The organism is Microbacterium sp. GbtcB4 (assembly GCF_019091465.1).
Taxonomy (GTDB): domain Bacteria; phylum Actinomycetota; class Actinomycetes; order Actinomycetales; family Microbacteriaceae; genus Microbacterium; species Microbacterium paraoxydans.
Map to the genome: position 1 here is coordinate 327,448 of NZ_JAGXJJ010000002.1, position 56,781 is coordinate 384,228.

At 69.3% G+C, this 56,781-nt stretch carries 51 protein-coding genes and 1 pseudogene (2 of these 52 cut by a window edge); 25 read left to right on the top strand and 27 right to left on the bottom strand.

The genetic code is table 11. The annotated features are described in order from the left end of the window. The 4 genes in view from lnt to KVS71_RS05530 are tightly spaced (each overlapping or abutting the next) and all read left to right on the top strand, a layout consistent with a single transcriptional unit that may run on beyond the window. Positions 1-1,364 carry the 3' portion of an apolipoprotein N-acyltransferase gene (gene lnt, locus KVS71_RS05515; RefSeq protein ID WP_051667918.1) on the top strand. Its footprint begins 160 nt before the window's first position, so only the last 1,364 of its 1,524 coding nucleotides appear in the window; its start codon lies beyond the left edge, outside the window; the stop codon is at positions 1,362-1,364. Further along, positions 1,361-1,864, top strand: a complete 504-nt coding sequence (locus KVS71_RS05520) for a DUF3515 family protein (protein ID WP_036331304.1) — start codon at positions 1,361-1,363, stop codon at positions 1,862-1,864. The genes lnt and KVS71_RS05520 overlap by 4 nt, the downstream gene beginning before the upstream one ends. Next, entirely contained in the window at positions 1,861-3,765 is a 1,905-nt protein-coding gene (locus KVS71_RS05525; RefSeq protein ID WP_062635481.1) for a cytochrome c oxidase assembly protein, read from the top strand. The genes KVS71_RS05520 and KVS71_RS05525 overlap by 4 nt, the downstream gene beginning before the upstream one ends. Then, positions 3,762-4,424 (top strand): copper resistance CopC family protein, encoded by a 663-nt coding sequence (locus KVS71_RS05530; protein WP_051667920.1) that lies wholly within the window; start codon positions 3,762-3,764, stop codon positions 4,422-4,424. Before KVS71_RS05525 ends, KVS71_RS05530 begins: the two co-directional genes overlap by 4 nt. Before the next feature lie 501 nt (positions 4,425-4,925). On the opposite strand, the gene KVS71_RS05535 is transcribed toward KVS71_RS05530, so the two are convergent. From KVS71_RS05535 to KVS71_RS05555, 5 genes and pseudogenes are all read right to left on the bottom strand, one after another. Next, on the bottom strand, positions 4,926-5,393 hold the full coding sequence (locus KVS71_RS05535) for a signal peptidase II (protein WP_231868230.1): 468 nt from the start codon (positions 5,391-5,393) through the stop codon (positions 4,926-4,928). Next, positions 5,390-5,998 (bottom strand): cadmium resistance transporter, encoded by a 609-nt coding sequence (locus KVS71_RS05540; RefSeq protein ID WP_029266243.1) that lies wholly within the window; start codon positions 5,996-5,998, stop codon positions 5,390-5,392. Before KVS71_RS05540 ends, KVS71_RS05535 begins: the two co-directional genes overlap by 4 nt. Next, positions 5,998-7,914, bottom strand: a complete 1,917-nt coding sequence (locus tag KVS71_RS05545; RefSeq protein ID WP_062635479.1) for a cation-translocating P-type ATPase — start codon at positions 7,912-7,914, stop codon at positions 5,998-6,000. The genes KVS71_RS05540 and KVS71_RS05545 overlap by 1 nt, the downstream gene beginning before the upstream one ends. After that, complete coding sequence (locus KVS71_RS05550; RefSeq protein ID WP_083391616.1) at positions 7,911-8,270, bottom strand: helix-turn-helix transcriptional regulator; 360 nt, start codon at positions 8,268-8,270, stop codon at positions 7,911-7,913. The genes KVS71_RS05545 and KVS71_RS05550 overlap by 4 nt, the downstream gene beginning before the upstream one ends. 267 nt (positions 8,271-8,537) lie before the next feature. Next, positions 8,538-8,954: pseudogene (locus KVS71_RS05555) on the bottom strand (cytochrome c biogenesis CcdA family protein); the annotation flags it as partial. Between the two features lie 122 nt (positions 8,955-9,076). Between KVS71_RS05555 and KVS71_RS05560 the strand changes: the two are divergent. Further along, positions 9,077-9,652 (top strand): helix-turn-helix transcriptional regulator, encoded by a 576-nt coding sequence (locus KVS71_RS05560; protein ID WP_158698513.1) that lies wholly within the window; start codon positions 9,077-9,079, stop codon positions 9,650-9,652. Beyond that, positions 9,652-10,236 (top strand): hypothetical protein, encoded by a 585-nt coding sequence (locus KVS71_RS05565; RefSeq protein ID WP_105949236.1) that lies wholly within the window; start codon positions 9,652-9,654, stop codon positions 10,234-10,236. Before KVS71_RS05560 ends, KVS71_RS05565 begins: the two co-directional genes overlap by 1 nt. A 53-nt stretch (positions 10,237-10,289) precedes the next feature. On the opposite strand, the gene KVS71_RS05570 is transcribed toward KVS71_RS05565, so the two are convergent. Together KVS71_RS05570 and KVS71_RS05575 are read right to left on the bottom strand one after the other, a co-directional pair. Then, complete coding sequence (locus KVS71_RS05570; RefSeq protein WP_105949235.1) at positions 10,290-11,345, bottom strand: alpha/beta fold hydrolase; 1,056 nt, start codon at positions 11,343-11,345, stop codon at positions 10,290-10,292. Positions 11,346-11,381: 36 nt separating this feature from the next. After that, entirely contained in the window at positions 11,382-12,125 is a 744-nt protein-coding gene (locus tag KVS71_RS05575; protein WP_105949234.1) for a phosphotransferase, read from the bottom strand. A gap of 107 nt (positions 12,126-12,232) precedes the next feature. Here KVS71_RS05575 and KVS71_RS05580 point away from each other — a divergent pair, with 107 nt between their 5' ends. Continuing rightward, a complete protein-coding gene (locus KVS71_RS05580; RefSeq protein ID WP_105949233.1) occupies positions 12,233-12,670 on the top strand; it encodes a hypothetical protein in 438 nt (145 codons plus the stop codon). A 6-nt stretch (positions 12,671-12,676) separates the two neighbouring features. Here KVS71_RS05580 and KVS71_RS05585 read toward each other — a convergent pair whose 3' ends face one another. Together KVS71_RS05585 and KVS71_RS05590 are read right to left on the bottom strand one after the other, a co-directional pair. Further along, a complete protein-coding gene (locus KVS71_RS05585) occupies positions 12,677-13,522 on the bottom strand; it encodes a transposase (protein WP_217584075.1) in 846 nt (281 codons plus the stop codon). A gap of 44 nt (positions 13,523-13,566) precedes the next feature. Beyond that, positions 13,567-14,892, bottom strand: a complete 1,326-nt coding sequence (locus tag KVS71_RS05590) for a VCBS repeat domain-containing M23 family metallopeptidase (protein WP_060921555.1) — start codon at positions 14,890-14,892, stop codon at positions 13,567-13,569. A 164-nt stretch (positions 14,893-15,056) separates the two neighbouring features. On the opposite strand from KVS71_RS05590, the gene KVS71_RS05595 reads away from it, so the two are divergent. From KVS71_RS05595 to KVS71_RS05605, 3 genes are all read left to right on the top strand, one after another. Beyond that, complete coding sequence (locus KVS71_RS05595) at positions 15,057-15,362, top strand: hypothetical protein (protein ID WP_217584076.1); 306 nt, start codon at positions 15,057-15,059, stop codon at positions 15,360-15,362. 85 nt (positions 15,363-15,447) lie between these two features. Beyond that, positions 15,448-15,921 (top strand): hypothetical protein, encoded by a 474-nt coding sequence (locus tag KVS71_RS05600; RefSeq protein WP_082749978.1) that lies wholly within the window; start codon positions 15,448-15,450, stop codon positions 15,919-15,921. A gap of 197 nt (positions 15,922-16,118) precedes the next feature. Beyond that, positions 16,119-17,522, top strand: a complete 1,404-nt coding sequence (locus tag KVS71_RS05605) for a cell division initiation protein (RefSeq protein ID WP_105949228.1) — start codon at positions 16,119-16,121, stop codon at positions 17,520-17,522. 66 nt (positions 17,523-17,588) lie between these two features. Here KVS71_RS05605 and KVS71_RS05610 read toward each other — a convergent pair whose 3' ends face one another. The 3 genes from KVS71_RS05610 to KVS71_RS05620 all read right to left on the bottom strand — a co-directional run bounded on the left by KVS71_RS05610 (position 17,589) and on the right by KVS71_RS05620 (position 20,228). Beyond that, positions 17,589-18,788: an acyl-CoA desaturase gene (locus tag KVS71_RS05610; protein WP_217584077.1), complete on the bottom strand. Its 1,200-nt coding sequence runs from the start codon at positions 18,786-18,788 to the stop codon at positions 17,589-17,591. A gap of 19 nt (positions 18,789-18,807) precedes the next feature. Continuing rightward, positions 18,808-19,086 (bottom strand): hypothetical protein, encoded by a 279-nt coding sequence (locus tag KVS71_RS05615; protein WP_126893555.1) that lies wholly within the window; start codon positions 19,084-19,086, stop codon positions 18,808-18,810. A 191-nt stretch (positions 19,087-19,277) separates the two neighbouring features. Then, positions 19,278-20,228 carry an intradiol ring-cleavage dioxygenase gene (locus KVS71_RS05620; RefSeq protein WP_217584078.1) on the bottom strand — a complete coding sequence of 317 codons (951 nt, stop codon included), beginning with the start codon at positions 20,226-20,228 and terminating at the stop codon, positions 19,278-19,280. 367 nt (positions 20,229-20,595) lie between these two features. Here KVS71_RS05620 and KVS71_RS05625 point away from each other — a divergent pair, with 367 nt between their 5' ends. Continuing rightward, positions 20,596-21,210, top strand: coding sequence for a TetR/AcrR family transcriptional regulator (locus tag KVS71_RS05625; RefSeq protein WP_105949225.1), 615 nt, complete (start codon positions 20,596-20,598; stop codon positions 21,208-21,210). Between the two features lie 9 nt (positions 21,211-21,219). Here the strand turns inward: KVS71_RS05625 and KVS71_RS05630 are convergent, their stop codons facing one another. Further along, positions 21,220-22,410 carry a low temperature requirement protein A gene (locus tag KVS71_RS05630; protein WP_368874556.1) on the bottom strand — a complete coding sequence of 397 codons (1,191 nt, stop codon included), beginning with the start codon at positions 22,408-22,410 and terminating at the stop codon, positions 21,220-21,222. Positions 22,411-22,723: 313 nt separating this feature from the next. On the opposite strand from KVS71_RS05630, the gene KVS71_RS05635 reads away from it, so the two are divergent. From KVS71_RS05635 to KVS71_RS05645, 3 genes are read left to right on the top strand one after another with little or no spacing between them, the layout of a single operon-like run. After that, positions 22,724-24,250, top strand: a complete 1,527-nt coding sequence (locus KVS71_RS05635) for a sugar transferase (protein ID WP_060921563.1) — start codon at positions 22,724-22,726, stop codon at positions 24,248-24,250. 4 nt (positions 24,251-24,254) lie between these two features. Then, the gene (locus KVS71_RS05640) at positions 24,255-25,448 is read left to right on the top strand and encodes a DUF1972 domain-containing protein (RefSeq protein ID WP_217584079.1); all 1,194 of its coding nucleotides are present in this window, start codon (positions 24,255-24,257) and stop codon (positions 25,446-25,448) included. Next, complete coding sequence (locus KVS71_RS05645; RefSeq protein ID WP_217584080.1) at positions 25,445-26,581, top strand: glycosyltransferase; 1,137 nt, start codon at positions 25,445-25,447, stop codon at positions 26,579-26,581. Before KVS71_RS05640 ends, KVS71_RS05645 begins: the two co-directional genes overlap by 4 nt. A 21-nt stretch (positions 26,582-26,602) precedes the next feature. On the opposite strand, the gene KVS71_RS05650 is transcribed toward KVS71_RS05645, so the two are convergent. The 9 genes from KVS71_RS05650 to KVS71_RS05690 form a co-directional block, all read right to left on the bottom strand. After that, positions 26,603-27,913, bottom strand: a complete 1,311-nt coding sequence (locus tag KVS71_RS05650; RefSeq protein ID WP_217584081.1) for a hypothetical protein — start codon at positions 27,911-27,913, stop codon at positions 26,603-26,605. Positions 27,914-27,923: 10 nt separating this feature from the next. Then, on the bottom strand, positions 27,924-30,485 hold the full coding sequence (locus tag KVS71_RS05655) for a right-handed parallel beta-helix repeat-containing protein (RefSeq protein WP_254635468.1): 2,562 nt from the start codon (positions 30,483-30,485) through the stop codon (positions 27,924-27,926). A 254-nt stretch (positions 30,486-30,739) separates the two neighbouring features. Further along, entirely contained in the window at positions 30,740-32,092 is a 1,353-nt protein-coding gene (locus tag KVS71_RS05660; RefSeq protein WP_060921567.1) for a polysaccharide biosynthesis tyrosine autokinase, read from the bottom strand. 55 nt (positions 32,093-32,147) lie between these two features. After that, positions 32,148-33,452 carry a hypothetical protein gene (locus tag KVS71_RS05665; protein ID WP_105949222.1) on the bottom strand — a complete coding sequence of 435 codons (1,305 nt, stop codon included), beginning with the start codon at positions 33,450-33,452 and terminating at the stop codon, positions 32,148-32,150. An 11-nt stretch (positions 33,453-33,463) separates the two neighbouring features. Then, positions 33,464-38,185: a PKD domain-containing protein gene (locus tag KVS71_RS20225; RefSeq protein WP_302676496.1), complete on the bottom strand. Its 4,722-nt coding sequence runs from the start codon at positions 38,183-38,185 to the stop codon at positions 33,464-33,466. A 75-nt stretch (positions 38,186-38,260) separates the two neighbouring features. Further along, positions 38,261-38,794 carry a DUF4352 domain-containing protein gene (locus KVS71_RS05675; protein ID WP_217584082.1) on the bottom strand — a complete coding sequence of 178 codons (534 nt, stop codon included), beginning with the start codon at positions 38,792-38,794 and terminating at the stop codon, positions 38,261-38,263. 197 nt (positions 38,795-38,991) lie between these two features. Beyond that, positions 38,992-39,609: a hypothetical protein gene (locus KVS71_RS05680; RefSeq protein WP_217584083.1), complete on the bottom strand. Its 618-nt coding sequence runs from the start codon at positions 39,607-39,609 to the stop codon at positions 38,992-38,994. Further along, complete coding sequence (locus tag KVS71_RS05685; protein ID WP_060922258.1) at positions 39,606-40,325, bottom strand: CDP-alcohol phosphatidyltransferase family protein; 720 nt, start codon at positions 40,323-40,325, stop codon at positions 39,606-39,608. The genes KVS71_RS05680 and KVS71_RS05685 overlap by 4 nt, the downstream gene beginning before the upstream one ends. Beyond that, the gene (locus KVS71_RS05690) at positions 40,316-41,269 is read right to left on the bottom strand and encodes a glycosyltransferase family 2 protein (RefSeq protein WP_368874557.1); all 954 of its coding nucleotides are present in this window, start codon (positions 41,267-41,269) and stop codon (positions 40,316-40,318) included. The genes KVS71_RS05685 and KVS71_RS05690 overlap by 10 nt, the downstream gene beginning before the upstream one ends. Before the next feature lie 187 nt (positions 41,270-41,456). On the opposite strand from KVS71_RS05690, the gene KVS71_RS19980 reads away from it, so the two are divergent. Beyond that, a complete protein-coding gene (locus tag KVS71_RS19980) occupies positions 41,457-43,451 on the top strand; it encodes a glycosyltransferase (RefSeq protein WP_254635469.1) in 1,995 nt (664 codons plus the stop codon). A 9-nt stretch (positions 43,452-43,460) separates the two neighbouring features. Here the strand turns inward: KVS71_RS19980 and KVS71_RS05705 are convergent, their stop codons facing one another. After that, on the bottom strand, positions 43,461-44,480 hold the full coding sequence (locus KVS71_RS05705; RefSeq protein ID WP_217584084.1) for a glycosyltransferase family 4 protein: 1,020 nt from the start codon (positions 44,478-44,480) through the stop codon (positions 43,461-43,463). A 150-nt stretch (positions 44,481-44,630) separates the two neighbouring features. On the opposite strand from KVS71_RS05705, the gene rfbA reads away from it, so the two are divergent. Genes rfbA through KVS71_RS05720 form a run of 3 tightly spaced genes read left to right on the top strand, consistent with a single transcriptional unit; the run spans position 44,631 to position 47,913 of the window. Next, a complete protein-coding gene (gene rfbA / locus KVS71_RS05710) occupies positions 44,631-45,503 on the top strand; it encodes a glucose-1-phosphate thymidylyltransferase RfbA (RefSeq protein ID WP_217584085.1) in 873 nt (290 codons plus the stop codon). Next, the gene (rfbB, locus tag KVS71_RS05715; RefSeq protein WP_060922256.1) at positions 45,500-46,498 is read left to right on the top strand and encodes a dTDP-glucose 4,6-dehydratase; all 999 of its coding nucleotides are present in this window, start codon (positions 45,500-45,502) and stop codon (positions 46,496-46,498) included. Before rfbA ends, rfbB begins: the two co-directional genes overlap by 4 nt. Next, on the top strand, positions 46,498-47,913 hold the full coding sequence (locus tag KVS71_RS05720; protein WP_105949217.1) for a bifunctional dTDP-4-dehydrorhamnose 3,5-epimerase family protein/NAD(P)-dependent oxidoreductase: 1,416 nt from the start codon (positions 46,498-46,500) through the stop codon (positions 47,911-47,913). The genes rfbB and KVS71_RS05720 overlap by 1 nt, the downstream gene beginning before the upstream one ends. Here the strand turns inward: KVS71_RS05720 and KVS71_RS05725 are convergent. Further along, positions 47,910-49,088, bottom strand: coding sequence for a glycosyltransferase (locus KVS71_RS05725; protein WP_217584086.1), 1,179 nt, complete (start codon positions 49,086-49,088; stop codon positions 47,910-47,912). The genes KVS71_RS05720 and KVS71_RS05725 overlap by 4 nt on opposite strands. Before the next feature lie 169 nt (positions 49,089-49,257). Here KVS71_RS05725 and KVS71_RS05730 point away from each other — a divergent pair, with 169 nt between their 5' ends. Next, a complete protein-coding gene (locus KVS71_RS05730) occupies positions 49,258-49,713 on the top strand; it encodes an adenylyltransferase/cytidyltransferase family protein (protein ID WP_060922253.1) in 456 nt (151 codons plus the stop codon). An 8-nt stretch (positions 49,714-49,721) separates the two neighbouring features. Here KVS71_RS05730 and KVS71_RS05735 read toward each other — a convergent pair whose 3' ends face one another. Beyond that, the gene (locus KVS71_RS05735; RefSeq protein ID WP_060922252.1) at positions 49,722-50,114 is read right to left on the bottom strand and encodes an SIP domain-containing protein; all 393 of its coding nucleotides are present in this window, start codon (positions 50,112-50,114) and stop codon (positions 49,722-49,724) included. Positions 50,115-50,221: 107 nt separating this feature from the next. On the opposite strand from KVS71_RS05735, the gene KVS71_RS05740 reads away from it, so the two are divergent. The 5 genes from KVS71_RS05740 (at position 50,222) to KVS71_RS05760 (ending at position 54,702) form a co-directional block, all read left to right on the top strand. Further along, complete coding sequence (locus KVS71_RS05740) at positions 50,222-50,722, top strand: hypothetical protein (RefSeq protein WP_231919569.1); 501 nt, start codon at positions 50,222-50,224, stop codon at positions 50,720-50,722. After that, entirely contained in the window at positions 50,719-51,696 is a 978-nt protein-coding gene (locus KVS71_RS05745) for a cation transporter (RefSeq protein ID WP_217584087.1), read from the top strand. The genes KVS71_RS05740 and KVS71_RS05745 overlap by 4 nt, the downstream gene beginning before the upstream one ends. Continuing rightward, positions 51,693-52,598 (top strand): alpha/beta fold hydrolase, encoded by a 906-nt coding sequence (locus KVS71_RS05750; protein ID WP_217584088.1) that lies wholly within the window; start codon positions 51,693-51,695, stop codon positions 52,596-52,598. Before KVS71_RS05745 ends, KVS71_RS05750 begins: the two co-directional genes overlap by 4 nt. 9 nt (positions 52,599-52,607) lie before the next feature. Continuing rightward, positions 52,608-52,871 (top strand): glutaredoxin domain-containing protein, encoded by a 264-nt coding sequence (locus tag KVS71_RS05755; RefSeq protein WP_025104627.1) that lies wholly within the window; start codon positions 52,608-52,610, stop codon positions 52,869-52,871. A gap of 67 nt (positions 52,872-52,938) precedes the next feature. Continuing rightward, positions 52,939-54,702: an aldehyde dehydrogenase family protein gene (locus KVS71_RS05760; RefSeq protein ID WP_217584089.1), complete on the top strand. Its 1,764-nt coding sequence runs from the start codon at positions 52,939-52,941 to the stop codon at positions 54,700-54,702. A 10-nt stretch (positions 54,703-54,712) separates the two neighbouring features. On the opposite strand, the gene pip is transcribed toward KVS71_RS05760, so the two are convergent. After that, positions 54,713-55,684, bottom strand: coding sequence for a prolyl aminopeptidase (pip, locus tag KVS71_RS05765; RefSeq protein ID WP_217584090.1), 972 nt, complete (start codon positions 55,682-55,684; stop codon positions 54,713-54,715). 70 nt (positions 55,685-55,754) lie between these two features. Further along, positions 55,755-56,636: a neutral zinc metallopeptidase gene (locus KVS71_RS05770; RefSeq protein ID WP_217584091.1), complete on the bottom strand. Its 882-nt coding sequence runs from the start codon at positions 56,634-56,636 to the stop codon at positions 55,755-55,757. A gap of 51 nt (positions 56,637-56,687) precedes the next feature. Here KVS71_RS05770 and KVS71_RS05775 point away from each other — a divergent pair, with 51 nt between their 5' ends. Then, on the top strand, positions 56,688-56,781 hold the start of the coding sequence (locus KVS71_RS05775; protein WP_217584092.1) for a malate dehydrogenase. 896 nt of this gene lie beyond the right edge of the window; 94 of the gene's 990 nt are visible here — the first part of the coding sequence; the start codon lies at positions 56,688-56,690; its stop codon lies beyond the right edge, outside the window.

The window sequence follows — 56,781 nt, forward strand, 5'->3', positions numbered from 1 at the left end:
TCTTGGTTGCCCTCGTCTACGGGGCCGCGTTCTATTTCACCCACCTCGTCTGGGTCTCACGATTTCTCGGCCCCATCCCCTGGGTGGCGTTGGCCGGACTGGAATCGCTGCTCTTTGGTGCCGGTGGGATGCTGATTGCGCTCGCATATAGGGTGATGACCAGCCGCTCGCGGTGCGGATATTCCATGATCACGCCTGCGCTCATCGCAGGCGTGTGGGTGCTGCGCGAAACCGTGATGGGAACTTTCCCTTACACGGGGTTCCCCTGGGCGCGGATCGGATTCACCCTTACTCAAAGCCCGTTCGCGGAAGCCGCCTCCTGGGTGGGAACTACCGGGCTCTCCTTCCTGACGGTCCTCATCTGCGCGAGCAGCTTGGACGCACTCGCTCATCGACGACGGCGACCGGGAGCAGTCGCAGTTCTCGCTCTCACTGCCACCGCGCTCGCCCCCCTGTTCCCCACTACGCAGGCAGGTGCCATACGTGTCGGATGGGTGCAAGGAAACGGACCAAGCGGCTACTTCGACACCAAAGCACCCGGCGACATCATGCGGGCTCAGGAAGGGGCGACAGCTCCTCTCCTCGGTCGGGGGATGGATCTTCTCGTCTGGCCAGAAGGCGCAGTCGACGCGGATCCTTTCCAGGATGCAGACGTCACCGACCGGCTTGACCGACTCGTAGCAGACGCCGGCGCTCCGGTGTTGGTGAATGCGGCGACCGTGCGCGGCGACGATACTTTCAATACGTCGATCCTGTGGACGAGCGCCGGACCGCAGCAGATCCACGACAAAGCCAACCCCGTGCCTTTCGGCGAATACGTCCCGGACCGTTGGTTCTACGAGGCCATCGCTCCTGACCTCATCGGACTCATTCAGCGCGAGTACACGCCTGGCTCAAACACGCCCCTCGTGAACGTCGGCGGTGTTCCCGTCGGTCTGGCGATCTGTTTCGACGTCATCTACGACAACGTCATTGAGGACAGCGCGGCGAAGGGCGCACAACTGTACGTGTTCCAGACGAACAACGCCGACTTCAGAGGCACAGATGAGAACCTCCAGCAGCTCGCTATTGCGCGTATGCGCGCCATCGAAACCGGAAGAAGCATCGTGAACGTGTCGACGACCGGCACGAGCCAGGTCATCCGCCCTGATGGGACCCCACTTGCAGAGCTCGCGGTGAACACGCAAGGCGCAAACGTCACCGAAGTGCCCCTCTATACCGGGACCACGCCAGCGGTGGTTCTTATGCCGTGGATCGGGTGGGCGTTGAGCATGGGAACCGTATTGATGCTGCTCGTCACCACCGCTACTCGTCAGCAGCGAGCGGGCGAGGATTTCCGTTTTCACGAAGGGAACACGCTGTGAAGACAAAATCGCTCTCGCTTGGTGCGGCGTTCGGCGCGCTGCTTCTGCTCAGCGGGTGCGCTCCCACCGTGCATCTCGAGGCGGCTCCGAAAGCGAACGATCCGTTGTGCGCGGAGGTCACGGCCCGGCTACCCGACTCTATCGGTGATCAGGCGCGGGTGTGGACGGACGCGCAAGCCACTGGCGCATGGGGAAGTCCCACCAGCGTGCTGCTCACCTGCGGGCTGGACTCACCGGCTCCCACCACGCTGCAATGTGTGAGTTTGGGGGGCGTCGATTGGATCGTGGACGAAGCGGAGACACCAAATCTACGGTTGACGACCTACGGGCGGGAGCCCGCAGCGCAAGTGTATGTGGACACGACGACGTTGTCGGCCGACGCCGTTCTCCAAGCACTTGCCGGAGCGATTCAGCAGCTTCCGAAGAACGATGCGTGCACAGAACCGATCACGAAAGACCCTGACGAAGAAACCTCTTCGACGGAGGGAGCGACACCGTGACGCCTCCTATTCTCCGCGTCGCCGGGCTGACGATTTTCGTCGTCTCTGCAATCGTCGCCGTCGTCATCGGGCTGGTGATCGGCGGAGGAGCTGCACCGAGGCTGACCAGCGACCCCGGCGCGGTGGTTCGCTGGGGCCTCCCGGTCGCGAAACTACTCGTCAACCTCTCTGGCGCTGCAATGGTAGGACCACTCGTGTTCGCTCTGTTCGCTCTCGCATCCGGCACGAAGCCCTTCCTCACCGCGCTCAATCTTGCCTCGGCGGGTGCCGCAATTCTTACCGTCGCGAGCGGGACGGTCACCTTCCTCACCTTCCTGTCCTCGTTCAACCCGAAGGTGAGCCTGGAGGCAGAGTTCGGCGCACAACTGGGCCGTTTCCTCCTCGACACCGAGCTTGGAAGATCTTGGCTCATCACCGCCATCTTCGCGTCGGTCGTGACCGTGCTCGCATTCGCGGTGCGCGGCTACGGTGCCGTGCTCGTCACAACGATGCTCGCGATCATCAGCCTGATTCCGATGTCCACTCAGGGGCACTCCGGGGAACTGGCCAACCACGACGCGGCAGTCATGTCTCTCACCCTGCATATCGTTTCGGCGGCGGTGTGGCTCGGCGGGCTCACATTGCTCATCGTGATCCGTCCGGGCCTTCCATCGTCCACCCTCGAGGACATACTCCGACGGTACTCGACGTTGGCACTCATCGCCTTCGTCGTCGTCGCCGTATCGGGGTATGCCCGGGCGCTCACTGCCCTCGGACGATGGGACGACCTCGTCACGCCGTATGGGCTGATCCTGCTCGCAAAGATCCTCGCGCTGGTGGTGATGGGCATCCTCGGAGCCGCCTACCGCGGTCGACTCATCGCAAAAGCGGGCGAGGGCCGCAACACCTTCTGGATGTTCGTGTGCGTCGAGCTGGCATTCATGGGTATCGCAAGCGGCGCCGCCGCGGCCCTTGCCCGAACAGCCGCACCCGCGGACACGATCACGATTCCTCAGACCACGGCCGCGGAGATCCTCACCGACGCCCCAGTCCCGCCAGAATTCACGACGGAGCGATGGTTCACGGCGTGGAGCATTGATCTGCTGTGGGTGATTGTGGGAGGTTTCGCGGTGTTCTTCTACCTTGCCGGGGTGGAGCGCATGAGACGTCTCGGGCAGCCTTGGCCGATGCGGCGCACCATCGGCTGGGTGATCGGGATGGGCGCGCTCGTGTGGACCACCAGTGGCCCGCTCGCTGTGTACGACGAACCTCTGATCAGTATGCGTTTCCTCTCTTTCGCACTTCTCGGCCTCGTCATACCGGTACTTCTCGTTTCCGCTGCGCCCCTCGTGCTCGCACTCACCGTCATACATCCTCGGGACGACGACAGCCGCGGAGCTCTCGAATGGCTTCTGTGGGTTGCCGCCAGCCGAACAATTCGGCTGGCGCTCAACCCCATCATCACCGCCATACTGTTCACCGCCACGATGTGGCTGATCACATACTCGGACCTCTTCCGATGGTCGCTTTACGACCAACTCGGAAGCGAATGGATGATCACGCACCTCCTCGTTATCGGGTGCCTCTTCGTCAGTTCGCTCTTCCGGCGCAATGGCGCCGTGCCCGCTCCCGGGCGATCTCGGCGGTGGACCTTCACCGCACTCATCACTCTGACTCTGACGACGGTGTTCATCGGCATCGCCACCATCACCCGAACAGACCTCATCGTCGCCGAGTGGTTCGGCGCCATGGGACGGAGCTGGGGATCCACCCCGCTCCAGGACCAGCGCGTCGGAGGAATCATCATCGTCGGAATCGCGGCTTTGCTCGCGGCCCTGATCGCAGCCTCGGTGCTGCGCCCCCAGCGCACAAACTCAGTTACCCTCCCCACGCACACCTCCCGAAAGGACGCATCGCGGTGACCTCGACCCGACGCCCGACCTGGCTCGCCGGCAGCATCATGACCCTGATTGCCTTGAGCATCATCGTCGCCCCCGCACCCGCGGCCATGGCGCACGATAACCTCCTCGACGCGGTACCCGCGCCGGAAGAGACGGTGACACAGCTCGACGCCGTCGCCCTCACCTTCAGCGGAGAGCTCATCGACTTCAGCCAGGCCAGCTTCGCGCAGGTCCAAGGCCCCGATGGTCTGTACTACGAGAGCGCGTGCTCGACTATCGACCGCAACGTCCTCACCACTCCGGTGAGACTCGGAAAACCTGGTGTCTACACCGTCCTCTGGAACGCGGTCTCCAGCGATGGGCACCCCATCTCCGAGAGCTACACGTTCACCTACGCACCGACAGGCGTGGACCCCGAATTCGGGTGGGACAAACCAGCATGCGGAAATGAAGAGTCCCGCGCTCAACCCGGTAAGTCGACTCCGTCGCCTACCCCCACAACGAGCGGTGAAACGGAAAACTCAGAGCCGTCGTCGGCACCGACATCCCCACCCCAGGACGAAACCACAGCCATCGCGATTCCCCTCATCATCGCCGTAGGCGTGGTCGGAGTTGGCGTCATCGCCACAGCTCTCGTCGCACGACAGTTGCGCCGAAAGAAGGATCAGCGCCATGACTGATGTACGGACCCCGGCCATCGGGTCGCAGCGACGACGCAGTTACGCGCCGACCATACCCAGCGCGAATCAGTCACATGTGGCGAGGTGCCACGGAAGCGGCAGCCCCCCAGGAGACGATGGACGCGCGAACACGTTATCCATGCGACTGAAAGAAGGGAAAGCGTGAACGCCCACATCGCGAACGAAGCAGCTGCATCATCCGAGGACTGCGGGTGCGCGCCCACCCCCGCTGAACGCGACTCCTTCTGGAAGCTGCGCATCAGCCGGCGCGGGGCGCTCGGACATCGCGCCCTCAGCGCCGTTGCTCTCGCCAGCTTCGGCATCACCTCCGGCGTGTCCGCCCCGTACGCGGCGTCCTATCTCGGTTGGGACGATTTCCAACGAGTCAAAAGCAACGAAGCGGCCAAAGCCGCGGAGGTCACGCGCGTCGGAGGGCTGGTCCAGTCGCTGCCGCAGAAGGTCGCCGAGACTAGGAGTGCGCCGCGATCGCCGCTGCGAAGATCACGATGTCGGCGATGTTCCCGATGAACCAGTTCCCATAGGCGAGGAAGTCCACGACATGTCCGCGGGCGAATCCAGGCCCCGAAAGAGACGATCGCCTGCGTGTGATGCTGCAGCTCCGCCGAGCGCGCCGACGATGATCGCCCAACCTGGGCGCTGAACTCGGAGTGCGAATACGATCGCTGCGATGGTGGCGGCGACGGCGAGTAGCGCGAAGACCCAGGTGTAGCCCTCCCCGAAGGAGAATGCCGCTCCGGGGTTGTAAGCAAGTTGCAACCAGCCAGGCCGCCCGATCAGGGGGATGCGCTCGCGTTCGGTGAGGCTTGCTTCCGCCCACATTTTCGTTCCCTGATCGATCAGAACAACAACCGCGGCGATCAGCAGCGCTCCGCCAGTGAGTTGCCAGCGCTGTGCCGGCGACAATTTCCGCGGAGCGGACGGGCGAGCTTCTGCCTCGGGCGACGTCATGCGAGGACCTCAATCAGACGAACGATGACGCCGGATTCGATCAGGATGAACAGACCCAGACCGATGAACACGGCCGGGACGAGCCAGTGCTCGACGCGTTCCAGCCCCTCAGTGACAGCCTTGTTGGTGCCGATCAGCCGTCCAGCGGCGCACCAGACGGCGACGAGAACGAGGAACACGACGATCATGACGGCGACGTCGCCGGGTGCGGTGGTGCGGAAGATCGGCGTGTACAAAGAGATATTGTCCGCCCCATTGGCAATCGTGATCCCCGCAACACCCCACATTCCAACCGCGGTGATCTTGGCGTCGTCGTCATCGTCATCGCCGTTGCGGCGCAGGCCGGCGACAAGCGTCCAGATACCGATGCCGAGCGGGATCAGGCCGAGGAAACCGACCCATTCGTCCGGGACGATCGTGAGGCCGAGCGCGGCGATCACGCTGATCACGACGAGGGCGATGAACCCGAGGTACTGGCCAGCGACGATCTGCCAGGGCCGGGGCTTCCCCCGGCTTGAGGCGAGGAACAGCACGGTGAGCACGACGATGTCGTCGATGTTGGTCGCTGCGAACAAGCCGATCGCTGATCCGATGGTTGCGAGCATCAGCTTTCCAGCCGCGGAGTGTGTGCGCGGGCGGCTCGCAGCCCGTTGAGGATCACGATGACCTCCGCGACCTCGTGGACCAGGACGACGGCCGCGAGCCCCAGCACTCCGAAGAGTGCGAGCGGGAGCAGTGCCGTGATGATCAGCAGCGACAGGATGATGTTCTGGTTGATGATCCGTCGCCCTCGGCGGGCGTGATCGAACGCCCGTGGGATGAGGCGGAGATCATGGCCGGTGAACGCGACGTCCGCGGATTCGATCGCCGCGTCGGAGCCGGTCGCGCCCATCGCGATACCGATGTCCGCGCCAGCGAGGGCCGGAGCGTCGTTGATGCCGTCGCCGATCATCGCGACCGCCCCTGCCTTCGACAGCTCACCGATCGCGGCCGCCTTGTCTTCGGGGCGCATCTCGGCTCGCACGTCAGTGATGCCGGCCTGCGCAGCCAGTGCACGAGCGGTGCGGGTGTTGTCGCCGGTGAGCATCGTCACGCCGATGCCCTGTCTTGTCAGCGTCCGGACCACGTCGGGGACTTCGGGACGCAGCTCGTCGCGAACGCCGATCGCGGCGACCGGGGACCCGTCACGGTGCACGATCACGACGGTCATGCCCTGCTCCTCGAGCCCCGCCACCCGGTCCGTCAGGTCGTCGGCGTCCAGCCAGCGGGGGCTGCCGACGGTGATTCTCGATCCGTCAACGGTGCCGTCGATGCCGTGCCCGGGCTGCTCGGTCACATCGGCAGCCGCCAGAGTACCCGGGGCCGCTGCGGTGATCGCGGCAGCCAGAGGATGCGTGCTGTGCTGCTCTAACGCTGCCGCCCACGCCAGGGCCTGAGCCTCCGTCACGCCGTTCGCGGTGAGGACGGCGGTGACTGCCGGTTCGTTGCGGGTGAGTGTGCCGGTCTTGTCGACGGCAACGTGGCGGACCGTACCGAAGCGCTCGAAAACAGCACCGGACTTGATGATTACACCGAACTTGCTCGCCGCACCGATCGCGGCGACGACCGTCAGCGGTACCGAGATCGCGAGCGCACACGGAGACGCCGCAACGAGTACCACAAGCGCGCGGGTGATCCACACCTCAGGATCGCCCAGCACCGAACCGATGATCGCGACGAGCGCCGCGAGGATCAGAACGCCTGGCACCAGCGGTCGGGCGATCTTGTCGGCTAGACGAGCACGCTCACCCTTCTCCGTCTGCGCCTTCTCCACCAGCTCAACGATCGTGGTGAGCGAGTTGTCGCTGCCGGCCGCAGTTGTCTCGACCTCCAGTGCACCGACACTGTTGATCGCGCCGGCCGAGACCACATCGCCGGGCTCGACCTCGACCGGGATCGATTCGCCAGTGATAGCCGATGTGTCCAGGCTGGAGCGACCGGAGCGGACGATCCCGTCGGTCGCGATCCTCTCGCCCGGTCGGACAACCATGACCTGACCGACCATCAACTCTCTCGCCTGGACGTGCACGGCAGTGCCGCCCTGCAAGACGGTCGCTGTCTCCGGTACGAGCTTGAGCAGTGCACGCAGCCCGCCGCGGGCGCGGTCCATCGCCTTGTCCTCGAGTGCCTCAGCGATGGAGTACAAGAACGCCAGGGCCGCGGCCTCCTCCACGTAGCCGAGGACGACTGCTCCGATGGCGCTGATTGTCATCAGCAGCCCGATGCCGAGTTTGCCCTTGAAGAGCTTCCGAATCGCACCGGGCGTGAACGTCGACGCACCCAGCAGTAGGCCGATCCAGAACAGTACCAGCGCCGGGATCTCCTGACCCGACCACTCGAGAATCAGTCCGACCAGGAACGCTATGCCGGAGAAAACAGGCACCATGATCCCGCGGTCTCGCCACCAGGGCTGCTCGACCGCGTCGGATTCTTCGTCAGCAGTACTAGAGGGCTCGTGCTCGCAGCCGCACGCCGCGCTCACGCGTCCACTCCCGTCGCGCAGCAACCAACCACCATGCACGCTGAATCCACGCACGGCGCATGCGCGTCGACAGCCAGCGTCACATCGACGAGCGCGACGAGGGCCGCTGCAAGATGCGGGTCGGCGATCTCGTAGCGGGTCTGGCGACCTTCAGGCTCGGCGACCACGATGCCACAATCGCGTAGGCATGTCAGGTGGTTCGAAACGTTTGAACGGGTAAGGACCAGGTCCCGCGAAAGCACTGCAGGATAACTGGGTCCTTCGAGCAGAGTCATCAAGATCCGTGAGCGCGTGGGATCTGCCATCGCCCGGCCAAGCCGGTTCATCACGTCGATACGGGAAGTAATAGTCAGCACACACTGACTGTACAGCAGTGGATGACCAATCGCTAATGGGCTGCCCACTCCCCACCCCGCGGGCGATGCGCGAACAAGCTTCCATCTCATTCCCTACTCGGTGGCGCCACGACCGTTGTGGGTCGCCAGTCGATCCCCGATGACTGCAACCGCAGGATCCCGCCGTTGACATCGTCTGCACCAAACCGATCGGGGCTGCAGGCATCGGCGGCCATCGAGAGGCTCTCCTCGGAACTCACCGCTTCACTGTCCGCTGCCTCGCCAGTCTTAGAGCGGAAGGATGACGGTGCCCATCACCGCCGTCAGCCGGGACATGATGTCGGTCCAGATTCCGCTTACCATCAAGGCGCCCAGCGCGAGGAGCAGCACCCCGCCGATGGCGTTCACGACGCGGATGTGTCGGCGGAGGAACCCGATTGTCTTCGTCGCCCATCCGAATCCGAGAGCGACGAGCAGGAACGGGATACCGAGGCCCAGGGAGTACGCGAGCCCGAGGAAGCTGGCACGCACGGGATCGCCGGCGTTGAAAGAGATCGCCACGATGGCGGCGAGGGTCGGGCCCATGCAGGGTGCCCAGCCAATGCCCAGCGCGATGCCCAGGAGCGGGGCACCGACAATGCCGTACTTGGAATCGATGTGAAAGCGCAGCTCACGTTGGGCGAAGCCGAAGAAGCCGAGGAACACATGGCGGGGGTTTTGCTTTGCCCTGGAACGAACAGGACGCGGCTTCCCGGATCTGAGGCGTCGCATCCTGATCCCAGCCGACGTAGAATATGGCTCAGAGGACATTTCTACGGGGAGGCGACGTGACCAACGCATCAGTGCTCGTGCGCGCTGCGCGGAAGAGCAGCGGGCTCACGCAGAAGGATCTCGCCGAGCGAACCAACGTCGATCAAGGCCGCGTATCTCGAGTGGAAGGTGGCCGCGAGGCTGAGTTCAGCACAGTCGAACGCTTCCTCCGTGGCGCCGGCTATCGCCTGTACTCCGCACCGACGCGACGGGACGACGCGGCGACCATCGCGGCGGCGATCCGCGGGTACCTGCGAGCGGGCGACAAGCACAGCGCGCTTCGCGAGTTCATCCAGCTGAGCGACAACCTCAACGCCGAGCACGGCCTCGTACGCGGGGTTCTCGGTCTCGCGGAACCCGAGCCGACCGGTGACCGCGTCTGGGATGCCGCCCTGGCAGCGCTCGTGGATCTTCGCCTCCGCGAGGAGGGGCTCCCCACCCCGGCGTGGGTCGACGGCCCGAACAGGAGGGTCCAGGTACCCCGAACCCTGGACGTCGATCCGGCGGATCCGATCCCGGCGCCCGACGACGTGCCCACGGAGTTCCTCGAGCGTGGTGTCCTTGTCTGGCAAGACACGCTGACGAGCGTCTGATGGCTGACGCCCTGAACCGCGACGACATCATCGCCGGCCTCCGCGACCTGGTCGGCGAGCTTCATGCCGCTGGCGAAGTCGCAGGCATCCGACTCGTCGGCGGCGCTGCGCTCGTCATCAGGTACTTCGACCGCCGTGCCACCGGAGACCTCGATTCCCTTCACATCAACCCTGGAAGTGACGAAGCCGTTCTCGCCGCGGCCTCGCGCGTCGGAGACCGACGAGGGTGGAGCGTCGGCTGGTTCAACTTCGCTGTGGAGCACGCCGATTCCGTACCGACGTTCGGGCGTCGAACTGTCGAGTGGGAGACGATCTACGACCGAGACGGCGTCATAATCCAGGTCGCCTCGAAGGACGCGCTTCTCGCCATGAAGCTCCGCGCCAACCGGCCAGGACGCGACGTCGACGACATCCGTCAGTTGCTCACCCTCTGCGGCATCACCACGTCGGAAGCGGCGGAGGCTCACTACGAGGACTTCTACCCGGGCGACGGTCTCAGCGACCGCGCTATCGGCATCGTCCAGCGGATCCTCGATGGCGGCCTGCCGACAGCGGTTCCCTCCCCCGGCCCCATCCATCTCTGACGCGATAACAGAGCGGGTGAAGAGAGCAGAACGGGAGGCGGCGACCCGCAGACTCACGCCGGCACAAGTGAGTCCGTCGAGCCGTCCCCCCTCGCGTTCCCCGCCGCGACCGCGTGCGGCAGCGCGTGGGCCACGAGGCTCACCAGGAACTTCCCGGGCTCCTCGAACATGCACAGGTGTGCGGAGTTCTCGAACCACACGACGTGCGTCGCGGGCGCCGTCACGGTCTCCAACCAGCGGGCGACCGGTCCGGTGGGGGTCGTCCAGTCGTGTCGTCCGAGGAACTGGAGCATCGGCACCTCGAACGACGTCTGGTCGCGGCCGTCGAAGCCGAGCAGGGCCGGCAGCACCTCGGGCATGGTCACCCCCTGCCCGACGCCGATGAGGCCCAGGTCGGCGTCCGTGTAATACGGGGACAGCTCCTGTGACTCGGTGAAGTACGCGAAATCGGAGCGATACGCCGAGAGGCCGCCGTAGTACTGCGCCCATCTCCGGCAGGTCACGATGCGTTCGACGGTCAACGGCTCCTCACCGGGGTACTCCCCGAGCGCCTGCAACTCGGAGACCGCCTGCTCGTTGCGATCCGCGACGGCACTCCGCATCGCGTGGCGGAAGCTCTCCTCCTCGTTCTCGGGACCGGAGATGACCTGGCCGACGCCGACGTACGCCCAGAGCAGGTCGGGACGCCGCCGGGCGAGGGTGAGCCCGAGGACCGTCCCCCAGCTGTGCCCGAGCACCCCGACCTTCTGCACGCCCAGCTCGCCCTGGAGCCACGCGATCAGCTCCGCGAGATCGTCGACGTACCGGTCGACGCTGAGGTCCATGTCCTCAGACACGGACCCTGCGGACTTGCCGCTCGCACGCTGGTCGTAGTTGACGACCGTGAAGTAGTCCTCCACGCCGCGTTGCCAGACCCACGACGAGGGCAGCGACGGCAGGGCCGGGCCGCCGTGGCAGACGACGAGTACGGGGTTCCGTGTGCTGCGCCCGCGGATCGAGACGAACTGGGGGACACCGCCGAGGTCGACGTACGCCGTCCGGTCGATCGACTCCGGGTTCGGGATCCGGCACAGATCCGCGATCACTGCGCGGCCGAGGTCGTCACTCATGTCGATCACCCTAGGAGACGCGGACCGGCGAAGCGGTCACGCCAGGGCGCGCTGCCACACACCCCGATGCGCGGTGACGTAGTCGAGCACCGCCGCCCAGTGCGCCCCGTGACCCGCGCGGTACATGGTCCCCCACGGCTCGCGCCCCGCCTCCGCGGACGAGCGCAGCAGGTCGAGCATCGCCTGCGTGCGCCGGCGCATCATGCCCGGGAGCACCGCGCGCAGCTCCGCGTCGGCGCCGTAGCCATCGACGAAGGCCGCGAGGTCGTCGGCGGAGCGCTGCGGGTCCCTGGTCGGATCGGGAAGCGCGAACGTCTGCGCGGAGAAGGCGAGGTCCCACGACCGGGTGCTCGGGGAGGCGCCGTCCCAGTCGATGAAGACCCAGCGGTCGCCGAGCATCAGATTCCACGGCGCCAGGTCGTTGTGGCAGATGAGCTCCTGCGCGGGCGCCGAGAGGGGTGGTTCCCAGATCGCGTCGGCATCAGGGACATACCGCGCCGAGACGTCATGGATCCGGCGGACCATCCCGCCCACGTGACCGAGCTCGGCGGCGGAGAGCGGTGCGGCATCCATCGCGAGCGTGCCGGGGATGAACTCGATGATCTGCCGCCCCTGCGCGTCTCTGCCGAGCGGCTCGGGCGCATCCACTCCGCCGTCCCGCATCGCCCGCACATAGGCGACGATGTGCGGGGTCGCGGCTGTCCACGCCTTGCGGACGGTGTCCCCGACCCGCACGACGGGTCCGCTCGCGTTGCCGCCCTCGAGGAGTTCCTCCCGCATCCCCCGAGGTTATCGGAGGCGCCTGCAGCAGAGATCACTCCTCCGGGTGACGAGGGATACCTCCCCCGACGGACGCCGTCCGCGAGCCGCGCCAGCAGAGTGGAAATATGACACGACGACACCTCCTCCCCGCCGCCGCCCTGCTCCTCGGCGGCACCCTGCTGCTCGGTGGATGCGCCGCCGTGGAGGGTCTCGTGCACAAGCAGTCGACCGGGACGTTCGACGACGCCGATGCCTTCCGCGCGGACGCGCCGATCGATGCGGACTGGGTTCCGGAAGACGCGACCGCCCTCACGCTGACGACGTCGACCATCGAGGACGCGGACGACGCCGTCCTCCTGCTGGCGAGCACGACAGCGCTGCCGGACGACTGCGTGGAGACGGAGCGGACCTCCGCCCCGACGTGGACCCTGGATGACGGCCCGTCCGCATACGAGGCGAAGACCGTCTTCGTCTGCGGCGACTGGAGCGTCATCCCGGCCGACGACGGCTGGTTCGGATGGACGCCGAACTCCGCTGAGGAGAAAGCCGCCGCCCGGGGCTGAGACCGCTCAGAGATCGGCGAGAGCCGCGCGCGCCGCTTGCACGGCCTCGGCGGCGGCATCCTTCTTCTCCACGGCCGCGGTGCGCCGCTCCTCCGCGGCGGGACGGTCGCGCTCGACGCGGTCGGCTTCCTGATGCAGCTTCTCGATCTGCGCCTCCAGCTCGGCGATGCCGTCGGCCAGCTCCTCCGCGCGATCGCTCAGCGCCTGCATCACCTCGTCCTCCTTCGCGAGGGCCCGCTCCGCCGCCGCAAGGTCCTTCTCCGCAACCGCCAGCTGACGCTCGGCATCCCGGCGTTTCCGACGCTCCTGCAGTTCGTCCGGAGGACGCGGGGGTTGGGGCTGCAGTGCGGGGAGCGTTCCGGCCACCGCGTCGCGGATGTCGTCCGCCGTGCCCGAAGGCTCCAATGCCCGCACGAGACGCCCCGAGGCCACGGCGGCCGCCGCGTCCGGGTCGAAGAATGCCGCGGAGATCGTCTGCTCGACCGCATCCCGCGTCGCCGCCGTCACTCGTTCGCCGCGGGAGCCCGCAAGGTCCGCGGCGGTCTCGGCGAGCCGCCGGGTCAGCGCGCGCCGCTCCCGGCCGAGCTTCGCCAACGCCGCGGCGTCCAGATCCGCCTGCGCCTCGCGCAGCTCCGCCGCCAGCGCCAGGGCCTCCCCGAGCTGCGCGGCACGCTCCTGCGCGAAGACGTTGACGACCCAGGCAGCCACTGCCGGCTTGCGCAGCGCCTTCACCTCCGCGGCGAGCGCGCGATCGTCGAGGTCCTTCGCCCGTGCGTTCCGGGCGGTCGTGAACTCCTCGGGCGGCCCTGCGTACAGCGCCGCCGCGATGTCATCGAGGGTCGGAGCGGCCATGCGCCCACGATACGCGTCGGCCGGTGCCCGCTACGCGACCCGCGCTATTCGATCGCGAGGTAGTCCGCCGCATCCGAGGCCATGAGGATCTTGGTGCCGAACCCTCCCGCGCCGTTGCCGGGATAGAGGTAGAGCTGTCCTGCCGCCGTGCGGGCGACCAGGTCCGCACGACCGTCCCCGTTGTAGTCCGCGCCGCCGGTGACCTCGGTGAACTCCTGCCAGCCGGTCCCGGCCTGACGCCAGGTGCGCAGGCCGGACGCGCCGGTGTAGAGCCTCAGCACGCCATCACCGGCGACCCCGATGAGGTCACCCCGTCCGTCGCCGTCGAAGTCTCCGGCGACGAGGTAGTGGAAACCCTCCCAGCCGTTGCCCACGGTGACGTTCGGAGTGCGGAAGCCGCCGGCCCCGTTGCCGGGGAAGATCACGAGAGTCCCGGCCGGGGACACTCCGATGACGTCCTGCCGTCCGTCCCCGGTGAAGTCCGCACCGGAAGTGACGTGACGCATCCCGTACCAGCCGGCTCCCGGGGTGGTCGCTGCACGGAAGCCGCCGGCGCCGTTCCCGGCGTAGTACTCCAGGGCGCCGTCGGAGCGCGCCACGAGGATGTCCGCGTTGCCGTCTCCGTTGAAGTCCGAGTGCGTGATGTGCCGTCGTGAGTTCCCCCACCCGCCTCCGAACAGGGTGGTCGGTCCGGCGAGGCCGCTGCGGCCGTCCCCCGCTCGCAGTCTGAGATCCCCGTTGCCCGCGACGACGAGAAGATCGGCCTTACCGTTACCGGTGAAGTCGGCGGTGTCGATGCCCGCCGAGTCGCTCGCCCCGAGACCGGGGAAGAACAGCGGGATCGTCCCTCCCCGCGTGACGTTCGACAGGCAGGTGAATCCGTCGTTGATCTGGGAGTAGACCTTGCCGTTCAGCCACACCTCGAAATGCAGGTGGTACGCGGCGGAGTTGCCGGTGTTCCCGACGACGCCGATCTGCTGCCCGCGCAGAACCTTCGTCCCCGGTGCGTACCAGCCGGATGCCGCCATGTGGGCGTATCGGGTGACATAGCCGCCCGGGTGCTGCACATCGACGTAGTTGCCGTAGCCGCCGTTCGACGTGCGGCTCTTGATCACGCCGTCATACGCCGCCAGGATCGGCGTCCCGCCGTTCCGCGAGATGTCGATGCCGTCGTGCGCACGATAGTTGCCGAGGCAGCCGTCGCCGACCTTGGACTGGATGTTGCCCGAAGCCGGATAGACCATGTAGCCGTCGGACGCCGCGCTCGCGGAACCGGTCGTGGTGAGGGCCGGCGTCAGCGATCCCAGCACGATCGCGAGCACGGCGACGATCCCGATGCGACCAAGACGCAAGCGGGACGTGCGCTTCATCTCGAAGTTCTCTCTTGCTCGGCGGCCCCAGGGGACGTGGTGTCCTCCGCGGTCACCGTACCAAGGCCAGGCGCTCCGCCCCGCGAACGCCACCCCCTTCGCCTCGTTCCGCGGGGTCTCACGTCGGTGATCGTGAGACCCCGCGGGGGTGTACCGTCAGCACCATGGGAAGACTCCGGTACGACGGGCACTCGGATCCGATCCTCATCGAGGACGAGACGCTCGCGCATCTGAAGATCGTCATCGCCACCAAGCTGCGTCGTCAGGAGAGCTTCATGATGACCTGGCAGCCTCCCCAGGGCGGCATCGACCGGCGAGCGAGCGTCTGGATCCATCCCGCGATCCCCCTGCAGTTCGGCTTCGACGAGGCGGAGCCGCCGGCCGTGGACCCGCAACGCATCCAGGAGATCATGCAGGCACTCAACGCCACCGGCGACCTTCAGCTGGACCATCTCACCGGCCCGCGCTGACGCGCACCGACGTTCAGCACGGAAGGTCGCTGCCCTGGACACCGCTCTGATCCTCGTCCTCTTCCTGGTCATCCTCAGCCTCATCGTGGGAGCCGCCTTCCTGCGCGGCTGGGTGCGGCGCAGCGCATCGTCGGCCGGCGAGCGCGCGGGAGCCCGGTACACCGCCGCGCGGATGGAGGAGATCTTCGCCGACCTCGGAGCCACTCTCCTCGTCCACGCCTCCCCGACGGCCACGGCGGAGCTGCTGCGCGTGATCGTCGAGGAGCGAGGCAGGAGCTTCTCGCTGCTCCCGGACGGCGCGCTGGGCGTCCGCTTCGTCGAACCGGACGACACCGTCGCGCGATTGGTTCCCGGCAGCGCGGGGACTCTCGTGCGCGTCGAGACCTTCCGCGAGTACCTCGGCTTCCCGCAGACCGCACCCCTCTGGCGGGAGCTGCGCGCCCTGGTGTCCGCCGAGGCCGCGACCCGCGGGATCGAGGTGGCCGACGGGCCCGTCTCCCTGTTCGAGCGCGGGCCGGAGCTCGACGACCGCAACGCGCGCTGGTTCCGCCGGGTCTGATCGTCGCTCGCAGGGCCTGGAATTAGGGGTCACGATTCCCAGGTGACGCAATTAGGCTAGACGCGCGCCGCGCCCCGCAGGGACGGATGACGACCCGGTCGTGGCGCATGCCGGGGGCCTCCTCCCCCGAGCTTGCGATCCCGTCCACGAAACGAAGTCCGCTTCGTGTCGCGGACACGCCAGAAAGGCTTGAACCCATGAGCGATTCCTCGGGCACACCCCGCGACGACGAGCGGTCGCCGGACTTCTTCGATCAGCTGATCGAGACGGCTCCCCGCGACACGTCGTCCACGTCCACGTCGGCGTTCACCATCGGATTCCGCGGCTACGACAAGGGCGAGGTCGACGCCGCGCTCGCATCGATGCGCGCCCAGCTCCAGCAGGCCGCCGATGAGGTCGCCGAGGCGAAGGCCCGCGAGGCCGAATCGGTCGAAGCTCTCAAAGCCGAGGAGCGCGAGGCACGCGAGGCCCTGGAAGCCGAGCTCGCCGCCGCGAACGCCAAGGCCGCGGATGCCGAGCAGCAGGTGGCGACGCTCACCTCCGAGCTCGTCGACATGCCGCAGGCCGATGGGGAGGAAGCGCCCTCCCGCCAGCAGTTCGAGGCGATCCTGCGGGTGGCCGAGGAGCAGGCGAACGTCCTCATCCAGAACGCCGCCGTGCAGGCCGACCGCCTGATGACCTCGGCCCGCGAAGAGGTCGCCGCGCAGCGCGCCGAGGCCGAGGCGGATGCCGAGCGCATCATCTCCCAGGCTCAGCGCGACGCCGATCAGGTGCGGCTGAAGATGGAGACCGAGTACACGGCCCACGAGGCGCGCATCGAGCGCGAGGCCGCCCACGCCGCGGAGAAGGTCAGCCAGGCGTCCCAGGAGGCCACGGCGATCCGCACCGAGGCCGAGAAGGGCGCCGCCGCACTGCGCTCCCTCGTCACGCGTGAGACCACCCAGCTGCGGGCGGACGCCGAGCGCGAGGTGCGTGAGATGAACGCCCGCGTGCTGGAGTTCGAGGAGACCCTCACCCGTCGTCAGGACGACGCGCAGCAGGAGTTCCTCGTGCTGCACAATCAGGCGGTCGCACACGCCGAGCGCATCACGACCGACGCGAACGAGCAGGTCACCGCCTCACTGGAGCACGCCCAGCGCATCTCCGCGAAGGCCGACGGCTACGAGAAGCTCATGCGCTCGCAGGCACAGGCGATCGAGGCCGACGCGCAGGTCCGTGCCAGGGACATCCTCGAGCGCGCCCGCGTGAAGTCTCAGAAGATCGTCGACGCGGTGACCGGCCACACCTCCACCGTCCTCCGCGACGCCGAGGATCGTGCCCGTCAGCTGCGGTGGCAGCAGCAGCAGCTCACCAGCTTCATGGCCGAGGTGCGCGAGCTCATCCGCCCCGACGGCATCTTCAGCGACGACAACCTCCCCACGGAGATCGCGCTGACGGAGGCCACGATCGACGAGGATGACGACGAGAACGAGGACGACGTCGTCGAGGCGTCCGTCGAGAGCTTCCGAGGCGACGAGGTCCTCGACGACGAGCTCGACGACGACCGTCCGCTGGAGAAGATCACGATCGACGTCATCGAGTCGGACGACTCGAAGCGCTGATCCGGCGCGGACACGACGAAGGGGCGAGCAGCTGTCTGCTCGCCCCTTCGTCGTATCGGTGCGGCTTCAGGCGCGGCGGAGCTGTGCGGCCGCCGGGCAGTCGAACGGGTCGCGCGCCGCCAGGCCGACCCGGTTGAGGTAGGCGATGACGATCGCGTACGACTGTCCGAGGCTTGTCTCGGTGTATGGGATGCTGTTCGCGGCGCAGTAGTCGCGCACGATGCCGCGCGCCTTCGACAGGTGCAGCCGCGACATGTTCGGGAACAGGTGGTGCTCCACCTGGTGGTTGAGGCCGCCCATCAGCCCGGTCACCCACCATCCGCCGCGGATGTTGCGCGACGTGCGCACCTGCTTCGAGAAGAAGTCGAGCTTCGCGTCGGGAGCGATGACCGGCATTCCCTTGTGGTTGGGGGCGAAGGATGCGCCCATGTAGACGCCGAAGACCGCGAGCTGCACACCCAGGAACGCGAAGGCCATGCCGACGGGAAGCAGGAGGAACAGCGGCACGAGGATGACGGCGAACCGGAGGACGATGAGACCGAGTTCGATCCAGCGCCCCTTCACGTTCTTCCTCGTCATCAGGTGCTTCAGGCCGAGGTAGTGCAGGTTGAGCCCCTCGAGCGTCAGGAGGGGGAAGAAGAGCCACCCCTGCTTGCGCGTGATGAGCCGGACGATGCCACGCGACTGCGCCGCATCCTCCTCCAGGAAGGAGATGGTATCGACCTGGATGTCGGGGTCCTTGCCGACCTGGTTCGGGTTGCCGTGGTGCCGGGTGTGCTTGGAGTCCCACCAGTGATAGCTCATGCCGATGATGCCGGCGAGCACGCGGGCCAGGCGGAAGTTCGCCGGCCCCGTGGAGAGGATCTGACGGTGCGCCGCCTCATGGGCGAGGAAGGCGACCTGCGTGAAGACGATCCCGAGGGCGGCGGCGATGAGGAGCTGGAACCAGCTGTCACCGAGGAGGAGGAAGCCCGCGACGCAGGCGGCGAAGGCGACGACGAGGGCCGCGCCGATCAGTGTGTAGAACACAGGAGTGCGCTGCAGGAGCCCGGTCTCCTTCACGACCTGCTGCACATCGCGGTAGGCCCGGGTGAGCGGGGGGAACTCGGCGTTCCCGGCGTAGGTCTGACGAACCGGCCCGAGGGTGGCGGTGACGGTCGGGGAGGATGTGCGGGAGATGATGCTCTCCTGTCGATCGGGAGCCCTTGAGCTGAAGAAGCCAAGGGCGGTTGCCGATCGCTGTGGCCACACTAACCGCGCTCGCATACGCGAGGCGGCATACGACTCAGGCCCGTGCTCGACGCGGCCGCCGACCGCGCGTCCGAGGGAGGGCCGGCGATGCCGCCGGCCGGGCGGGCTGCTGCGCGGCGGCGAGCGCACGGAAGGCGTCGTCGAGCGACGGGAACGACCCGAGGTCGGTGCCGCGCTCGTCGCGCAGCCGGTGCGCGGATCCGTCGAACTCGACGAATCCGGCGAACTCACCGTTGCGGGTGGCGACGTGCACGTCGACGTCGGCCTGTTTCCAGGTGAGAGGGATGGAGGAAGGGACGGTGGTGGTACTCATGCTCATGCTCATGCTGTGGGGCGGGCGCGCTCGCGCTCCGCACGTGAAGAGACCGAGGGCGGATTCCGCGCGCGTCGATGTGCGTGGTCCGTGGATGGCCCTGATCAGTGGCGACGAGGCGGCCGAGAGGGGGCGAAACGCACACGTTGCACAATCAGCTTAGCAGATCCACGAACCACGCGTCGAGAGCGTCAGCTGCCGGGCGGACGACCGCCGCCGCTTCCGGGCGCGGATCCGGCGCTCGGGGTGGTCGTCGTGTCGACGCCGACCACGAGGGTCGCGGTGTATCCGCCGGTGACGCTCCCCGTCGTCGTGGCGAGCTGCGACACCCCGCCGTCGTCGCCGAAGACGTTGTCGGAGGTCAGGGAGATTCGCGCCAGGTTGTCCGCCGATCCGGAGTACGCCGTCTCCGCATAGACCGCACTGCAGGCGTCCTCGGGCAGCGCGAGCTGGGACGTGGCGATCGCGTTCGACGCGTCGGTGATCGCGGTCGCATCCGGATACACCTCGAAGTGGATGTGCGGCCAGCGCCCGGAGTAGCACCCGGGGAAGACGGAGGTGAAGGACACCTTCCCGTCGTCGTCGGCGACCTGCACCCCGCGCAGATAGGAGACGTCCTCGAGCCCGGACGAGTACAGGGAGTACTCCCCCTGCGCGTTGCAGTGCCACGCGTAGACCGCCACGCCGGCGAACGGCACCCCGCCGTTCGCCAGGTCGAGGATCTGGAGCTCGAAGGAGAGCGGGACGCCGTCGGCCGTGGCCCCGCCGTCGATGGACGAACGGATGTCCTGGCGGATGATCCCGGCCTCGTCGAGGACGTCCGGGCCGTTCGAGCCGTCGCCCGGGTAGGGGCCGGCGGTCTCGTCGGGGATCTCCGAGACCGCATCCGACGCCGTGCCGGTGGCGCTGGGCGTGGGGGTGGCGGTCGTCGACGACGATCCTGTGGCGGCGGGCGCGCAGGCGGCGAGCACGACAGCGCCGAGGCCGAGCCCGCCACCGATGAGGAGCCCGCGGCGGCTCATCAGCGTCCGGAGATCGAAGGCCACGCCCTGGTCGACCACCTCCTCGTCCGCGCGATCCAGCAGTCGTCCTTCGTACATGGGGCCCTGCGGCGTGGGGGTCGGTTCGGGGATGCGGCTCATGATGTGCTCCTCTCGAGCGTGTGCGGCGTTGTGCCCATGCTCGCGGGGTGATCAATCAGGGAGCTATGCGTGACCGATGAGAACTCTTCGGGAGGAGGGCAGAGCGGAGGATGCGGGGACATCGCTCCGCTCTGCAGCGCTGGCGCTCGAAGAACTCGGCGGACAACGCAGGGCCGGGGCGATGGGGGAATCGCTCGGACGGCCACGAAGACGGCCGGCACGCAGGGGACATGCGCGGCCGTGACGCATCCAGTGCAGCACGCGACTTGGCACCTGTCAAGTTTTCCCCGGACACCTGTCCAGATCCGCCCACATGCCATAGCATTACCCGCACCGATCCCGACGGGGACGAGACCGGGGGCACAGCATGACGACGGCGACCAAGCGGGCCGAACGCGCAGGGGTGGACAAGTTCGCACTCCGCCGACGAGCACTGGCCGAGGCAGCCCTGGAGGCGATCGCTGAGCGCGGGTTCGCCCGGACGGGGCTTCGCGAGATCGCCCAGCACTCAGAGCTCTCCCACGGTTCCCTCCATTACTACTTCACCGACAAGAACGATCTCATCGCGGAGGCGGTGCGGATCTCGAAGGGCGGACTCGGCGACCGCTACCTCGCCGTTCTGCAGAACGCGGAGACCGCGGAGGACCTCGCGGCAGGGGCCGCGGCGGAGCTCGCCCGGAGCGTGGAGCAGGACTCCCGCCTGCACCGGCTCTGGTACGACCTCCGCAATCAGTCCTTGTTCGAGTCGGGCTTCGGCGACACCATCGCGGAGGTGGAGGCCGACCTCCAGGAGGCGATCTGGCGGGTGGTCGAACGCTACTCCGAGCTGCGAGGACGGCCCTGCCGCTTCACACCGCTCTTCGCGTATGCGCTCACGGACGGCATGATGCAGCATGCTCTCATCCGTCACCTCCGCGGCGACACCGAGGCGATCGCCCGCCTGCGCACCGAATGCCTGGACCTCTTCGCCGCGAGCGTCTGACCGAGGCGCTCAGGCATCCGTCGCCCCGGCACCGCGAGGGATCGGCGGCCGCATCACGAGCACGACCACGATCGCGACCATCACCGCTGCCGTCAGCGCCACCGGCACGGGCACGAACGGGTCGAGCAGGACGAGCAGCGCCCCCACCGGGATGACGGTGTTGACGACACTGTCGGCGTTGTCCCGGATGGCGACCCACCAGATGCCGATGAGGAACACCGCGATCGGCACGGACACCGTGAACGTGGCGGCCATCGGAGCGAGGTGGCTCTCCCCCGTCAGCACGTCCAGCTCCACCTCGATGCCGGCGGAGAAGGCGGCAGCCGCCGCGAACACGAAGTAGTGGGTGTAGCCGTAGCGCAGGGAACGGCCGAGGGTGGTGATGGACCGGTGGTGGGGCGGCCAGAAGTAGATCCACCACAGGGCCGCCGTCACGACGAATGCGAGGGCCGAGATCGCCAGGAGCGGCCCCAGGGCCTCGACCTCATCCACCGCGTCGATGATCGCGTTGGCAGAGGCGAGAAGGCTCTCACCGAGCACGATGAGGGTGAACAGACCGTAGCGCTCGGTGATGTGGTGCGGGTGCCACGGCGTCTGGTGGCGGCGCTCGGCGACCACCGGGACGGCGATCTCGATGAGGGCGAAGACGATGAAGGCCGCGAGCTGGACCGGCCCCGAGGGGACGAGTAGGAACAGGATCCACAGCACCTGCACGGCGGCGATGCCGCCGGCGTATCGCAGCGCGACGGAACGGAGCGGCCCCGCGGTCCGGGACGCGCGCAGCCACTGCGCGACCACGGCGACGCGCATCACGACGTAGCCGATCACCGGGAGTGTGAAGTCGCCCTCGTTGAAGGCCCCGGGGATCCCTGCGGCCAGGACGAGGACACCCGCCATCTGGACGAAGGTGGCGATCCGGTACGGCCAGTCGTCGGTGTCGAAGGACGTGGCGAACCAGGTGAAGTTCATCCACGCCCACCAGATCGCGAAGAAGAGCATCGCATACGAGGTGATCCCGTGGAGGAAGTCGCCGTGACTCAGGGCGTGATGCAGCTGCGCCGACGCGATGCTCACCGCTACCACGAAGACGAGATCGAAGAAGAGCTCCAGCGGACTCGCGGCGCGGTGCGGCTGACCGGGGTCGCGCGGCCGCATGGGCTGCAGACGGAAGCGAGGAGTCGAAGTCGGGTGCGCAGTCACCGCGACAGACTAGCTCCCGGCTCCCTCTCCCCGGGCGGTATGCCGGAACGGATCTCCCTCCGGCGCGGGATGCGCTTCCGTCCGGCGGCTGAATCCGCTACAGTGATGACCGTCTGCAGTGCCTGCTGCACGCCTCGTCGGTTTGGGACGACGAGGACACCTTCTCGATGTGGGATCGGGAAGCACCAGCAGGACCCGAGGGGTCGGGACGCAGACGTGTCCGTGAACGTGGGGTTCATGGTCTGGGGAAAACTGGGGAAACGATGGCGCACTGGGGTTATCTGCGTACATTCACGGCTCAAGGGGCCTCGGCATGACTTCCGTCGAGGATGCTCTGAGCATCGCTCGTACGGGTTTCACGCCGATCACGGCACCGCGAGCGACCGCGTCGGTGACGCCTGCGGCGAGCACGCCGCGTGTGTCGGCGACGCTCGAACGACGCCGCCAGTGGGAGCGTCGCTATCGGATGCGGCTGCGGATCACGGATGCGGCTGTCATCCTGATCGCGGTCGCACTGACGGCGACGGTCCAGCTGGTCTCCGGCGTCTCGGTGATCGAGGCCGTGCGCAACGCCGCATTGCTGGGTCTCGCCTGGTACCTGATGCTGTCGGCGCTCAACAGCCGAGCCGCCGCCATCTTCGGGTCCGGGGCCACGGAGTACCGTCGCGTCGCGCACGCGGCGGGACTCGCCTTCGGCATCACCGCCATCGCGGGCGTGCTCCTGGAGTGGGAAGGACTGCAGCCGCTGTTCTTCATCGCCCTCCCGGTCGGCATGCTCGGTCTCCTCTTCGCCCGCTGGACCTGGCGCCGCTGGCTGCAGCGGCAGCGCCTGTCCGGGCGGTTCGCGTCGAGGACACTGGTGGTCGGCGCCACCGAGGACGTCGAGTATGTGATCGACTCCCTGCAGAAGGGCGGGGAGAACGGCTATCACGTCGTGGGGACGACGCTGCTGGATCGCACTGCCGGCGCGCTCAGGATCGGGGAGAGCATCTACCCGGTCGTGGGCGATCTGGACACCGTCGCCGCGGCGGCGGCACAACTCGGGGCGGACACCATCATCGTGGCGAGCCGCCCCGAGGGGTCCCCCGACTTCGTCAAGCAGCTCAGCTGGCAGCTCGAGGGCACCGCCGCCGAGCTCGTCCTCTCCAGCCGCCTGACGGACGTCGCGGGCCCGCGCATCTCGCTGCGCCAGGTCGACGGCCTGCCGCTGATCCAGGTGAAGATCCCGACATACGAGGGCGGGGTCCACCTTCTCAAGCGCGCCCTCGATGTCGTCGTGGCCACCGTCGCGCTCATCCCGATCGCGCTGCTCACCCCCGTGCTCAGCGCACTCATCAAGCTCGACTCGCCCGGCCCGGTGTTCTTCTTCCAGGAGCGCGTGGGACGGGACGGCCGCCGGTTCAAGATGGTGAAGTTCCGCTCGATGCGCACCGACGCCGAGAAGCAGCTCGCGGCGCTCAAGGAGCAGAACGAGGGCGCCGGCCTGCTGTTCAAGATGAAGGACGACCCGCGCGTGACCCGCGTCGGGAAGGTGCTGCGCAAGCTGTCGCTGGACGAGCTCCCGCAGTTCTGGAACGTGCTCGTCGGCGACATGAGCGTCGTCGGCCCTCGTCCGCCGCTGCCCAGCGAGGTCACCGCCTACGACGGCACCGTGTTCCGCCGTCTCTACATCAAGCCCGGCATCACGGGCCTGTGGCAGGTCTCCGGACGCAGCGACCTCTCGTGGGACGAGAGCGTGCGGCTCGACCTGCGGTACGTGGAGAACTGGTCGGTCATGAACGATCTGCAGATCATGTGGCGCACCGCGAAGGTCATGGCGCAGCCGAGCGGGGCATACTGAGCGGATGAGCACTACGACACCCCTCACGATCGCGATGGTGGGGACCCGCGGCGTGCCTGCCGCGTACGGCGGGTTCGAGACGGCCATCGAGGAGGTCGGCCGCCGCCTGGCCGACCGCGGGCACGACGTCGTCGTGTACACCCGCGGTTCCGAGCACCGGGAGAAGGAGTACCTCGGCATGCGCGTGGTGCACCTCCCCGCCGTCCCCGTGAAGCAGGTCGAGACGCTCAGCCACACCGGGCTCTCGGCCCTGCACCTGCTCTTCCACCGCCGCCCCGACGCGACCTTCGTCTTCAACGCCGCGAACTCGCCGTTCCTGCCGCTGCTCCGGCTGCGCCGGGCGCCCGTCGCCCTGCACATGGACGGTCTCGAGTGGCGTCGCTCGAAGTGGGGGCCGCGCGGCAAGGCCTACTACCGGTGGGCCGAGCAGTTCGGTGTCCGCACCGCAGACGCGCTCATCGCCGATGCCCCCGGCATCTCCGACTACTACCGCCACCAGTTCGACGTGCCGACGGAGCTGATCCGCTATGGCGCGCCGATCCTCGACGAGCCGCCGACGCATCGTCTGGCCGAGATGGAACTCGCCCCCGGCGGCTACCACCTCGTCGTCGCGCGGTTCGAGCCGGAGAACCATGTGCTCGAGATCGTCCGCGGCTACCGGGCCAGCGCCGCGCGCCTCCCGCTCGTGGTCGTCGGGTCCGCGCCGTACGCGGCCGGGTACATCCAGGAGATCCGGAACGCCGCCGAGGGCGACGAGCGCATCCGCCTCGTCGGCGGCGTCTACGACCAGGAGCTCCTCGACGCGCTCTACGCTCACGCCGCCACCTACCTGCACGGTCACTCCGTCGGCGGCACCAACCCGTCGCTCCTCCGCGCCATGGGAGCGGGCACGGCCGTGATCGGCTACGAGGTGCCCTTCAACCGCGAGGTCCTCGACGGCAACGGGTGGTTCTTCGCCGATGCGGACGACGTCGCCGCGCATGTGACCGCCGCCGAGGGCGATGCGGCCACGCGCGATGCGCATGCCGCAGCAGTGCAGGAGATCGCCCGGACACGATTCCGGTGGGACGACGTGGCCGACGAATACGAAGACCTCGCTCGCCGCCTCGCCGAGGGCTCCAGCGTCCATTCCTCCGCCCGGCGCGCACGCCGACGGAGCGCGGACTGGGCCCCCATCCCCGCGGACGCCGCCCGATGACCGCGAAGGAGAACCGTAAGACCGTCCTCCTGGTGCATCCCGGCGCGGAGATGTTCGGGTCCGACCGCATGCTCCTCGAGAGCGCGACCGGTCTCGTCGAGGCGGGCGCCCGCGTCGTGGTCGCCCTGCCGAGCACGGGTCTCCTCGTCGCGCCGCTGCGAGAGGCCGGCGCGGAGGTCGTCATCCTGCCGATGCTCGTGCTGCGCAAGGTCCTGCTCACCCCGCGGGGACTGCCGCGCCTCTTCCGCGACACGTTCCGCGGTCTCGGCTCCGCGTGGCGGCTGATCGGACGCCTCCGCCCCGACGCGGTCTACGTGTCGACCATCATCATTCCGCAGTGGCCTCTCATCGCCCGGCTCCGAGGTACCCGCGCGGTCAGCCATGTGCATGAGGCCGAGGCCTCCGGCAACACGCTGGTGAACCGGCTCCTCTACGCGCCGCACCTCGCCTCCGCCCGGACCCTGGTGAACAGTCGGTTCAGCCTGGACACGATCCGGCGCGCGCTCCCCGCCCTCGCCGACCGGACCCGCGTGGTCGCCAACGGCGTCGCATCACCCGAGCACCCTGCTCCGCCGCGCTCCCGCCTCGATGGTCCCCTCCGTGTGCTCTACGTGGGCCGGCTCTCGCCGCGGAAGGGCCCCGACCTCGTCATCGACGCCGCCGCCGCGCTTCAAGCGGCGGGCCGTCCGGTCGAGGTCACGCTGCTCGGCGCGGTCTTCGAGGGGTACGAGTGGTTCGAGCGCGATCTGCGCGCGCGCGCCGACGAGACCGGCGTCCCTGTCACCTTCGCCGGTTTCCACCCCGACATCTGGCCCTTCCTCGCCGAGGCCGACGTCCTGGTCGTACCGTCCCGGGTGGACGAGCCGTTCGGCAACACGGCCGTCGAGGGCGTGCTCGGACTCCGCCCGGTCATCGCGAGCGACAGCAGCGGCCTGCGGGAGGCCGCGGGCGGATACGCCACTGCGCAACTGGTCGCTCCGGACGATGCCGACGCGATCGCGACCGCGCTCGAGGAGGTCCGCGAGCGCTGGGACGACCATGTGGCCGGCGTCACTGCGAGTCGGGACGAGGCCCTGCGTCGGCACGCTCCCGCGGTCTACCGCGCCGGCGTCACCGCAGGCGTCCTGGACTGACCCGCGAGGAGCGCCCGCGGATCACACCGATGCGGGGGTGTCGGCGGTCAGCCGCGCCCGGTTGCGCACGATGTAGATCGAGAACGGGATCAGCTGGCACACCAGCAGCGCGAACGCGACCCCGATCAGCGGTCCGACGATGCCGAGGATCGGCGTGAGCACGAACGCGAGGACGATCCCGACGGCGGCCATGCTGAGCGTCGGGATCACCTGGAAACGGATCCCGGGCTTGTCCATGATGAACATGCCCAGTGGATACACGGCCGCCGTGAGCATGATCATGAGCCCGAACGCGAAGATCGTGGTCGGCCGCACCTCAAGCTCCCCCTGGGTGATGAATCCGAACAGCCACGGACCGACGAGCCACACCACGACCGTCGCGAGGGCGACCGCCGTGGCGAACAGGGCGGAGAGCAGGAAGGGCCCGCGGCGCAGGTCGCCCTGGTGCCGCATCCGCGCGAAGTGCGGCCAGAGGGCGAGTCCACCGGCCATCACGAGACCGTTGAGCGCGAAGAACACCTGGCCGGCCACCCCGTACTCCGCGACGTCGGTCGGGCCGCCGAGCTGCGCGATCACATAGCGCTGCGACCCCACCGCGATGGGATAGGTCACCATCTGCGCCAGCATCGGCCAGCCGACATCCATGACCCGGACGCCGGGGAACCGTCGCGGCCGCAGCACCATGCGTGCGGCCTCGGGGATCAGCGGAGAGGTGGTGCGTGCGGTGATGAGCACGCCCAGGATCGAGACGATGAGAGACGCCGCGAAGGACGCCATCGCCGCATAGGAGTGGAGATCGTCGCCACCGAATGTGAGGAGCAGCCAGACCCCGGCGAGCGTGAGGGGCGAGATGAGACCCTGCAGCAGGATCACGATGTGGTTCTTTCGCTGCCCGAGCATGATCCGCGCCCAGATCCCGAGCGGGATCCCGAGGCAGAAGATCGTGACGCAGAAGAACGCCGCCAGCGACGCCCCGGGCTGCTGCCCGGCGTCACCGAAGATGAGCTCCCAGGCTCCGGTGGCGAGGAGCACGGTGTTGATCGCCATCGCGGAGGCGGCGAACAACAGCAGCACACGCCCGACGGAGGTCAGCTGGTAGCGCAGCTTCTCGTCTGTCCGGACGTCGTCGCTCGTGGCCACGGCGTTCACGAGCACGGCGCCGCTGCCGAGATCGGTGAACGTCAGCAGCGACGGGATCGTGGTGAGCAGCGTATAGAGGGCGAAGCTGCCGACGCCCGCGTCCCCGATGATCATCCGTGTCGTGAGAACGCCGCAGACCAGCGCGATGACCATCGTCAGCGCGCGGGCGCCGACAGCGAGAAGAGAACCCATACCTAGATCGTCACCGCGGCAGGGCTCCCAGCGTCGCGCTGTTGCCGGGGAGTCGCGATACCGAGGCGATATCCGCGGGAACCGGCACTGCCACTGCGGCCTGCCGCTGCGCCTGCGCGGGGATCAGTGCGTATGTCGCGGACACCACGGAGGCTCCCTGCACGAACTGCGAGCGGCGGTCCTGGCCCGTCGCCGCCGTGAAGGCCGCGAGGGTGTCGGCCACCGCCGGATCCCGCGAGACGGATCCCTTCGACCACGCCGAGAACCACCGGGGTGTGCCCGGGGCGGTGCGGTGGTACAGGTTGCCGTTCACGCTCGACATCATCTGCGCACCCGTGAAGGTGGTCGAGTAGTCCTGCACGCAGACGAGGCAGTTGCCGGCGCTCTCCGCCATGACGTTGTTCGACATCACGGTGTTGCGCACGATCCATGGCGCCAGCGGCGCGTACCGCGTGCGTGGATCATGGCCGGCCGCGTTCGGGTCGGAGGCTCGGCGAGCGTCCTGACCGATGCTGACGTTCCGGTTGGCATTGCCCACGAAGGTGTTGTTCCAGATCTTCACGTTTCCGGAGTTCAGGACGAACAGTCCGAAATCGCCGTTGCGCGCGATGATGTTGTCCGCGACGACCGCCCGCTCGGAGAGTTCGACCATGACGCCGTGACCGGTGTTGCCGATCACGTCGTTGCCCGTGAAGACGATGTCGATCACCGACTCGTCGAACCAGGGACCACGCCCGGCGTTCCCGGTGAAGGCGCTGTCGGACACGGTCACGCCCCGCGTCCGGGTGACCTTGAACGCGCCGGATACCGGGGAGTGGTTGAAGCGCTCGGCGTTGTTGCCGACGGAGAGCATCTGCTTCACCTTCAAGCCGTCGGCCTGGCTCGCCCCACCGCCGAGAAGCCCGTTGCCGATCAACGAGACCCGTGTCAGCGTCGTCCGGGGCGCCCAGGAGTAGAACCCGGTCGTCGAGTTGTCCCGGATGGTCACGTCGGCCAGCGTGATGTCGCTCGCCGCGGCGATGACCGTCCCCATCTGGGGCACACTGGTGGCATATCGCCGCACGCCGATGCCACGCACCTCGGATCCGGCGGAGCGGATCGAGAGTGCCTGCGTGAGGACGCTCGCCTCCACGGACTTGCCGGTGGGATCCGTGCCGATCACGAGCCGCTTCGCCCTGTCGTCGACGAAGAACGTCCCGGCGACCACCTGTGCCGCGGAACCGACCTCCCGGAGCTGCACGCCCGCGACCCACACCTGATCCGGATGCGCGGCCATGGGATACGCGGGATCGACGAAGCGCCACTCCGCCTGGGCATTGTCGGGCGCGCCCTTCGTGTACGTGGGGCTCGAGTCGAGCGCCGTCCCCCACCCGTCCACCGTCCAGGTGTTCCCTGCGGCCTTCCAGCCGGTGACGGCCTTCGCCCCGTCCATCCAGACCGCCTCGTTCGGAGCCGGCTGGATCGTGACCCGCTTCTGCGGCGGCACGATGACCTCTTCGTGGTAGGTCCCGCCCCGGAGCACGATGGTCCCTCCGTTCGGCACGAGCCGCAGCGCCGCCGCGATCGTGCGCACCGGCGCCTTCTGCGTGCCGGCGGCATTGTCGGATCCGCCCGGCGCCGCGTAGATCGCGGTCGCGGGAGCCGGGTACGACAGCGTGCCGGGGGCAGCAGCACCTGGCTTTCCGCGGACGCCGGCCGGAGTCGCCGGCGGGGCGGGCGTGACCGGGTTCGTCGGGTTCGCCGGCGGAGCCGGGTTCGGTGCGGGCGCAGGGGTCGGCGTCGGAGTCGGAGTCGGTGCAGGAGTCGGTGCAGGAGTCGGTGCAGGAGTCGGCGATGGCGCGGTGACCAGGAGGTCGTCGAGCGCCAGCGGAGCGGCTGCCTTCGCCCCGGACGAGGTGTACAGTGCGAAGCCGTAACCCCCCGCGGCGGTGATCCGGGCCGCCGAGGAATCGGCGTGCGTCACCTGCCACGCGGAGGGCTCGGCCGCCCCTGCCACCCAGGCCTTGGCCGCGAGCGTCACCGGGCTGGTCCCCGTCACATCAAGCGCGACGCGCAGTGACATGCCCTTCGTCACTGCGAACGGGAGTCGCCGCTCACTCAGGTTCTGCACCGTCGTGAGATCGGTCATCCGGACGACGGAGACGTAGGCGGAGCCGTCGGGGTGCACCCGCAGCCGCACGCCGTACGAGTCCTTGCCGACGATGCGGACGGCTTGGGCGAGGTACAGGGGGCCACCGACGGGGAGGGCGGGGACGGTCACCGTGTAACGGCTGGACACGTCCGCCGCGGTCACCCCGGCCACGGTCGCCCGCGCCGTGATCCCGGGCTTCCGGCTGGCGAGCATCCCCCGCCCGTTCGTGACGCTCGACGTGCCCTCGACCACGCGCCAGGCGCCGACGGGAGCCGCGCCCCAGCCGGAGGCGACGGTGCGGTTCATGTCGTCCGAGAGCAGAGGCGCCGCAAACGTGGCTGCCGGCCGGACGGACGGTGAGGCGGCGACCGCCGCGGACGCCGGTGCGGCGACCAGCGCTCCGGAGAGCGCGACGGCGATGCCGAGGACGCCAGCGAGCATGCGATGGCGACGCCGCAGCGCGGCGGGCGCTACGGAAGACGAGGGACGAACAGGGAACGGAAAGGACACGATGTCACCGTTTCTGGGGCAGACTGCACGATCAACCCACGCTTCGCCGCAGTTTCAACCCCGGCGACAAAGAGCGAGCCCCCCTCGCAACCCATGAAGAATAACCGCCTCTCCAGGCGATGGCAAACGTTTCGAGCCCCTCCGCCGATATGCTGCGTGCCCGCGCACAGCGGACCTCGAGCCGGTCACTCGCTGTAGTACTCGCTGCGGTGACGATCGGGACGTGCGCGGTTGAGGACCGTGCCGAGGATGCGTGCGCCGCCCGATTCCAGCGATTTGATGCTCTTCTCCAACGCTGCGCGCCTCGTCTTCGTGGCGTCGACGACGAGGATCACGCCGTCCGTCTGGGTGGCCAGGAGATTGGCGTCCGCGACGCTGAGCGTCGGGGGCGAGTCGATCACGACGTAGTCGTAGTCCGCGGCCGCGAAGTCGAGAAGCTGCGCCATGCGGGCCGACGTGAGCAGCTCGGCAGGGTTCGGCGGGATGGTGCCGGCCGGGAGGATGTCGAGCGTGGTGTCCGCGACACGATGCTTCGCCACCTCGAACTCGACCTCGTCGAGCAGCACACTGGTGAGTCCGACCGAACCGTCGATGCCGGCGTGCTCGTGGGCGCGCGGGCGCCGCATGTCCGCGTCGATCAGGAGGACGGAGTTGCGGAGCGCCGCGAGGGTCATCGCGAGGTTCACCGACACGGTCGACTTGCCCTCGGCTGGCATGCCGGAAGTCACCAGCAGCACCTTCACCCGGGACGAGACGTTCGCATACGCGAGCGCCGACCGGATGCGCCGGAACTCCTCGGACGTGTGGCCGAGCGGCTCCTGGGCGACGGCGATTCCCCGCGCCTCCAGCAACGGCGACTTGGAGACGACGCCGAGCACGGGATCTCCCCCGGCCTGCGTCAGCGCCTCCTCGTTGCGGACCCGCGTGTCCAGCACTCCGATGAGCACAGCGGCCGCGAGGCCCAGCACGCCACCGAGGAACCCGCCGAGCGCTGCATCCCTCGGCTTGCTCGGGGTGAACTGGAACTCCGGGACCACCGCGTCGTCGATGACCTCGGCCGTGATCGTGGACTCGCCCTGCGGGTCCTTCGGGGCGACGTCCTTCACGACCGTGATGAGCTGCTCGGCGACCGCGTTCGCGAGCTCGGCAGCGGACTCAGGGTCGTCGGTGATGCCGGTGACGCGCAGCGTGACCGTGCTCTGCGGGATGGTGACCTCGATGTCTCTGGCGAGCGCGCGAGGTGTCGTGTCGAGACCGAGCTCCTCGATCACCGGGTCGAGCACCCGCGAGCTCGTCGCCAGCTGGGCGAAGGAGAGCATCTGGCTCTGGGTGTACACGGACCCCTGGTTGAGATCGGAGGCACTCGTACCCTGGTTGAGCGCGAAGTAGAGCGAGGTGGTCGCCTGGAACAACGGCGTCTGCAGCGACGCGTATCCGTATGACCCGGCGGCGCCCACCACGCCGCACAGCACGATCAACCACCAGAACTTACGCAGTGAGCCCGCGATGACACGCAGGCTGACCCGGCTCTCGGCCATGACTCCCCATTCCCCCTGAGGTCTCGATTCTAGAGGAGCCATCTGCACGTCTCCCTCACGTCTGCCGCACCTGTGGAGCGGCTCGGGTCGGCGGCGGCGCCGACGTGTCAAGATCGCGCAGGAATGCCGTGTCGGCCGCGGTGGATCGTGTCCCCGCGTCTCGGGCCCAGGTCACCGCGAGCCCCACGCAGAACCACAGGAACATGCTGTACTGCGTGATGAGGGCGACGACGACCAGGCTCGGAAGCTGCCCGACGACAGCGAGGGCGGCAGGACTCCGCGTCGACCGCCGCACGGCCAGGAGCGCCGCGCAGACGACGGCCGCCATGATGAGCAGCGTCGGCACGTAGCCGTACCGGAGGAGCGTGAGCACGAGGGCGTTGTCCACCGAGCGCGCGAAGTACCCCAGGTAGTAGTCGCCGGAGACGAGGGAGTGCCAGTCGCCGGGGTTGCCGAACAGCTGCACCTGCTCCAGGAGGACCAGGAGGTCGGTGCGGTAGTCGGCGCTGCCTCCGGCCTCATCCCCCGCCGCACCGAACACGGAATCGATGACGGGGATGACGATCGCGGCGCCGATCACGCCGGCGACCGCCACCGTCACCCGGAAGCGGGTCGAGACGCCGACGATGAGGAAGGTGGACAGGACCAGGGTGAGCACCAGCGTGAGCAGGCCGGCACGACTGAAAGTGAAGACCGTGGCGGTGGCGATGAGCACGATGCCGGTGATCTTCGGGAACAGCCGCCACCGCGTCGCCACGACGAACGCGGAGGACATCGCGAGCGCGGCGCCGAGCGCGATCGAGTGCCCCCAGGCGCCTTCCGCACGCAGCACCCCACCGCGCTCCTGCAGCGGACTCCACGTCTCGTACACCACACCCGACCCGGGGATGAGGACGAAGGGGTTGAAGGACGTGAGGAACTCCACCACAGCGAGCGCCGCAGCCACGATGGCCACGACCGCGATCGTGGACGTGATCCAGTCGGTCGTCACACGCGCGAGCACCACGCGCCCCCAGATGTACGGGATCACCCACTCCAGGAGCGAGGCGACGAGGGAGGCGAGGTCGACAGTGCCGAACCCGTACAGGCCGACCACGACGAGGACGAACGCCGCGACCCAGGCGTCGGCGGCGCGCAGCGGCACGACCGACCAGTTCACGATGATCAGCAGGACGGTGAGCAGGGTGATCCCCGCCCAGTAGAACCCGAGGTTGACACCCACCCAGAGCGGCACGAAGAACAGCACGACGGCCCACACCGCGAAGGCGGCGCGCGGAAGCAGCCGGAGGGCGAACACGACGATGGCCACTGCCGCGATTCCGCCGAAGGCGAGGAGCGCGATCGGGACAGCAGTGGCCATGCGTCAGGATCTTACTGCGGTGCGGTGACGCGGAACGAATCGAACGACACGCCCAACGGCGCGGTCGCGCTGCCGGAGCGGTTGCCGCTCAGACCCACCGCGCCGGCGCCCAGGGGCGCCGCGTCGGTCGTGGTGATCTGCCAGGCTGCCGGCTTCGTGTTGTCCGTCGGCCAGAACTTGGCGGACAGCGTCGCCGACGTCGTCCCGGTCACGGACACCTCGAGGTTGTAGGAGGTGTCCGCCGCCCAGACCAGCCCGGGTACGGCCTGCGTGCGCAGGACGGTCCCTTCACGGTGCACGACGAGCCAGACCGTGCCGTCAGGACGCAGCCAGGCGCGGACGAAGTACTTCCCGGCCGCCGACTGCCGCGCGATCACGCCGATGTAGGCGCCACCCGCCGCGGGGGCCTGGTCGACCCGGAACTGCGTCTCGAGCACCGTGTCGGCGGCCGACGTGGTGTTGAGCGTCGCGTGGCGGGTGTCCCCGGCGATGAGGTTCAGCTTGGCCTGACCGTCGGCCACCGTCGCCGCCGCCTGCGAACCGCCCGCGATCGTCCACGCCCCGCCGACCGTGGCGGTGCCCCAGCCGGGTCCCGCCGTGCGATCGAAGCCGTCGTCCGCCACCGGAGCCGGCTGCGGCTCGGGCTCGGGCTCGGGCTCCGGCTCGACGGGAGGCGCAGTCACGGTCACCGGCTTGGTGGTGGTGTGCGTGGCACCCTTGTCGTCCTTCACCGTGAGGGTGACGGTGTAGGTCCCCGCCGCGGTGTAGGTGCGGCTGCTCGTCGCACCCGTCCCGGTCGTCCCGTCGCCGAAGTTCCAGGCGTACGAGGCGATCGTGCCGTCGGAGTCGGTCGAGGCGCTGCCGTCCACGGCGACCGTGAGGTTGGTCGCGGTCGCGGTGAAGGCAGCCACCGGAGCGACATTCGCGGGCTCCGGTTCGGGCTGCGGCTCGGGCTCAGGGGCCGGCGTGCCGAGGTTCTTCAGCGTGAAGTCGTCGAAGCTGGCGAGGTTGGTGCCGGTGGCGCTGCCCGCGCGGTAGGAGAACACGGTCGGGGCGCCGGCGACCTGGAGGGCCGGAGTCGCATCCGTCGTGGTGAGCTGCCAGTTCGCGGGCTCCGCCGACCCCGACGCCCACAGCTTGGCGCGGATGGTCGTCGTGGACGACCCGGTCGTCTCCATCAGGAGCGTGAACGAGCTGCCCGCGCTCCAGGTGAGCCCGGAGACGGCGGTGCTGGCGATCGCGGTGCCGTTGCGGTGGATCACGAGCCAGGTCGTGCCGTCTGCCCGGTGCCAGGCGAGCGCTCGGTAGCCGGAGGACCCGGAACGGCGGGCGCCCAGTCCTTCGTATGCCACCCCGGTGGAGGGACCGGACGCGAGGGTGTAGCTGATGCGCGCGGAGGAGTCGAGGACCGACGTGCCCTGCAGCAGCATCTCCCTCGTCTCACCCGGCGTCAGGTTCACCTTGCCCACGCCGTCGCCGACGGAGAGCACCGCGGCGGAGCCGCTCACCGGCGCCCAGGTGCCTCCCTTGTCGGCGGCGCCCCAGCCGCTCGAGACGACACGGCCGAAGGCATCGGATGCCGCGAACACCTGAGCGGTCAGCGTCACCGTCTTGGTGGCCGCCGCCGTCGACCCGAGGCTGTCGGTCACCGTCAGGGTGATCTCGCGCGCCCCGGCGCTCGCGTACGTGTGGCCGGCGGAGGCTCCGGAGCCCGCAGGGGATCCGTCACCCCAGTTCCACGAGTAGGTCAGAGTCGCGCCGTCGGACGCGCTCGAACCCGCGGCGGAGACGTTGACGTTCAGCCCCGATGCCGTCGCCGTGAAGGCCGCCACCGGGTCGGCATGCGTGGTCGTCACCTGTCGAGTGGTGGACGCGCTGCCGCCGCGATCGTCGGTGACGGTCAGAGTCACCGTGCGGGTGCCGGCGGTGGCGTACACGTGCGTGGCGACCTGCCCGGTCGACGTCGTGCCGTCCCCCCAGTTCCAGGCGTAGGAGGCGAGGGAGCCGTCCGAGTCCGCCGAGGCGGACGCGTCGGCCGAGACCGTCAGGCCGTTCGCGGTCGTCTCGAAGGCAGCCGTCGGAAGGACGTTCGGTGCCTGCACCACGACCTGCTTCTGCGCCGTGCTGGCGAGCCCGTTGCTGTCCGTCACCGTCAGCGTCACCGTGTAGGTGCCGGACTTCTCGTACGTGTGGCTCGTCGTCTTGCCGGTCGCCGTGGCCGAGTCGTCGCCGAAGTCCCACCGGTAGCCGGCGATCGTCGCCGACCCCGCGGGCGCCGAGGCCTCCGCGTCGAACGCGACGGCGAGGTCGGTCGGGGTGGCGGAGAAGGCCGCCGTGGGGGCCTGGAAGCCCTTGCCGATGCCGTAGTGCGTCTTCACCTGCGTCGGGGTGAGAGCGAACGGATAGACCGCGACCTCGTCCAGGGACCCCTTGAAGTACTTGGAACTGGGCTCGGACGGCCAGCCGGCGAGGTTGTCCCCGCCGATACGCCAATATCCCGTGTAGTTCTCCGCGGTCGTGGCCCCGGCGAGCGACGACACGAGCTGGCCGTCGACGTAGAGCTTCATCCCGTCCGCGCTCTGCGTCGCGACGGCATGGTGCCACTGGTTGTCGTTGAGCGCCGCGCCGTTCTGCACCGTCTGCGTGCTGCCGTTGTAGGTACCGAAGACGAGGCGGCCGTTGTTGGTCATGTAGATGTGACGGTCGTAGCTGGTCGACTCACCCGACGCCGCAGCGCCGTAGCCCATCAGCTTGCCACCGCTGGTCGTGTTGGTCTTGAACCACAGTTCGGTCGAGAACTCGGAAGGCGCGGCGATCTTGCTCCCGGAGGCCACACGGCCCGCGTTCGTCCCGGTGAAGGTCGAGGCGCCGGTCGCGGTGTTCTCCACACCGGACGTCGATGCGGTCACTCCCGTGCCGAACACGGGGGTGTTGGATCCGGCCCAGTCCTGCGCGGCGGTGCCGAGCGGGTAGTAGAGCTGCGGTCCGTCCGCCGTGACGGCGTTGACGTAGTTCGACACCGCACCGGCCGCGATGGTCACGCTCATCGCCTGGCTGGAGACGGAGTTGCCCGCGCTGTCCTTCGCGACGACGGTGTACTCCTGCGTCGACCCGGGAGCTGCGGTCTTGTCCTCGAGGTTCACCGAGGGGCGGTCCCACCAGGTGCCGCGGGCGGTGGCGGTGGCCACCGGTGCGGTGGTCCCCGTCCGACGCAGCTCATAGGTCAGCGTGAGGTCGTCACGATCCCAGTTCGCGGGGATCGAGATCCGCGCACGCCCGGGGATGAACGACTGCGCCGTGCCGGTCCAATTGGCACCCGACAGCCGAGGGCCGTCCTTCGCGCCGCCGGGCGGGTTGGTGGAGAAGCGCACGAGCCCCTCGAATCGGCCGTTGTTCACGGAGCGGAACTCACCGCCGATCGAGATCATGTTCCCGGCACCGGTGATCGAGAGTCCGGCCTGACCCATCCCCGTGGTCACGCCCACGGCCCAGTCCGGCGTCCAGGCGTAGGCCGAGGGCGCCGGCGTCCCGGCCCAGTTCTTGTACGTGCCACCGGCCGCGGGCTGGTTGCCCAGCAGACCGCGGGCGTCCGCCGTGTACGCCTCCGAGTACCGGTGCGTACGCGGGTTCTGCTCCGGGTGCATGCCCATGGTGCTGCAGGCATGGGTGTGGCTGGTCGTGTAGACCGTCTTGCCGGTCGAGTAGACGCCGTAGTGGTCGCCGAGGCAGTCCGCGATCCAGCGGACCTGGCCGCTTCCGGCCTCTGCCGCGAAGGTACCCTCGAGGTTGCCCGTGGCCGCGTCCGCGTACACCCACCCGGTGCCGTACACGGCGCCGGCGTCGGCCGCGAGTCCGAAGATCCCCGCCTTGCCCGAGTTCGCCCCGGTGTTCGAGCCGTTCTTCACCGTCTGCGGCAGCGCCCATCCGCTGTCCACCGCGCCGGTCGTCTTGTCGAGCGCGACGGTGCCGCGCATCGTCAGGTCGCCGTTGACCTGCGAGAAACGACCGGCGGCGATGACGTTCTGACCCGCCGGGTCCATCACCATGGCGTCGACCTGAAGGTCTGTCTGCGGCGCCCAGCTGAGCAGCGCGCCGTTCGTCGAGGAGAAGGCCGCGAGGTTCTTGCGCGGGGTCGCGTTGCCCTGCGTGAAGAGACCTCCGACGTAGACGCTCGAGCCCGAGGTGGCGAGGGCATACACGCCGCTGCCGCCGATCGAGGGCGAGAAGCCGGGCACGAGCTGTCCGGTCACGGCGTCCAGCGCGGCGAAGTTCCAGCGCGTCTGACCGTTGACGGCGTTGAAGGAGCCGCCGATGTAGATGCGGCTGCCGTCCGGCGAAGCGGCCACGGCCTTGATCACGCCGTTCACCTGCGGTGCGAAGGAGAGCAGCTGACCCGTGTTGATGTCATACGCGAGGACGTTGGAACGGGCGGTCAGGCTCGTCCCCGGCGCGGCGAGCGGTGCGCGGGCGTTGTCGAACTTGCCCACCGCGTAGACGGTCGAGCCGATCGTCGTCTGCGCCCACACATACCCGTTGTCGATCTGCACGGTCGGGATCGGGTCCGACGTCACCACGTCGTCGTTCCGCTGCAGAAGCGGCGGTGGCGTCGGCGGTGTATCGGCCGCTGCCGCCCCGGTCGCCCCCAGCGTGGTCATGCCCGTGATCAGCAGCGCCGCCGTCACGACCGACGCGAGTGCGCTCAGCGCCCGCCTCGAAGTGGATGTCTTACCCATGTTGCTCCCCAGCCCCAGATTTCTTCTTCGAAAGTGTCACGTACGAGACGCGGCGGAAGTCGTCGCGTCCACAGCTCAGGAGAGCTCGCCCGCGAAGGTCGCCACCGGCTCACCGGCGGCATAGTTCACACTGATCTTCACGGCGCGACCCTTCGTGGGGTCGAGCATGAAGACGTAGGTGCCCGTGGCGTCGTCGCCGGCGGCCAGCTCCCCGTGGAGCGGCTCGTTCGGACCCGCGGTGGTGGCCACCCCCACGTCGCCGTCGTCGGTGACGAGGCTGACGACGGCGGAGTCGATGCTCTGCGCCCGCTTCGACCCGTTCGCGACCTTCACGGTCACCACCACGGCGGAGCCGGCATACTCGCCCGGCGTCTCGGGGGTGATCTCGGTGGTCGAGATGTCGTCGACGGTCACGACCATGTCGGTGGACAGGGCGATCTCCGCGTCCAGCGCGCCGCTCTCCTCGGTCAACGCGGGGGCCTCGGTGGGCCCTTGGGCCTCGGGATCGGCCGGCGGCGTCCAGTCGGTCGTGCTGGTGCCCTCGGGCTCCGGCGACGCCGCGGTATCCGGTGCCGCCGTGCAGCCGGCGAAGGCGAGCGCGAGCGCCACGACGGGCGCGATGAACAGCGCACGTCGTGCGCGAGATGAGCCGTCCCCAGAACGGCATGCTGAAACAGTGAACACTGCAGCTCCCCAGAACCCAGATTCCCCAGCCAGAGCCCCCTCGGCTCCGGTTTCCCCCCAGCCGTGCAGAACACGGCGTCGGCTAATGGTAGTGCGGACCGTGGAAAACCACAACCCTCGGCTCAGGAGGAATGTCGGCGGTGCCCGCCGAGCTGCCCGGCGATCGCATCGACGGCCTGCTCGACCTCGGTGATGGTGTCGGTGTGTCCCCGACTCCCGTGCCGATCGGCGATGGACGCCGGGTCCTGGGCGGAGCGCCGGTCGAGGAGATGACGGAGCGCACCGCCGCGACGCGGCGGGCCGCCGAGCGGCACGGCGCGTGTCCGCGCCCGATCGAGGTGCGCGAGGTAGTCGGCGACCACGTCGGACCCCCCGGACGGGAAGCCGATCCCGAGGTGCGCCGCCTCGCGCAGCGTGAACATCCGGTCGCGGTACTCGGGCGCGGCCCGCACCAGGTCCCCCCGGACATCGCGCGAGGCGGTCAGCACGAGGTCCGCCTCGGCGAGCATCTCCGTCGTGACCTCCTGGGCTCGATGCGCCCGCGATTGCGCCTGCCAGCCTTCGTCGGTGTGCCGCGCGGCGACCTCAGCGCAGATCGGGTCGCCGTCGTGGGCGCGCACGCCGGCGCTGCGCACCACGAGCGCGGACCCCTCCCCCAGCCCGCGCCGCAGCGCCAGCTCGGCCAGGGGGGAGCGGCAGACGTTGGCCGCGCACACGATGAGGATCGAGCCGCCGGTCATGCCGCGTCACCCAGCCTTCCGATCTCGCGGAACCACTTCACCGCGGCGAGCACGAGGAACAGCACCGCAGCGGCACAGAGCGCGCTGTAGGCGACGAGGAACACCGGCGTCCAGCCCCAGAGGACGAAGACGAGGCAGACCAGCCCGAAGTCGGTCGGCAGCAGCACGAGCGAGCGTCGGAGGGTGCCTCCGCCACGCTCGTGCGTGGACGCCACGGAATGCTTGCCCTTGAGGAGGTCGTTCAGGAGCATGCCCGAGAACGTGGTCGTGGCGACGATGCTGAACACGATGGGGATCAGCAGCAGCGACGGCGTCTCCGGGAGGACCCGGTACAGGCCGATCAGCACGGCCAGATGCAGGGACGCGATCTTGAGCGTGTCGATGAAGTGGTCCAGCCACTCGCCCTGCGGGCTCCCGCCGCCGCGGAGCCGGGCGACCTGACCGTCCGCGGAGTCCCACGCGTAGCCGAGGACGAGGAGGAGCGCGATGAGCAGCCCCAACGGCACGGTGACCGGGGCGAAGGCGATGAGACCGATCGCCGCGAACGAATGGACGGCGCTGATGATCGACACCTGGTTCGGCGTGAGGCCGAGCCGGAACGCCACCGCGGCGAGCACGCGTCCGAGCCGGCGGTTCACGTAGACCGAATAGGCCGGTGCGCCACGCGCGTGCCCCTTCTGCGCCCGTGCGAGCTGTCGGTAGGCGTCTACGACCATGTCGTTCCCTTCGGGTCCGTGCCGGAGAGTCGCGCGATCCGCCGGGCCTCGCGCACCCCGCGGACGTAGGCGCGGAGCGGAGCGGCGGAGTGCAGCAGCTGTCGGCGGCCGCCGCGGAGGATCACCTCGCGGGCGGTACGGGGTATCGACTGGCGCCAGCGATGCACGGCCTCGTCGTCGAGGTGCCGGACCGCGTACAGCATCCGGTTGCGGATGTTGTAGAAGTAGTAGCCCTCCGACTTCGCCCTCGCGAGCTGGGGCTCGGCGCGTTGCGTGCCGCCCTCGTCGTGCACGGCCGTCGCCTCCTCCACGAGGATGAGGGTGCCTCCGGCCGAGACCACGCGGCGGGAGAAGTCGACGTCCTCCCAGTAGAGGAAGTACTCGTCGTCGAAGCCTCCCGAGAGCGCCCACACCTCGCGGGTGATCCACAGGCAGGCGCCGCTCAGCCACGGCTCATAGGGGCGCACGTCGTCCGCCCGGCGTTTGCGGCGCGCGCGCATCGTGCCGTCGTCGAGCAGGAGGTCGATGCCTGCGAACCAGGTGCGTCCGTCGGAGTCGGTGATCACCGGCGAGGCGAGGGTCGTGCGCGAGGCCGCGGTGACCGCGGCCAGGCGCGCCAGCGACGCTCGGTCGATATGGGCGTCCGGGTTGATCACGAGGACGTCGGTCGCGCCGTCGGCGAGCGCTCGGGCGACCCCGATGTTGACGCCGCCGCCGAATCCGCTGTTCGTCTCGGGGGTGATGAGAGTCCATCCGTGCGCCTGTGCGGCGGCGACGGCGGCCTCGCGCTCCGCGGTACCCGCCCAGTTGTCGACGACGACGATCAGCGTCTCCTCGTCGACGGCGCGGGCCTCGCGCTCCACGAGCACCAGGTTGCGCTCGAGCAGCCGCGCCGAGGCGTAGTTCACGACGACGACGGCCAGCCGTCCGTGCACGATTGACACGCGATCCTCCCCCCGGATCCGCCCACACGGTCCGCTCGGGTCGCCGGTCGAATTCCCCAGAGTCGCGACCGGCGTCGACTCCCAGGACACCGACTATACGCCAGAGCCGGCTCGGCGCACCCGCCGTTCACGGTACGATGAGCCGGCGCGGGGACACAGGCGCACGACTGCCATGGGGATGAGGCGGATGAAGAGGGGACCGGGGACGGGCGACGCGATCGCCGTGACGATCGGCGTGCCCACCTACCGACGGCCGGAGCTGCTGGCGGCGCTGCTGCGCGCACTCCCCGACCGGATCGCGGAGTGTGCGGACCTCGGCGTGGACGTGGAGGTGCTGGTCGTCGACAACGACGCTGCGGGCTCCGCGCGCGAGGTGGCCGCGAGCGCCGCCCTGCCTGTCCGCTACGTCGTCGAGCCGACGCCGGGCATCGTCGCGGCCCGGAACCGGCTGCTCGACGAGTGCGCCGACCGCGATCTGCTGGCCTTCATCGATGACGACGAGGTTCCTCGCGCCGGCTGGCTCGCAGAGCTGATCACGACGTGGCGGGCCTTCGACGCCGATGCCGTCATGGGCCGCGTCATCTCCGTGTTCGATGACGACGTCGATCCGTGGCTGCTCGCCTCGGGAACGTTCCGTCGTCCACCGCGTCCGACCGGCACCGTGCTCCCGGTCGCCGCCGCGGGAAACCTCCTTCTCGATCTCCGCGCGGTGCGCCGCTTCGGTGTGCGATTCGACCCGTCCCTCGGGCTCGGCGGCGGCGAGGACACGCTCTTCACCCGCGAGCTCGTCGATCGCGGCGGCCGCATCGTCTGGTGCAACGAGTCCGAGACGGAAGACCTCGTCGTCGCCGCCCGACTCACCCGAGCGTGGGCAGCGCAGCGGGCGTTCAGCTCGGCGAACGCCGGCACCCGCATCGCGGTGAAGCTCGCGCACGGGAGGATGCGCCGCGGGGTGCTCCGCGTGCGCGCCGCCCTCGGCGGCATCGCCCGGATCGTCGTCGGTGCGGCGCGCCGGGCCTTCGGCGCCGTCACCTCGAACATCACCCATCACGCCCGCGGCACCCGCCTGATCCATCGCGGTCGCGGCACCATCGCGGCCGCCTTCGGGCGCCGCTACGACGAGTACCGTCGCCCCTCGGAGGACAACACGATGACCGAATCCGCGTCGAGCATCCGCGTGATGCAGTCCCTGGGCGCGCCGCGCCCCACGACGAATCCGTACAACAAGATGCTCGACGAGGCTCTCGGGACGACGGAGGGCCTGGAACACCTCCGGTTCTCCTGGAAGACCGCGCTCTTCGGCCGCTACGACGCCTTCCACTGGCACTGGCCCGAGGCGAAGCTCCACGGATCCACCTGGTGGAAGTCCGCGGGGAAGTTCGCGCTCACGACCGCGCTCGCCTTCCGGCACCGGTTGTCGCGGCGGATCGCCGTGGTGCGGACCGTGCACAACCTGGAGCTCCCCGACGACAACGCCCCGCGGCTCTGGCTGCTGCGCTTCATCGATCGGCACACCGACTACCGGATCGTCATCAACGAGACCACACCGCTGCCGGCCGGGACCCCGCACAGTCTCATCCTGCACGGGCACTACCGCGACTGGTACGCGGTCTACCCGTCCGCGGAGCGCGTGCACGGACGGCTGGGGTCGTTCGGCGGAATCCGAAGGTACAAGGGCCTCGACGGGTTCATCGACGCCTACGGCGAGGCCGTCGCGATCGAGCCGGCGCTGAGCCTGCGCATCGGCGGGCGTCCGTCCACGCCGGAGCTCGCCGACGACCTCCGCGCACGCACCGCCACGCTCCCCGGAGTCGACCTGCACCTCGACTTCCTCAGTGACGCCGAGCTCGTGGAGCTCGCGACGTCGTCCGAGCTGATCGTGCTCGCGTACCGCTTCATGCACAACTCGGGCAGCGTCCTGGCCGCCCTGTCGATGGGCCGCCCGGTGCTGGTGCCGCGGAACCAGGCGAACGAAGCCCTCGCCCGCGAGGTGGGCGCCGAGTGGGTGCACATGTACGACGGGGACGACCTCGATGCCGAGACGCTCGTCTCGTCCTGGCAGGCGGCGTCCGCCCTCGCGGGGACCCCCGACCTCTCCCGTCGCGAGTGGGCCGATGCGGGTCGCGCGCACCGCGACGCCTTCCGAGCCGCCGTGCGCGTCAAGCGCCGGGGACGGGACTGATCCGCCCCCTCAGACGTCGGCTCGGAGACCCCGGACGAGCGCGTCGACCATCGTCCTCGTCGTGAACCGCTGCTCGACCTCGATCCGTCCCTGCTGCCCGAGCGCGACCGCGCGGTCAGGATCGTCGAGCATCCCGATCAGCGCCTCCGCCAGAGCCTCCGGCTCCCCCGGCGGGACGAGGGCGCCGGTGCGGGTGCTGACGTAGTCACGCATGCCCGGGGTGTCCGAGACGACCACGGGACGCGCGGTGGCGAGCGCTTCGAGGGCGACCGTCATCCCGGATGCGTGCAGGTTCGGGCGGGTCGCGGTCACCACGACACTCGCTGTCGCGTAGAGATCGCGGAGTTCGGTGTGCGGCAGTCGGCGCACGAGCCGGACGCCCTCCGGAGGCGGCAACGCGGAGGGCGACTGGACGACGACGTCGACGCCCGGGCGCGCGGCGAGGACCAGGGCGAGCGCGGCGTACAACGTCGCGGGATCCCGGTCCCTGTCGTTACCCGCGCTGACGATCCGGGGGGTGGCCGTCGGCGGGTGCGCGGAGAAGAACTCGTGGTCGATCCCGAACGGGACGACGAAGACCCGCGGCCCGCCGGACCCGAGGAGCCGCTGCAGCGGGACCACCTGCGCCTCGCTGAGCACCCAGAGCGCCGTGGCCGCCCGCAGCATCGTCACCAATCGACCGGGTGCGGCACCGGCCGCCGCCATGTCGGTGAGCCAGATGACCCCCGCGGCGTACCGCGTCCGCGGCCGCAGGATCTGGAGGCGGTAGGCGGTGTTCTCATCCCAGGCGATGGCGAGCCCCGCGCGGGGTCGGGGGCCGAGGCCGGCGCGTGCGCGGAGCCGTGCGATCCGACCGGGATCGGGGAGTTCGTCCACCTCCACCACGGCATGGTCGCGGAGAGCGTCCAGCCCATACGGCCACACGCTCGGAACCTCTCCCCTGGCGTGTGCGCGCGCCCAGACGGAGGCCGACTGCTCAGCACGATGCGCCCAGGTGACGGACAGCGCCGGGCTGTCCTCGGATACCACGAGGCCCACTATGGCCCTCGGCCCGGGCGGTGTAAAGGGCGACTTCTCCGCTAGAGTCGAGCGTACGACTGTGGGGGTCGTCGGACGGCAGGGGATGGCCGTCCTCTCAGTGACGCCGCCACGAGCATCGATGTTTCACGAGGGGGATACATGAAGGGCATCATTCTGGCGGGCGGCTCGGGGACGCGGCTGCACCCCATCACGCTGGGGGTCTCGAAGCAGCTGATCCCGGTCTACGACAAGCCGATGGTGTACTACCCGCTGTCGACGCTGATGCTTGCCGGGATCCGCGAGATCCTGGTCATCACGACGCCACACGACGCCGCGCACTTCGAGCGGCTGCTCGGGGACGGCTCGCAGTTCGGCGTCTCCCTCTCGTTCGCTCAGCAGGAGTCCCCGGACGGCCTTGCACAGGCTTTCACGATCGGCGCGGACTTCATCGGGGACGACAGCGTCGCCCTCGTCCTGGGGGACAACCTCCTCTACGGGCCGGGCCTGGGCACGCAGCTCAAGCGCTTCGCCGACATCGACGGCGGCGCGGTCTTCGCCTACTGGGTGGCGGAGCCGGAGGCCTACGGGGTCGTGGCGTTCGACGCCGACGGCCAGGCCGTCTCCCTGGAGGAGAAGCCCACCGCGCCGCAGAGCAACTACGCGGTGCCCGGCCTGTACTTCTACGACAACGATGTCATCGAGATCGCCCGCAACCTCGCGCCGAGCGCCCGCGGGGAGTACGAGATCACGGACGTGAACCGGGCCTACCTCGAGCGCGGCAAGCTCCAGGTCGAGGTGCTTCCGCGCGGGACCGCATGGCTGGACACCGGGACATTCGACCAGATGACCGACGCCGCCGACTATGTGCGCACGATGGAGCGACGCACGGGGATGAAGATCGGCGTGCCGGAGGAGGTCGCCTGGCGTCAGGGCTTCCTCGACGACGAGGCCCTGCGCACGCGCGCGAATGCCCTCGTCAAGTCGGGCTACGGAACCTATCTCCTCGGATTGCTCGAAAGGGGCGCTCGATGACCCGCCTGCTCGTGACCGGCGGCGCCGGCTTCATCGGATCGAACTTCGTTCACCACGTCGTCGCGCACACGGACGCACAGGTGACGGTGCTGGACAAGCTCACCTATGCCGGCAACCGCGCCTCGCTCGCGGGTCTGCCCGCCGACCGGGTCGAGCTCGTGGAGGGGGACATCGCCGACGCGGCGCTCGTCGACAGCCTGTTCGCCCGGACCGACGCCGTCGTCCACTACGCCGCCGAGTCCCACAACGACAACTCGCTGCACGACCCGCGGCCGTTCCTCGACACGAACATCATCGGCACCTACACGCTGTTGGAGGCCGCCCGCCGACACGATCGCCGGTTCCACCACATCTCCACCGACGAGGTCTACGGAGATCTGGAGCTGGACGACCCGGCACGGTTCACGGAGCAGACTCCGTACAACCCCTCGTCGCCGTACTCGTCCACGAAGGCCGGCAGCGACCTGCTGGTGCGGGCCTGGGTGCGCTCGTTCGGGGTGCAGGCGACGATCTCGAACTGCTCGAACAACTACGGCCCCTACCAGCACGTGGAGAAGTTCATCCCGCGCCAGATCACGAACGTGCTGCGCGGGATCCGGCCCAAGCTGTACGGCGCCGGACAGAACGTGCGCGACTGGATCCACGCCGACGACCACTCCTCGGCCGTCCTCACGATCCTGGAGAAGGGCGAGATCGGCCAGACGTACCTGATCGGCGCCGACGGCGAGAAGGACAACAAGTCCGTCGTCGAGCTGATCCTCACGCAGATGGGCCAGCCCGCCGACGCCTACGACCATGTCACCGACCGCGCCGGCCACGACCTGCGCTACGCGATCGACTCCACGAAGCTGCGCACCGAGCTCGGCTGGGCGCCGCGATTCTCCGACTTCGAGTCGGGCCTGGCCTCGACCATCGAGTGGTACCGCGAGAACGAGGACTGGTGGGCGCCGGCCAAGGACGCCACGGAATCGTTCTACGCCGCCAGGGGGCAGTGATGACCGCGTTCGGCAAGGCGCTCACGATCACGGAGACGCCGATCCCCGGCCTGCTCCTCGTCGACCTCCCCGTGCACGGCGACACCCGCGGCTGGTTCAAGGAGAACTGGCAGCGCGAGAAGATGGTCGCCGCCGGTCTTCCGGACTTCGGCCCCGTGCAGAACAACATCTCGTTCAACGACGCGATCGGCACCACCCGCGGCATCCACGCCGAGCCGTGGGACAAGTGGGTCTCCGTCGCCACCGGCCGGATCTTCGGTGCCTGGGTCGACCTGCGGGCGGGCGAGACCTTCGGGCGCGTCTTCACGACGGAGATCGACCCGTCGCGCGCCATCCTCGTGCCGCGCGGCGTCGGCAACTCGTACCAGACGCTCGAAGCGGACACCGCCTACACCTACCTGGTGAACGACCATTGGTCGCCCGACGCGGCGTACTCCTTCCTGAATCTGGCCGACGAGACGGCGGCCATCGCGTGGCCGATCCCCCTCGACCGGGTCGAGATCTCTCCGAAGGACCGGGCGCATCCACGGTTGGCCGAGGTGACCCCGATCGGCCCGCGGAAGATCCTCGTCGTCGGGGCATCCGGTCAGCTCGGCCTGGCGCTGCGCAGGTCCTTCGGCGATGCGGAGCACGTCGAGTACACGACCCGCGAGACGCTGGACCTCCGCGACCCCGGGCTGACCGGCGCACGGCGCTGGCGCGACTACGGAGCGATCATCAATGCGGCCGCTTACACGGCCGTCGACCGCGCCGAGACGGAGGGGGGCCGCGCGGAAGCCTGGGCGGCGAACGTCACCGGCGTGTCCGCGCTCGCCCGGGTCGCGACCGAGAACGGCCTCACGCTCGTGCACGTGTCCAGCGACTACGTGTTCGACGGCACGAAGGACGAGCCGTACACGGAGACGGACGGGGTGCGCCCGCTGGGGGTGTACGGCCAGACGAAGGCGGCTGGAGACGCGATCGTGGCGACCGTGCCCCGCCACTACATCCTGCGCACCTCCTGGGTGATCGGCGACGGTCACAACTTCGTGCGCACGATGGCCTCGCTGGCCGGGCGGGGCGTCGCCCCGCGTGTGGTGGGCGACCAGATCGGACGACTCACCTTCACGACCGACCTCGCGGAGGCTATCCGGCATCTGCTGGACGTGTCGGCGCCGTTCGGGCTCTACAACGTGACCGGGGGCGGCGAACCGCACTCCTGGGCCGACATCGCACGCGCGGTCTACCGGCTGACCGGGCACGACCCGGCCGCGGTCACCTCGGTGACGACGGAGGAGTACTTCGCCGACCAGGCCGGACCGATCGCGCCGCGTCCGCGCAACAGCGTTCTGGACCTCGCCCGGATCACGGCCACCGGCTGGACGCCGCGGGACGCGGATGCGGCCCTCGCCGACTACCTGTCCGCAGACGCCTAGAGCTCGCCCGGCTTCATCGCCTCCGCGTCGATGGCGCGGATGATGCGCAGGGTCGCGGTGTCCGGCTCCGGCTCACCCGCGGCCTGCCGCTCCTCCCGACGCCGACGGGGCGCGTACACGACGAGCGAGTGGAACAGGAACCGGGCGAAGAAGGCCACGACGAGGGAGAGGGCCGTCGCGAGCACGCTGGAGATGTGCCAGGTCTCGACCATGAGCGCCATCACCGGGATGCGCAGCGCCGCCTCGACGTTGTTGAACGTGAACGAGGCCGCGAAGCGCACGGCGGCGCTGCGGGCATCGGTGCGCATGTCGGCGAAGACGAAACGCTCCTGCAGCAGGAAGTTGCCGATGATCGTGACCTCGGCGCCGATGATCGCCGCCCACACGTAGGGCACGCCCGCGGCGGTCAGCGCCCACATGATCGCGAGGTTCGCTATGGCCCCGAGGACGCCGATCGCGGCGAACAACGACATCTTGCCGAAGCGCAGCCGCGCCAGGTGGGCGATGAACGTGGCCCCCTGCCGGAGGCTCGCCTTCGAGGTGCCGTGTCGGCGCTCGGCGAACTCCATCGGGACCTCCGCGATCCGCAGATCCGTCCGCGCGAGGATCTCCAGGAGGATCTTGAACCCTTGCGGCCGGAGGGCGGCCAGGTCGAGCCGGCGCCGGTCGACGAGGAAGAACCCGGTCATCGGATCGGTGCTCCGGGCGAGCCGTCGGGGGAACATCGCGCGGGTCAGCCAGGTGGCGGCGCGGGACACCCCGAAGCGCATGGCCGTGCCGAGGCCGCTGGTGTCGCCGCCGCCGATGTAGCGGGAGGCGCCGACGACGTCCGCGTCCCCCGCCGCATAGCGGTCGAGCAGGGCCGGCAAGAGCTCGGGCGGATGCTGGAGGTCGCCGTCCATCACGATGCAGACATCGGCGTCCGCGGCTCCCAGGCCGACGACGACCGCCCCGCCGAGGCCTCCGACGTTGTCCGAGCGATGGATCACCCGCACCGGGATCGGGGCGTCGACCGCGACGCGCTCCACCTCGGCCGTGGTGTCGTCGCTGCTGTCGTCGACGAAGAGGATCTCGGCGTCCCTTCCCGCCAACGCCGCGGCCGTGCGCTCCACGAGCTCGGCGACGTTGTCGCGCTCGTTGTAGGTCGGCACGATGACCGTGACCCCTGCCCCCAACGTGGTCCCCTTCGTCGTTCCGCAGCCCCATCGGCTCCGACATCCATCGTTCCATGGGTTCCTATGGGCTGCAGGACACGTTCCTGCTAGAGTGTCGTCTGCGGCTGTGGGAGTCGCGCCGAACGGGTGGGGATCCGTTCGACTGGGGAATGATCGATCTGGGGAGATCATGGGGACGCGTATCGGCTATGCCGTCGGAGCTTTCGACCTGTTTCACGTCGGGCACCTCAATCTGCTGCGACACGCCAAACAGCACTGCGACATCCTGATCGCCGGTGTCGTGAGCGACGAGATGCTGCGTCAGGTCAAGGGGATCGAGCCGGTCATCCCGACCGCCGAGCGTGCCGAGATCGTCCGGCACATCTCCTTCGTCGACGACGTGTACGTCGAGACGACGCCGTCGAAGATGGACTCGTGGCGCGACGTGCGCTTCACGCACTTCTTCAAGGGCGACGACTGGCGCGGCACCGAGAAGGGCCTGCGGCTGGAGAGCGAGTTCGCGGAGGTGGGTGTCGAGGTCGTCTACTTCCCGTACACCGCGCACACGTCGAGCTCGGCGCTCCGCCGCGCGCTCGACGCGATCACCGCCAACGCCACGGCATCCGCCGTCGGCGCGACGCGCTGAGCCGGGACTCAGTTCGCGACGCCGAGGAGGCTGCGCGCCATCCGCGCCACGTGCGGCGGAGTGTGCGGGCCGAGCCACACCGTCCAGTGCTCCGGGGGCTCGCTGCACGTCCACTCCAGGCACCACGCATAGACGGCGTTCGCCAACCGCTCGCCCCGCGTGTGAGCGTGCGCGCCCTCCGCGCGAACCAGCCAGCGGACCGACACCCCCTGCGGCACGTCGATGTGGCGGAATTGGATGCGGGCGGCGGCCTCGATGAGGATGACGCCCTGTGCATCCCACGGGAGCCGGGACGCGACGCGAGCGATGGCTCCGACATCGGCCGCATCCCCGGCGATGAGCACCGCTCCTTCCATCGCTTCCCAGTCCGGATCCTCCAGGTGCTCACACGCGCTGCTCATGCCTCCACTATAGGTAAGGCTACCCTTACTCTCAAGGGTGGCTAGTCCTCTTCCATAGCACCGTCAACGCCGTTGCCCGCGTCGCGGCTGTACGCCACCCTGAGCCCGTGAGCAGTGACAGGATTCGACGGACATCCGCCGGACGACGCCTGATCGGCGCCCTGGCCGGCCTCCTCGTGGCCACAGCCCTCGGCGGATGCGGGATGACGGTCCCCGCGGACCCGGACGGCACCCTGGACCGGGTCACGGGCGGAGAGCTGCGGGTCGGCACCTCGCCCGAGCCCGGCCTCGTCGAGATCGACCGCGGCGAGCCGCGCGGGCCGGTCGTGGATCTCGTCGACGACTTCGCCGCGAGCATCGACGCGAACGTCACCTGGACGGTCGCGACCGAGGAGAGCCTGGTGGGCATGCTGGAGACGGGCGACCTCGACCTCGTGGCCGGCGGACTGACGCCGGACACCCCGTGGATCGACAAGGCGGGCGTGACCCGCGGCTATCCGGGGATCGAGGGCGCGGGCGATCGGGAACTCGTCATGCTCGTCCCCCTCGGAGAGAATGCCTTCCTCTCGGCCCTCGAGGCCTCCCTCGACGAGGAGGTCGCTCGATGACCGGGACGAAGCAGTTCGGGCGCACCGAGCTCCCCGACGAACAGCAGCGGGCCACGCGCAAGGCCGTGCGCTGGGAGATCTTCACGATCGTCTACACCTCGATCACGATCACCGTGATCGCCCTGGTCGTGGGCGAGTCCCAGGCCATGCGCACGGCGTGGATCGAGGACATGCTGTCGCTCATCCCGCAGTTCGCGTTCCTCCTCGCGCTCCTGTTCGTGCGGCGACGCCCGACCCGGAAGCACCCCTACGGCCTGCACCGGGCGATGGGCGTCGGCCACCTCGTCGCCGGTGTCGCGCTCCTCGCGGTCGGCCTGAACCTCGCCGCCGAGGCCGTGGCCGGGCTGATCCGCGGGGAGCATCCGACCATCGGCACCGTGCAGGTTTTCGGCCAGACGATCTGGCTCGGCTGGCTGATGGTCGCCGTCATGGCCGTCGTGATCGTCGGGCCGGTGTTCTTCTACGGTCCGGCCAAGGCCAAGCTCGCCCCCGTCCTGCACAACAAGCTGCTCTACGCCGACGCCGACATGGCGAAGGCGGACTGGCAGACGACGGTCGCCTCCATCGTCGGCGTGCTGGGCGTGGGCGCCGGCGTCTGGTGGCTCGACGGTGCCGCGGCGCTCTTCATCTCGCTCGGCATCATCTGGGACGGCTTCCGCAACACGAAGACGGCGATCGTCGACCTCATGGACCAGCGGGCCCGCACCTTCGACAGCGCGGAGCCGCACCCGCTGGCCCGCGATGTCGTCTCCTACCTGCGCAGCCGCCCCTGGGTGGATCAGGCTGCCGTGCGCATGCGGGATCAGGGCCAGGTGTTCCACATCGAGGCGTTCGTGGTGCCGCATCATCGTGGCGTCCGTACGGCCGACCTGACCGCCGCGTCCGAGAGGATCGCCGACCTGGACTGGAAGGTGCAGGACGTGGTGATCGTCCCGGTCGAGAAGCTGCCGGACGAAGCGGACCCCGGTCGATGAGCAGCTCCGACGCGGCACTGTTCCCCGGCTTCACGACCACGCGGATCCCGACCGCCGAGGCGGACATCCTCGTGCGCCACGGCGGCTCGGGGCCGCCCATGGTGCTGCTGCACGGCCACCCCCGCACCTCGGCGACCTGGCATCGGGTGGCCCCGCTTCTCGTCGACCGCGGCTTCACGGTGATCTGCCCCGATCTGCGGGGCTACGGACGCTCCCGCGGCCCGGCGCCCACCGCCGATCATTCCGCCCATTCCAAACGCGCCGTCGCCCGAGACATCCGCACCGTCGCCGAGCGACTCGGCCATGAGCGCTTCCGCCTGGTCGGGCATGACCGCGGCAGCTACGTCGCGCTCCGACTCGCCCTCGATCACCCGGAGGCCGTCGAACAGGTCGCCCTGCTGGACTGCCTGCCGATCTCGGAGCACCTCCGTCGCTGCGACGCGACCTTCGCCGCGCACTGGTGGCACTGGTTCTTCTTCGCCCAGCCGGACGTCCCGGAGCGCGTCATCGGCGCGGACCCCGAGGCCTGGTACACCCCCAAGGCCGACCCGGCGACGATGGGCGCGGCCAACCATGCCGAGTTCCTGCGCGCGGTGCGCCAGCCGTCGGTCGTCCGGGCGATGCTCGAGGACTACCGCGCCGGCCTCACGATCGACCGCGCGCACGAGGAGGCGGATCGCGCCGCCGGGCGTCGGCTCCAAATGCCGACGCTCGTGCTGTGGTCCCGACGCGACGATCTCGAAGAGCTCTACGGCGACCCCCTCCGCATCTGGCGGGACTGGGCCGACGATGTGCGCGGCCACGGCATCGACAGCGGGCATCACATGGCGGAGGAGGCGCCGGAGGCCCTCGCCGCCGCCCTCACGGGCTTCTTCGGAGCCACCCGTCCCTCGCAGACGTAGGCTGGAGGCATGACCAACCCCGCCTCCGACACCATCACGATGTTCGGCGCCGACTGGTGCCGCGACTGCATCCGCACGAAGAAGCAGCTCGACGAGCTCGGCGTCGCGTACACGTATGTCGACCTGGTCGCCGACCCCGCCGCCGCGGACATCGCGAAGGACATCTCGGGCCGCACGAACATCCCCGTCGTGGTCTACCCCGACGCCTCGCACCACGTCGAGCCGTCGAACGCCGACGTGGAGTCGAAGCTGCGCGAGCTCTCGATCATCTGATCGTCCTCGCACTCGGCGGATCTCCGCGCGGACGCCTAAGCTGAAAGCCCGTTCGAAGGAGACGCCGATGACTTCTGCGCCCACGACCGCGCCCGCCACCCCCGCCCTCGGCGAGGGCGAGAGGGAACGGCTCGACGCCGCCGTCGCCGATCTGCAGACGGGGACCGCGGTGTGGACCGCGCTCACCGTGGCGCAGCGCGCGACGCTGCTCCGGCAGGTCCGCACGAGCGTCGCCGCGACCGCGGAGGACTGGGCGACGATCGCCGCCGCCTCCAAGGGCCTGGACGCGCGGCATCCGCTCCGCGGCGAGGAGTGGCTGAGCGGCCCGTACAGCGTCCTCGGAGCACTCGACGCCTCGATCGCCACGCTCACCCGCATCGCGAACGGCGCGAATCCGCTCGACGGCATCCGGGTCGACCGCGCACCAGGCGGCCGTGCGCGCGTGCATGCCTTCCCCCTCACCGGCATCGACCGGTTCCTGCTGTCCGGCTTCACCGGCGAGGTCTGGCTCGAACCGGGGACCACGCCGAACACCGCCCGCGCAACCGCCGGTCTGGCACAGCGCACGCCGACGGTGTCCGGGGGCGTCGGACTCGTGCTCGGCGCCGGGAACGTGACCTCCATCCCCGTGCTGGACGTGCTGTACGAACTGCTCGCCCACAACCGCACCGTCCTGCTGAAGGTGAACCCCACGCAGGATGCGCTGGTCCCCGTCTACAAGCGCGCGCTCGCCCCGCTCATCGAGCCGGGACTGCTGCGGATCGTGCGCGGGGGCCCGGCCGCCGGCGCCTACCTCACCCAGCACCCCGGCCTCGCCCACGTGCACATCACCGGCTCTGCGGCGACCTTCGACACCATCGTCTGGGGACCGTCGACCGGCGAGGGGGCCTCCGCGACGAAGCGCCGCCGCCGCGAGAACCGGCCGCTGCTGAAGAAGCCCATCACCGCGGAGCTCGGCGGAGTCTCCCCCATCATCGTCGTTCCGGGGAAGTGGACGGCCGCCGACCTCGCGTACCAGGCCGAGCACATCGCGACCATGCGCCTGCAGAACAGCGGCCACAACTGCATCGCGGGGCAGGTCGTCATCCTCTCCGCGGACTGGGACCAGGCCGACGCCTTCCGCGCCGAACTGCGCCGCGCCTACGCCACCGCTCCGGAGCGCCCCATCTGGTATCCCGGTGCCCCCTCCCGCATGCAGACCGCCGCGGACGACTACCCGGACGCCCTCGTGCTCGGCGACCGGCTCCTCGTCGAGGTCGATGCCGACGACGACCCCTCAGCCCTGGAGAACACCGAGTACTTCGCGCCGGTCCTCGGCGTGGTGAGCCTGCCCGGCACGGGCCAGGAGTTCCTCGACGCCGCGGTCACCCACGCGAATGAGAAGCTGCAGGGCACACTCGGCGCCAACCTGCTCATCGACCCGGCGACCGAGAAGGCGCTCGGCAGCGGGTTCGAGCGCGCTCTCACCGCCCTGCACTACGGCTCTATCGCGATCAACGGCTGGACCGCCTTCGGGTTCATCACGCCGACGCTCACGTGGGGCGCGTTCCCCGGCGGCACGATCGACAACGTCGGCAGCGGCATCGACGTCGTCCACAACGCCCTGCTCCTGGATCGGGTAGAGCGCTCCGTGCTGCGCGGCCCCTTCCGGCCGTTCCCGCGCTCGCTTCCCGTCGCGAACGGCGGCGGACGGATGACGATCCTCCCGAAGCCGCCGTGGTTCGCCTCCTCCCGCACCGGCGCCGCCGTGAGCGAGGGCCTCACCCGTCATCGCGCGGACGGCGGCACCGTCGGCCTCGCGAAGACACTGCTGCGCGCGCTCCGCGCCTGACGGGAACGCGTCAGGCCTCGGGGCGGAACCGATCGGTCGCGGCGCGGAGAGCCGCACGGATGCCGGGTTCAGCGGCGGAGTGCCCCGCGTCGTCGATCACCTGGAAGTCGGCTTCCGGCCAGGCACGGTGCAGGTCCCACGCCGTCATCATCGGCGTGACCACGTCATGGCGGCCCTGCACGATCACGGTCGGGATGTGCCGGATGGCGTCGATCCCCGCGAGCAGCTGTCCCTCGGCCCACCAGCCGCGGTGCACGAAGAAGTGGTTCTCGATGCGTGCGAAAGCGACGGCCCGGCGGGGGTCCGCCATCGCCGCGATCTGCTCCGGGTCGGGGCGCAGCGCGACGGTCGCCGCCTCCCACGCGGCCCACGCGAGGGCCGCCCGTTCATGGACCGCAGGGTCCGGGTCGAAGAGCCGCCGGTGGTACGCCTCGATCATCCGCGAGCGCTCCAGGACCGGGATCGGCGCGATGAAGTCCTCCCACAGGTCGGGGAACAGCGCCGCCGCCCCGCCTTCGTAGAACCACTCGAGCTCGGCGCGACGGAGCGTGAAGATCCCGCGCAGGATCAGCTCGGAGACCACATCGGGGTGCGCCTGGGCGTAGGCGAGCGCGAGGGCGCTGCCCCAGGACCCGCCGAACACCTGCCACGTCTCGATGCCGAGATTCTTGCGCAGCAGCTCGAGGTCGGCGATGAGGTGCGCGGTGGTGATGTGCCGGAGATCGGCCTCCGGCTCCGCGGCGGACGGCGTGCTCCGACCGCATCCGCGCTGATCGAGAAGGACGATCCGGTAGACGTCGGGGTCGAAGAACTGGCGCTGCCACGGCGAGGTGCCGCTGCCGGGGCCGCCATGGAGGAACACGACGGGTTTACCCTCGGGGTTGCCGCTGATCTCCCAGGCCACGCGATGCCCGTCGCCGACGAGCAGCACTCCGGTCTCGTGCGGCTCGATGGGCGGATAGAGCCCCTCGGTGTTCGTCATGTTCGGTCCCCCAACCGGTCGTGCGGTCCTGCCGAGTCCACGTTATCTGACAACGGCGGGACCACCGGGCCTACGGGTCGAGCTGATCGGCGGGGAGGGTGAACACCTGCCCGCACGCATCGAGCCCGTTCTGGTATCCCTCCGCGAACCAGCGCTGACGCTGCTCGCTGGAGCCGTGGGTCCAGGTCTCCGGGTTCACCTGCCCGGACTGCTCCTGGATGTGATCGTCGCCGACGGTCGACGCCGCGTTCAGGGCGTCGCGGATCTGCTCCTCCGTCGGCTTCTCGAGGTACGGATCGCCGTCGGCGTCGGTCTGCTCGGTCGCGCGGCCGAGCCAGCCGCCGGCGTAGCAGTCGGCCTGCAGCTCCATGCGCACGCCGTTGCTGCCGGGGCCCGTCCCGTTGTTCGGGTACTCCTCCATCGCCCCGAGGAGGTTCTGGATGTGGTGCCCCCACTCGTGCCCGACGATGTAGAGCTGCGCGAGGTTCCCGGCCGAGGCCCCGAACTGCTGCTGCATGAGCTGGAAGAACGTGGGGTCGATGTAGACGGTCTCCTCCGGCGGGCAGTAGAACGGGCCGACCGCGTTGGAGGCGGTACCGCACTGCGTGGAGGTCGCTCCGTCGACGACGATGAGCTGCGGAGCCTGGTACCCCTCCACGTTGTCCTCCCAGAAGGCGTCGAGCGCGAGCTGCGCCCCCGCCATGCGGCAGTCGACGTTCGCGTTCGCGTCCGCGCCGCTGTCGCAGTTCTCGATGGCCGAACCGCCGCCGGGCTCGCTCCCGCCCCCGGGCGCGCCGCCGACGAGTCCACTCAGGTCGATGCCCAGCAGCGGGCCGGCGATGAGGGCGAGGAGGGCGAGCACGCCGACGCCGGAGCCGCCCGCGATCGCCGCCGTGCGTCCGCGGCGGCGCGTGGTGTTGCGGGAGAGGTCGGCGTCGGGATTGAACGTCATGCGTCGAGGGTACTCCGCGCGCCGACACCGCGACGGACGTAGGCTCGTGACATGGCCACCACGATCACCATCACCGGCGCGGGCGGACAGATCGGCTACGCGCTCCTCTTCCGCATCGCCGCCGGCGACATGCTCGGTCCGGATG

What these genes read in the sequence shown, in the direction of transcription:
- KVS71_RS05535 (WP_231868230.1), bottom strand. Translation starts at nt 5,393, where the DNA reads ATGACGTCGCCCGAGGCAGAAGCTCGCCCGTCCGCTCCGCGGAAATTG.
- KVS71_RS05540 (WP_029266243.1), bottom strand. Translation starts at nt 5,998, where the DNA reads ATGCTCGCAACCATCGGATCAGCGATCGGCTTGTTCGCAGCGACCAAC.
- KVS71_RS05565 (WP_105949236.1), top strand. Translation starts at nt 9,652, where the DNA reads ATGGCTGACGCCCTGAACCGCGACGACATCATCGCCGGCCTCCGCGAC.
- KVS71_RS05570 (WP_105949235.1), bottom strand. Translation starts at nt 11,345, where the DNA reads ATGAGTGACGACCTCGGCCGCGCAGTGATCGCGGATCTGTGCCGGATC.
- KVS71_RS05575 (WP_105949234.1), bottom strand. Translation starts at nt 12,125, where the DNA reads ATGCGGGAGGAACTCCTCGAGGGCGGCAACGCGAGCGGACCCGTCGTG.
- KVS71_RS05580 (WP_105949233.1), top strand. Translation starts at nt 12,233, where the DNA reads ATGACACGACGACACCTCCTCCCCGCCGCCGCCCTGCTCCTCGGCGGC.
- KVS71_RS05585 (WP_217584075.1), bottom strand. Translation starts at nt 13,522, where the DNA reads ATGGCCGCTCCGACCCTCGATGACATCGCGGCGGCGCTGTACGCAGGG.
- KVS71_RS05590 (WP_060921555.1), bottom strand. Translation starts at nt 14,892, where the DNA reads ATGAAGCGCACGTCCCGCTTGCGTCTTGGTCGCATCGGGATCGTCGCC.
- KVS71_RS05595 (WP_217584076.1), top strand. Translation starts at nt 15,057, where the DNA reads ATGGGAAGACTCCGGTACGACGGGCACTCGGATCCGATCCTCATCGAG.
- KVS71_RS05605 (WP_105949228.1), top strand. Translation starts at nt 16,119, where the DNA reads ATGAGCGATTCCTCGGGCACACCCCGCGACGACGAGCGGTCGCCGGAC.
- KVS71_RS05610 (WP_217584077.1), bottom strand. Translation starts at nt 18,788, where the DNA reads ATGCGAGCGCGGTTAGTGTGGCCACAGCGATCGGCAACCGCCCTTGGC.
- KVS71_RS05615 (WP_126893555.1), bottom strand. Translation starts at nt 19,086, where the DNA reads ATGAGTACCACCACCGTCCCTTCCTCCATCCCTCTCACCTGGAAACAG.
- KVS71_RS05620 (WP_217584078.1), bottom strand. Translation starts at nt 20,228, where the DNA reads ATGAGCCGCATCCCCGAACCGACCCCCACGCCGCAGGGCCCCATGTAC.
- KVS71_RS05625 (WP_105949225.1), top strand. Translation starts at nt 20,596, where the DNA reads ATGACGACGGCGACCAAGCGGGCCGAACGCGCAGGGGTGGACAAGTTC.
- KVS71_RS05635 (WP_060921563.1), top strand. Translation starts at nt 22,724, where the DNA reads ATGACTTCCGTCGAGGATGCTCTGAGCATCGCTCGTACGGGTTTCACG.
- KVS71_RS05640 (WP_217584079.1), top strand. Translation starts at nt 24,255, where the DNA reads ATGAGCACTACGACACCCCTCACGATCGCGATGGTGGGGACCCGCGGC.
- KVS71_RS05645 (WP_217584080.1), top strand. Translation starts at nt 25,445, where the DNA reads ATGACCGCGAAGGAGAACCGTAAGACCGTCCTCCTGGTGCATCCCGGC.
- KVS71_RS05650 (WP_217584081.1), bottom strand. Translation starts at nt 27,913, where the DNA reads ATGGGTTCTCTTCTCGCTGTCGGCGCCCGCGCGCTGACGATGGTCATC.
- KVS71_RS05655 (WP_254635468.1), bottom strand. Translation starts at nt 30,485, where the DNA reads ATGCTCGCTGGCGTCCTCGGCATCGCCGTCGCGCTCTCCGGAGCGCTG.
- KVS71_RS05660 (WP_060921567.1), bottom strand. Translation starts at nt 32,092, where the DNA reads ATGGCCGAGAGCCGGGTCAGCCTGCGTGTCATCGCGGGCTCACTGCGT.
- KVS71_RS05665 (WP_105949222.1), bottom strand. Translation starts at nt 33,452, where the DNA reads ATGGCCACTGCTGTCCCGATCGCGCTCCTCGCCTTCGGCGGAATCGCG.
- KVS71_RS20225 (WP_302676496.1), bottom strand. Translation starts at nt 38,185, where the DNA reads ATGGGTAAGACATCCACTTCGAGGCGGGCGCTGAGCGCACTCGCGTCG.
- KVS71_RS05680 (WP_217584083.1), bottom strand. Translation starts at nt 39,609, where the DNA reads ATGACCGGCGGCTCGATCCTCATCGTGTGCGCGGCCAACGTCTGCCGC.
- KVS71_RS05685 (WP_060922258.1), bottom strand. Translation starts at nt 40,325, where the DNA reads ATGGTCGTAGACGCCTACCGACAGCTCGCACGGGCGCAGAAGGGGCAC.
- KVS71_RS19980 (WP_254635469.1), top strand. Translation starts at nt 41,457, where the DNA reads ATGAAGAGGGGACCGGGGACGGGCGACGCGATCGCCGTGACGATCGGC.
- rfbA (WP_217584085.1), top strand. Translation starts at nt 44,631, where the DNA reads ATGAAGGGCATCATTCTGGCGGGCGGCTCGGGGACGCGGCTGCACCCC.
- rfbB (WP_060922256.1), top strand. Translation starts at nt 45,500, where the DNA reads ATGACCCGCCTGCTCGTGACCGGCGGCGCCGGCTTCATCGGATCGAAC.
- KVS71_RS05720 (WP_105949217.1), top strand. Translation starts at nt 46,498, where the DNA reads ATGACCGCGTTCGGCAAGGCGCTCACGATCACGGAGACGCCGATCCCC.
- KVS71_RS05730 (WP_060922253.1), top strand. Translation starts at nt 49,258, where the DNA reads ATGGGGACGCGTATCGGCTATGCCGTCGGAGCTTTCGACCTGTTTCAC.
- KVS71_RS05735 (WP_060922252.1), bottom strand. Translation starts at nt 50,114, where the DNA reads ATGAGCAGCGCGTGTGAGCACCTGGAGGATCCGGACTGGGAAGCGATG.
- KVS71_RS05745 (WP_217584087.1), top strand. Translation starts at nt 50,719, where the DNA reads ATGACCGGGACGAAGCAGTTCGGGCGCACCGAGCTCCCCGACGAACAG.
- KVS71_RS05750 (WP_217584088.1), top strand. Translation starts at nt 51,693, where the DNA reads ATGAGCAGCTCCGACGCGGCACTGTTCCCCGGCTTCACGACCACGCGG.
- KVS71_RS05755 (WP_025104627.1), top strand. Translation starts at nt 52,608, where the DNA reads ATGACCAACCCCGCCTCCGACACCATCACGATGTTCGGCGCCGACTGG.
- KVS71_RS05760 (WP_217584089.1), top strand. Translation starts at nt 52,939, where the DNA reads ATGACTTCTGCGCCCACGACCGCGCCCGCCACCCCCGCCCTCGGCGAG.
- pip (WP_217584090.1), bottom strand. Translation starts at nt 55,684, where the DNA reads ATGACGAACACCGAGGGGCTCTATCCGCCCATCGAGCCGCACGAGACC.
- KVS71_RS05770 (WP_217584091.1), bottom strand. Translation starts at nt 56,636, where the DNA reads ATGACGTTCAATCCCGACGCCGACCTCTCCCGCAACACCACGCGCCGC.